The organism is Streptomyces thermoalcalitolerans, assembly GCF_039525155.1.
Lineage (GTDB): Bacteria > Actinomycetota > Actinomycetes > Streptomycetales > Streptomycetaceae > Streptomyces > Streptomyces thermovulgaris.
Genome location: NZ_BAAAHG010000048.1, coordinates 1 through 49156, shown reverse-complemented (window position 1 = coordinate 49156; position 49156 = coordinate 1). Strand labels below are relative to the sequence as shown.

Here is a 49156-nt window from a genome sequence, read left to right as displayed (position 1 = left end):
GCCGTGGCCTGCGCCCGGGCGGACCGGGTGGCCCGCGCGCAGGGCGCCCGGCTCGTCCGGTGCGCGATCACCGGCGACACCTCGGACGTCACGGCGGTGTTCGCGTGGGGGCCCTTCATGGCGGAGGTGAGAGCGAGGGCGGGCCCGGCAAGACCGCCGGACGGCAGGGCGGCACCGGTGGCACCGGCGGCACCGATGCCGCCGCCGGGACCCACGGCAGGACCGGCGCCTGCACCGGGCCCCGTCCCGGCACCCGTCGCCCCTATGGGCTAAGCCTGGCTCTTTTTCTCCGGTGTCTTCTCTGGAGACTCCTCCGGAGTCTTCGCCGATGTCTCCTCCGCTCCTTCGGGTGCCCCCTCCGGGGCCCCTTTCAGCAGCACGGTGAGCAGCCGTACGGCTCCCCGCTTGTGCAGGGGCTCGTTGCCGTTGCCGCACTTGGGGGACTGGACGCAGGAGGGGCAGCCGGAGTCGCACTCGCAGGAGGCGATGGCCTCGCGGGTGGCGGTGAGCCAGGCGCGGGCGGTGCGGAAGGCGCGCTCGGCGAAGCCCGCGCCGCCGGGGTGGCCGTCGTAGACGAACACCGTGGGCAGCAGGGTGTCGGGGTGCAGCGGGACGGAGACACCGCCGATGTCCCACCGGTCGCAGGTCGCGAACAGGGGCAGCATGCCGATCGAGGCGTGCTCGGCGGCGTGCAGGGCGCCGCCGAGGATCTCCGGGGGGATCCGGGCCTCGTCGAGCTGGTCCTCGGTGACCGTCCACCACACCGCGCGGGTGCGCAGCGTACGCGGAGGGAGGTCGAGTTTCGTCTCGCCCAGCACCTCGCCGGTGGCAAGGCGCCGGCGCAGGTAGGAGACCACCTGGTTGGTGACCTCGACGGAGCCGTAGCACAGGCGGCCGTCGCCCCAGGGGATCTCGACGTCCGTCTCCAGGACGGAGACGGACGTCGTGTCGCGGGCGACCGTGGTGTACGGCGGGCTCGCCTCCTCGACCAGGGCGACCGAGTCCTCCAGGTCCAGGGAGCGCACCAGATACGTACGGCCCTGGTGCAGGTGGACCGCGCCCTCGTGCACGCTCGTGTGCGCGGCCCCCTGGTCGACCGTGCCGAGCAGCCGCCCGGTGCCGGCCTCGACGATCTGCACCGGACGTCCGCCCTCGCCGCGCAGGTCGGTGAGGTCCGCGGCCCGCTCCCGGCGGGTCCAGTGCCAGGCCCGCGTCCGCCGGCGCAGCAGCTTCGCGGCCTCCAGCTGCGGCAGCAGCTCCGCGCAGGCGGGGCCGAACAGCTCGGTGTCCTCCTCGGTGAGCGGCAGCTCGGCGGCGGCCGCGCACAGGTGCGGGGCGAGGACGTAGGGGTTGTCGGGGTCCAGGACCGTCGATTCGACCGGCTGGTCGAACAGGGCCTTCGGATGGTGGACGAGAAAGGTGTCCAGCGGGTCGTCGCGGGCGACCAGGACCGCGAGGGCGCCCTGGCCGGAGCGGCCCGCACGGCCCGCCTGCTGCCACAGGGAGGCGCGGGTGCCGGGATACCCGGCGATCAGGACGGCGTCCAGGCCGGAGACGTCCATGCCCAGTTCCAGGGCGGTCGTGGCGGCCAGGCCCAGCAGCTCGCCGGAGTGCAGGGCGCGCTCCAGGGCGCGGCGCTCCTCGGGGAGGTAGCCGCCCCGGTAGGCCGCCACACGCCGGGCCAGCGACCGGTCGGCCTCGGCCAGCCGCTCCTTGGCGATCACCGAGATCAGCTCGGCGCCGCGCCGGGAGCGTACGAAGGCGACCGAGCGGACGCCCTGGAGGGTGAGGTCGGTCAGCAGATCGGCGGTCTCGGCGGTGGCGGTGCGCCGCACGGGTGCGCCCTTCTCGCCCCGCAGTTCGGTGAGCGGGGGCTCCCAGAGGGCGAACACCAGTTCACCGCGGGGCGAGGCGTCGTCGGCCACCTCGACCACGGGCAGACCGGTGAGGCGGCGGGCGGCCACCGAGGGCTCCGCCGCGGTCGCGGAGGCCAGCAGGAACACCGGCGAGGAGCCGTAGTGCGCGCACAGCCGGCGCAGACGGCGCAGCACCTGGGCGACATGCGAGCCGAAGACGCCCCGGTAGACGTGGCACTCGTCGACGACGACGTACCTCAGGGCGCGCAGGAAGGAGGACCAGCGCGGGTGCGAGGGCAGGATCCCCCGGTGCAGCATGTCGGGGTTGGTCAGGACGTAGTTGCCGTACCGGCGGATCCACTCGCGTTCCTCGGGCGGGGTGTCGCCGTCGTACACCGCGGGACGCACGGCCGTGCCCAGCGGGCGGGCGAGTTCCCTCACCGCGCGGCACTGGTCGGCCGCCAGGGCCTTGGTGGGGGCCAGATACAGGGCGGTGGCGCCGCGGTCGCTTACCCATCGTCCGCCGGCGGCCCGTGCGGGCGCCTCTCGCCGCTGTGCCCTCCGGGCGGGCGCTTCGGCACCGTCCAGCAGCGTCGACAGCACCGGGACGAGATACGCCAGCGACTTTCCGGACGCCGTGCCCGTGGCGACGACCACCGAATCGCCGTCGAGGGCGTGCTCGGCGGCGCGCGCCTGGTGGGCCCAGGGGCGCTCGATCCCGCAGGCCCGGACGGCCTCGACGACCTCCGGCCGAATCCGGTCGGGCCAGGCGGCATGGCGACCCGCGCGCGGGGGCAGGTGCTCCGTATGAGTGATGCGTGCAGCCCGGCTCGGTCCCGAGGTGAGCCGGTCCAGAACCGCGCCCGGTGCCGGGCGGGTTGGCTTCGTCGGGGACCGATCGGATCGGTGATTCTCGGCCATCGGCACTGAGTGTGTCACCGGTGTGCAGGACAATGGGACCAAGGCGTCGTGCACGCCTGCCGTTAAGTGATTGAATGCCATCGCGGCTGGCGAACCGTCCCGGGGGCTTCAAGCCGAGGTGCCCGAGGGGCGACCGCTCGATAGCAAGGTGCTGGAGGATCCGTGGACCTGTCCCTGTCGACCCGTACCGTCGGCGATCGCACGGTCGTCGAGGTCGGTGGCGAAATCGACGTATATACCGCGCCCAAGCTGCGCGAGCAGCTGGTCGAGCTGGTGAACGACGGGAATTTCCACCTCGTCGTCGACATGGAGGGCGTGGACTTCCTCGACTCCACCGGTCTCGGCGTGCTGGTCGGCGGCCTGAAGCGTGTGCGCGCCCACGAGGGCTCGCTGCGCCTGGTGTGCAACCAGGAGCGCATTCTCAAGATCTTCCGTATCACCGGTCTGACCAAGGTGTTCCCGATTCACTCCACGGTCGACGAAGCGGTGGCGGCCACCGACTGACCGCCGGCCCCGGCCGGTGTCCGGGGCGAAGAGTTCAAGCGGGGGACCGGGTTCTCGGCGGCCCGGTCCCGCGACAGCACACCCGTAGTTCCGAGGGGGATGCATGGCCACCGTTGAACTCCGCTTCAGCGCGCTGCCCGAGCACGTCAGAACCGCCCGGCTGGTGGCGGCCGCGGTGGCGCGCAGGGCCGGAGTGGACGAGGCCGTTCTCGACGAGGTCAGGCTCGCCGTGGGCGAGGCCTGTTCACGCGCCGTCGGACTGCATCGCAGCAGCGGGATCTCGGCACCGGTGAGGGTGCTGCTCACCGAGGAGGAGAAGCAGTTCTCCATCGAGGTCGGCGACGAGGCCCGGCACGCGCCGCGCCGCCCCGGGGACGCTCCGGGGGCCGTGGACGAGGCGGAGGACGAGATGGGCCTCGCGGTCATCAGCGGCCTCGTCGACGACGTGGAGGTCTCGGCCGGGGAACACGGTGGGCTGATCAAGATGACCTGGCCGACCACGCCACCGCCGGCCGCCACGCTTCCCTGACACATGCCGCCGCCCGCTCGGCACAGAACACCAGGGCCCTGCTCGGCAGGGCCCTTTGCGTTTTCGCCAACCGTGTCCGCCGGGTACATTGAATTCGTGAACTAATTCACGATCAATCAATAGATCATTTGATCAAGCATTGATCGAGTGTCAATGGTTTTGGGCCATTACTTCTTTCGGGTTTCGTGGCGTGACGTCGATCATTTGCTGAAGAGCGGATGAAGGCCGAATGGGTTTCCCGCGCTCTGTTTTGATCCGGTTCCGCTACCTACAATCCGTCCACATCTTGAGCTCAGCCCAAGCGTCAAGGAGGACGAATGGCGGGGCTTTCCACCCCTCATCAGTTGGGCCATCCCACATCCTTCGCAGCCGCAGTTCTGACCGACGACAATCGGATCATCGTGGCGGTCATTGCGGCCGTCGCGCTGGCCGCGCTCGTGGTCGCAGGCGCCTTGCTGCGCCAGGTACTTGCGGCGGGCGAAGGCACCGACAGCATGAAGAAGATCGCGGAAGCGGTCCAGGAAGGAGCGAAGGCCTATCTGGGCCGTCAGCTGCGCACGCTCGGCGTATTCGCCGTGGTCGTGTTCTTCCTGCTCATGCTGCTGCCCGCGGACGACTGGAATCAGCGTGCCGGACGCTCGGTGTTCTTCCTGATCGGTGCGGTTTTCTCGGCGGCCACCGGCTATATCGGCATGTGGCTCGCCGTGCGCAGCAATGTGCGCGTTGCCGCGGCAGCCCGGGAGGCGACTCCCGCGGAGGGCGCGCCGGCAAAGGATCTCACTGCTGTTTCCCACAAGGCCATGAAGATCGCTTTCCGCACGGGCGGCGTCGTCGGCATGTTCACGGTGGGCCTCGGCCTGCTGGGCGCCTCCTGTGTGGTGCTGGTGTACACGGCCGACGCGCCGAAGGTGCTCGAGGGCTTCGGTCTCGGCGCGGCACTCATCGCGATGTTCATGCGGGTCGGCGGCGGCATCTTCACCAAGGCCGCCGACGTCGGCGCCGACCTGGTCGGCAAGGTCGAGCAGGGCATTCCGGAGGACGATCCGCGCAATGCCGCGACCATCGCCGACAACGTGGGCGACAACGTCGGCGACTGCGCGGGCATGGCGGCCGACCTCTTCGAGTCGTACGCCGTGACCCTCGTCGCCGCGCTCATCCTCGGCACCGCGGCCTTCGGCAACGCGGGGCTGGCGTTCCCGCTGCTGGTACCGGCCATCGGTGTGCTCACCGCCATGATCGGCATCTTTGTGGTGGCGCCGCGCCGCTCCGACCGCAGCGGCATGACCGCGATCAACCGCGGTTTCTTCATCTCCGCGGTGATCTCGCTGGTCCTGGTCGCGATCGCCGTCTACGCCTATCTGCCGTCGTCGTACGCCGATCTGACCGGCGTCACCGACGCGGCCATCACGGGCAAGAGCGGCGATCCGCGCGTCCTCGCCCTGGTCTCGGTGGCCATCGGCATTCTGCTGGCCGCCGTGATCCAGCAGCTGACCGGCTACTTCACCGAGACCAACCGGCGCCCGGTGAAGGACCTCGGCAAGACCTCGCTGACCGGTCCGGCCACCGTCGTCCTCGCCGGCATCTCCGTCGGCCTGGAGTCGGCCGTCTACACCGCCCTGCTGATCGGCCTCAGCGTCTACGGCGCGTTCCTGCTCGGCGGTACGTCGATCGTGCTGGCGCTGTTCGCGGTGGCGCTGGCCGGCACCGGCCTGCTCACCACGGTCGGGGTGATCGTCGCCATGGACACCTTCGGCCCGGTCTCCGACAACGCCCAGGGCATCGCCGAGATGTCCGGCGACGTCGAGGGTGCGGGCGCGCAGGTGCTCACCGACCTGGACGCGGTCGGCAACACCACCAAGGCCATCACCAAGGGCATCGCCATCGCCACCGCGGTCCTGGCGGCGGCGGCGCTCTTCGGGTCGTACCGGGATGTGATCACCACCGGTGCGCGCGAGGTCGGGGAGAGCATCTCCGGCGTGGGTGCGCCGCTGACCCTGATCATGGACATCTCGCAGCCCAACAACCTGGTCGGCCTCGTCGCCGGCGCGGCGGTCGTCTTCCTCTTCTCGGGGCTGGCGATCAACGCCGTGTCGCGGTCGGCGGGGGCGGTGGTGCTCGAGGTGCGGCGGCAGTTCCGTGAGAAGCCCGGGATCATGGACTACAGCGAGAAGCCGGAGTACGGCAAGGTCGTCGACATCTGCACCAAGGACGCCCTGCGCGAGCTCGCCACCCCCGGGCTGCTCGCCGTCATGGCGCCCATCTTCATCGGGTTCACGCTCGGCGTCGGCGCGCTCGGCGCCTTCCTCGCGGGCGCCATCGGCGCGGGCACCCTGATGGCGGTGTTCCTCGCCAACTCCGGTGGTGCCTGGGACAACGCCAAGAAGCTGGTGGAGGACGGGAACCACGGCGGCAAGGGCAGCGAGGCGCATGCGGCCACGGTGATCGGTGACACGGTCGGCGACCCCTTCAAGGACACCGCCGGACCCGCGATCAACCCGCTGCTGAAGGTGATGAACCTGGTGGCGCTGCTCATCGCGCCCGCGGTCATCCGGTTCTCCTACGGCAGCAACGAGAATCTCGGCGTGCGGATCGCGATCGCGGCCGTGGCACTGGTCGTCATCGCCGGTGCGGTCTATCTCTCCAAGCGGCGCAGGAGCACCGTGGGTGACGAGGACAACACCGCGCACGTATCCACCTCGGCCGATCCTGCGGTGGTCCCGTAGGCGGTCTCACAGCGGGCCCAGCTCAAGAGGACGGGCGGGCGGCGCGTACGACGCGTCGCCCGCCCGTCGTGTGCCCGGGTGCGCTCTCCTCGTGAGTCTTCTCTCGCTTGGTGCAAAAGGCTGCAAGGTGCCCGTTAACGGGCGTCCGAGCAGGGGGCGACGCCGGGAGGGCGTGTATGTTCCGGGCCGAGAGCCACGGAAGGGACCGAACCGGTGAACAAGAAGCTTGCGGCCGCACTGTCCGGCGGTGCGGTACTGGTACTGGCACTGACGGGCTGCAGCAGCGGCAGCGACGACAGCAAGAACGAGGCACTGGACGCCTGGGCCAAGCAGGTGTGCGACGCCGTGCAGCCGCAGGCGAGGAAGATCGCGGCCGCTAACGCCGCCATCCAGAAGGAGACCTCGGACAACAGCGCGCCGGCCCAGGTCCAGAAGACCGACTCGCAGGCCTTCCAGGACATGTCCGACGCCTACAAGGCGATCGGTGCCGCCGTGAGCAAGGCGGGCGCTCCCCAGGTCAAGGACGGTACGAAGAAGCAGCAGGACGCGGTCAGGGAGCTCAACAGCCTCGGCGCCGCCTACGCCTCCCTCAAGCAGCAGGTCGACAAGCTCGACACCAAGGACCAGGCCAAGTTCGCGGACGGTCTGAAGGACATCGCCACCGAGCTGGACAAGCTGAGCAAGACCAGCAGCAGCGCCCTGAAGAACCTGGAGGAGGGCGAGGTGGGCCAGGCGATGGCCCGGCAGCCGAGCTGCAGGTCCGCGTCCGCCGCGCCCGCGAACGGCTGACGCACGCGCGTGCACTGCCGGCGGAAGCCGACAGAATGGGGCCGTGAGTGACTCCAGCCTGTCCGCACTGTCGGCCTCGTCCGCTTCCCCTGACTCGTCCGCCTCGTCCGTCGCATCCGTCTCATCCGCTCCGTCCGCCTCATCCGTTCTGCCCGCCGCCGACCGCCCGGACGTCGCCGCCCGGCTCCGGGACGCCCTGCTCGGCGCCTCCTTCACCGCCGACGGACTGCTCGAGCTGCTCGGCGCACCCGCGTACGCGGCCCTGGCGCGCGGCGAGACCGTTCCCGCGCTGCGGGCCACCCGCGGCGGCACGCCGCTGGAGCTGCTGAGCCGGCTGTTCCTGCTGCAGCAGCCCGTGCCGCACGCGCGCGTGGCGGACGTCCTGCCCGTCGAGGAGTGCCTGGAGACCGGCTGGCTGGTGCGCGCCGGCGCGGACGGGCTCGCCGCGACCGTGGACGTCCGGCCGTACGGCGGACCCGACGGCGAGGACTGGTTCATCGTGTCCGACCTGGGCTGTGCGGTCGGCGGGGCGGGAGGCATCGGCGACCGCCGGGAGGACGTCGTCCTCGGTGTCGGCGGCGCGTCCACGACCCTGGCCGGCATCACGGTCCGTACGCCCGTCGGCTCCGTGCTCGACCTCGGCACCGGCTCCGGCATCCAGGCGCTGCACGCCGGCCGCCACGCCACGCGTGTGACGGCGACCGACGTCAACCCGCGCGCGCTGCACATCACCGCCCTGACGCTGGCGCTGTCCGGCGCGCCGGCCGCCGATCTGCGGCAGGGCTCGCTGTTCGAGCCGGTCCGCGACGGCGAGACGTTCGACCTGATCGTGTCCAATCCGCCGTTCGTGATCTCTCCCGGCGCCCGGCTGACGTACCGCGACGGCGGGATGGGCGGGGACGATCTGTGCCGGGTGCTCGTCGAGCAGGCGGGGGAACGGCTGAACGAGGGCGGGTTCGCGCAGTTCCTCGCCAACTGGCAGCACGTGGAGGGGGAGGACTGGCAGGACCGGCTCAGGTCATGGGTGCCCCACGGGTGCGACGCGTGGATCGTGCAGCGCGAGGTGCAGGACGTCACCCAGTACGCCGAGCTGTGGCTCAGGGACGCCGGCGACCACCGTGCCGACCCGGCCCGGTACCGGGCGCGGTACGAGGCCTGGCTGGAGGAGTTCGAGGCGCGCAAGGTCAGGGCCGTGGGCTTCGGCTGGATCACGCTGCGCCGGACCTCCTCCGCGGTGCCCTCGATCACCGTGGAGGAGTGGCCGCACCCGGTGGAGCAGCCGCTCGGCGAGACCGTGCGGGAGTACTTCGCCCGCCTCGACTACCTGCGGAGCCACGACGACGCGGCCCTGCTCGACGACTGCTTCCGGCTGGCCCGCGAGGTCGTCCAGGAGCAGATCGGCCCGCCCGGTGCCGAGGATCCCGAGCACGTCGTGCTGCGCCAGAACCGCGGGATGCGCCGTGCCGTCACCGTGGACACGGTCGGCGCGGGTTTCGCCGGTGTCTGCGACGGCACCCTGAGCGCCGGCCGCATCCTGGACGCCATCGCCCGGCTGACGGGCGAGGACTCGGTCGTGCTCCGCGACCGCATGCCCGCCCGGATCCGGCTGCTGGTGGAGCAGGGCTTCATCGAGCCGGTGGGCTGACCCCGTCCGGCCGGTGCTCGCCGACGCCGCTTTCCTTCCGTTTCTTCCTGTTTCCTTCCTGCTTTTTTCTTCTCCGGTCAGTTTCGGTCATGCGGCGCGGAGCGCGGACAGAGGGGCGGACGGAGCGTGCGGGCATCCGTCCGCCCGGCGTCCGCCGGAGGGTGGCCCGGCCGTCGCCCAGGGGTGCCGGCCTTACCTGCCGGGGCATCCGGAAAAGGGGGAGAAAACCCGTGAGCGGAGCGGGCCGGCGATCTTCGCGGAAACGGTGTTCTTCCTGTTCGGAGCGGTGTTGCCGGGGTGGGCGACGGTGCGGGTGCGGCACCGGGAACCCGTCGTCCCCGAGGCCGGCCGGACCGCGTCGGCGGCCGTCGCGGCCGTGGGCGCCCTCGCCGCCCCGGCCCCCGGGTGTGCGGTGCTTCACGCGGTGCCGCGCATGCGTGTGAGAACCGTCGCATCACCGCGTTTTCCGTAACCGATGGGTCACCTTTCGTGCAAGTGTGAAAGAGCTGGTGAGCACTCCGGGCGGCAGGAAGGGCAGAAGTCGGGTTACCGTTCGAGTGGCCGTTGCGAGCTTTTCCCGTTTGACACGGGGGCGGGATGTACCGTCACACTCCGCAGCGTCACCACGACCCGATCCCCGGGAAAACAGGGCCCGGGAAGCCCCAGCGTCGACCGGAGAGAAGAGCGAAGTTGTCCCCGACCAGCGAGACCGCAAAGGGCGGCCGCCGACTCGTCATCGTCGAGTCGCCTGCCAAGGCGAAGACGATCAAGGGCTACCTCGGTCCCGGCTATGTCGTCGAAGCGAGCGTCGGGCACATCCGCGACCTTCCCAACGGCGCCGCGGAGGTTCCCGAGCAGTACACCGGCGAGGTCCGCCGGCTCGGTGTGGATGTGGAACACGACTTCCAGCCGATCTATGTCATCAACGCGGACAAGAGGGCCCAGGTCAAAAAGCTCAAGGATCTGCTGAAGGAATCCGACGAGCTGTTCCTCGCCACCGACGAGGACCGCGAGGGCGAGGCCATCGCCTGGCATTTGCAGGAAGTGCTCAAGCCGACGATCCCGGTCAAGCGGATGGTCTTCCACGAGATCACCAGGGAAGCCATCCGCGAGGCCGTCGCCAATCCGCGCCAGCTCAACCAGCGGCTGGTCGACGCCCAGGAGACCCGCCGCATCCTCGACCGTCTCTACGGCTACGAGGTCTCGCCGGTGCTGTGGAAGAAGGTCATGCCGCGCCTGTCGGCCGGCCGCGTCCAGTCGGTCGCGACCCGGCTCGTGGTCGAGCGGGAGCGCGAGCGCATGGCGTTCCGCTCCGCCGAGTACTGGGACCTGACCGGCACCTTCTCCACCGGCCGCCCGGGCGATCCGAGCGACCCGTCGTCGCTGGTCGCGCGCCTGCAGACGGTCGACGGCCGGCGCGTCGCCCAGGGCCGTGACTTCGACTCCCTGGGCCGGCTGAAGAGCGAGAACGTCCTCCACCTCGACGAGGCGGGCGCCCGTGCGCTGGCCGGCGCCCTGGAGAACACCCGCTTCGTCGTACGGTCCGTCGAGTCCAAGCCGTACCGCCGCTCCCCGTACGCCCCGTTCCGGACGACGACGCTCCAGCAGGAGGCCAGCCGCAAGCTCGGCTTCAGCGCGAAGACCACCATGCAGATCGCGCAGAAGCTGTACGAGAACGGCTACATCACGTACATGCGTACGGACTCCACCACCCTGAGCGACACGGCGATCGCCGCCGCCCGCGCCCAGGTGGAGCACCTGTACGGCGCCGACTATCTGCCGCCGCAGCCGCGTACGTACACCGGAAAGGTCAAGAACGCCCAGGAGGCGCACGAGGCGATCCGCCCCTCGGGTGATCGTTTCCGCACCCCCGCCGAGACCGGTCTGACCGGTGACCAGTTCAAGCTCTACGAGCTGATCTGGAAGCGGACGGTCGCCTCCCAGATGAAGGACGCGACCGGGAACAGCGTGACCGTCAGGATCGGCGGCACCGCGGCCGACGGCCGGGACGTCGAGTTCAGCGCCTCCGGCAAGACGATCTCCTTCCACGGCTTCCTGAAGGCCTACGTCGAGGGCGCCGACGACCCGAACGCCGAGCTCGACGACCGTGAGCGCCGTCTGCCGCAGGTCGCCGAGGGCGACGCCCTGAACGCCGAGGAGATCACGGCCGACGGGCACGCCACCAAGCCCCCGGCCCGCTACACCGAGGCCACCTTGGTCAAGGAGCTCGAGGAGCGCGAGATCGGCCGCCCGTCGACATACGCGTCGATCATCAGCACGATCCTCGACCGCGGCTATGTCTTCAAGAAGGGCACGGCCCTGGTGCCGTCCTTCCTGTCCTTCGCCGTGGTCAACCTCCTGGAGAAGCACTTCGGGCGGCTCGTCGACTACGACTTCACCGCCAAGATGGAGGACGACCTCGACCGCATCGCCCGCGGCGAGGCCGAGGCCGTGCCGTGGCTGAGGCGGTTCTACTTCGGCGAAGGCGCCGACAAGGGAGGCAAGGGCGGCGCCGCCGACGCGGGCAACGGCGACGGGGACCACCTCGGCGGCCTCAAGGACCTGGTGACCGACCTGGGCGCCATCGACGCGCGCGAGGTGTCGTCGTTCCCCGTGGGCAACGGCATCGTGCTGCGGGTCGGCCGCTTCGGGCCGTACGTCGAGCGCGGCGAGAAGGGCACCGAGGGGTACCAGTCCGGCGACGTCCCGGCGGACCTGGCGCCCGACGAGCTGACGGTCGAGCTGGCCGAGGAACTGCTGGCCAGGCCGAGCGGCGAGCGCGTGCTCGGGACCGACCCGGAGCCGCCGCACCACCCCATCGTGGTCAAGAGCGGCCGCTTCGGCCCGTACGTCACCGAGGTGCTCCCCGAGGGCACCCCGAAGACCGGCAAGAACGCGGTCAAGCCGCGCACGGCCTCGCTGTTCAAGTCGATGTCCCCGGAGACGGTGACGCTGGAGGACGCGCTGAGGCTCATGTCGCTGCCGCGCGTCGTCGGCGTCGACACCGACGGCCAGGAGATCACCGCGCAGAACGGCCGCTACGGCCCGTACCTGAAGAAGGGCTCGGACTCGCGCTCGCTGCAGTCCGAGGAGCAGATCTTCACGATCACGCTGGAGGAGGCCCAGGCGATCTACGCCCAGCCCAAGCAGCGCGGTCGTACGGCCGCCAAGCCGCCGCTGAAGGAGCTGGGCGAGGACCCGGTCAGCGGCAGGCCGGTCGTGATCAAGGACGGCCGCTTCGGGCCGTACGTCACCGACGGCGAGACCAACGCGACCCTGCGCTCCGGCGACAGCGTCGAGACGATCACCCCTGAGCGCGGTTTCGAGCTGCTGGCCGAGAAGCGCGCGAAGGGACCGGCCAAGAAGACCGCGAAGAAGGCGGCCGCCAAGAAGACGGCGGCGAAGAAGACGGCGTCCACGGCCGCGAAGAAGACCGCGGCGAAGAAGACGACCACCGCGAGGAAGGCGGCGGCCACGAAGGCGGCGGCCTCCGGGGCGACCGCTTCCGGCACGGCGGAGGACTGAGCGCGGGCGGCACAGGACCGCCCGCGCGAGACACCCCTTCGCACGCACCCCCTTCGCCCTGGGCAGCCCTTCGCGGCTCCTGGCACAGGGCGCACTCCGGCATCACCGCTGTGCTGCCGGGGCATGTACACGTTCATGCAGTCACCGTGTGTCGTCCGTACGTCCGGATAGGCTGAACGCATGACGCGAGCCGAGCACCAAACGGCCCACATCACCGCACCCGACGACGCTCTCGCAGCCGATTCCCGTGAGCGTGCCGTCCGCTCCCTGCTGCGCCGACCGCAGCTGAGGCGACTGTGGAGCGCGCAGCTGGCGGGAGGCGTCGCGGACACCCTGGCACTCCTGGTCCTGGTCGTCCTCGTCCTCCAGGCGGCGACCGCCGCCGGTTCCTTCGGCGGGGGCTACCGGGGCGTGGCCCTCGCGGTGACACTCGTCTTCGTCGTCCGCACCCTGGCGACCCTGCTCTTCGGGGCGGTCCTCCTCGGACCCCTCGCCTCGCTCACCGCGCCGGACGGCCCGCTCGACCGCCGCTGGACCATGGCCGGCGCGGACGGCGTGCGCGTCGTGCTGATGATCGTCGCCCCGCTGTGGATCGACTGGACGCCGGGCAGCGCCCTGGCCTGGCTCCTGGTCACCGTCTTCGTGACCGGGATCGCCGAGCGCCTCTGGACGGTGTGCCAGGAGAGCGCGGCCCCCGCGCTGCTGCCGGCCCCGCCCCCGGAGGGCGCCACGGTGCGCCCGCTGCCCGACCACATGGACGCCCTGCGCCGCCTGTCGCTGCGCACGGCCTTCCTGGCCGTCCCGCTGGGGGCCGCCACCCTGGTCGCCGCGTCCCTGTTCAACAACCTCCTGGCCACCGGCATCGCCTGGTTCGACCGGCACCAGGCGGCCTTCGGCTCCTATGTCGCGGCCGGGCTGTTCGCCGCCTCCCTGTCGGTGCTGACCTCCCTGGAGCTGCCCGGCACGAGCACCCCGCGTCCGCGTTCGCCGCTGGAGGGGCTGCGCCGCCCGAGGACGGGCACCGGCGCCGACAAGGGCCGCACGGGGGTCGTCCCGCTGCTCGTGCTCGCCTGCGCGTCCGTCGCCGGGGCGATCGCCGCCGCGGTCGCCGTCTGCGTCCTGCACGCCATCGACCTGGGCGGCGGCCCGGTGCTGTACGGGCTGACCGTGCTCGCCCTCACCGGCGGGGTCGCCGCCGGCATCCGTACGGCGCCCAGGGCACTGGTCTCGCTGTCGCGGCGCCGGCTGCTGGCCCTGGCGGTCGCCCTGGCCGGCGTCGCCCTGCTCGCCGCCGGACTCGTCCCCGACGTCACCACCGTTCTGCTGCTCCTCGTCCTGGCCGGTGTGGGCGCGGGCGTCGCGGCCAGCACCGGGCACACCCTGCTCGACCAGGAGACCGAGGACTACCGCCGGCCGCGCATGACCGAGCACCTGCACGCGGTGGTGCGGGTCTTCGTGGCGCTCGGCGTCGTCCTCGCCCCCGCGGTCGCGGCCGGGATCGGCCCGCACCGCCTGGAGCACGGCCGGTTCGTGTTCGCCCACGGCGGCGCCGCCTTCACGCTGATGCTGGTCGGCGCGCTGCTGCTGCCGGTGGCCGCACTGGTCCTCGCCAAGGGCGACGACCGCTCGGGCGTGCCGCTGCGGCAGGACCTCGTCGACGCCCTGCGCGGCGACGACCCGGTGACGGCACCCGCGTCCTCCGGCTTCTTCATCGCCATCGAGGGCGGCGACGGGGCGGGCAAGTCCACGCAGGCCGAGGCGCTCGCCGACTGGATCAGGTCCAAGGGCCACGAGGTCGTCCTCACCCGCGAGCCGGGCGCCACCCCCGTGGGCAAGCGGCTGCGCTCGATCCTGCTCGACGTGTCCTCGCAGGGCCTGTCCCACCGTGCGGAGGCGCTGCTGTACGCCGCCGACCGCGCCGAGCACGTCGACACGGTCGTCCGGCCCGCCCTGGAGCGGGGCGCCGTGGTGATCAGCGACCGCTACATCGACTCGTCGGTGGCCTACCAGGGCGCGGGCCGCGACCTGTCCCCGACCGAGATCGCGCGGATCTCCCGCTGGGCGACCGGCGGACTGGTCCCGCATCTGACCGTTCTGCTGGACATCTCCCCGGAGACGGCCCGCGAGCGGTTCACGGAGGCGCCCGACCGCCTGGAGTCGGAGCCCGCCGAGTTCCACGCGCGCGTACGGGCCGGATTCCTGGCGCTGGCCGCCGCCGACCCCGGCCGGTACCTCGTGGTGGACGCCGGGCAGGAGCCCGAGGCCGTCACCACGGTCATCCGGCACCGGCTCGACCAGGTGCTGCCGCTGTCCGAGGCCGAGCGGAAGGCCCAGGAGGAGGCCCGCAGGAAGGCCGAGGAGGAGGCGCGGAAGAAGGCCGAGGAGGAGGCCCGAAGAAAGGCCGAGGAGGAGCGGCTGGAGCGCGAGCGCCAGGAGCAGCTCGCCCGGCTGCGCGCCGAGGAGGAGGAACGCAAGCGGCGCGAGCTGGAGGAGGCGCAGCGGCGCGAGGCCGAACGGCAGGCCGAGGAGGCCCGGCGCCGTGCCGAGGAGGCCCGCCGCAAGGCGGAGGAGGAGCGGGCCCGGCTGCTCGCGGAGGAGAAGGCCCGGGCGGAGGCCGAGGCACGCCGCAGGGCCGAGGAGGAGCGGCGGCGCCTGGCCGAGGAGGAGGCCCGGCTGCGGGCCGAGGCCGAGGCGCGGCGGCTGGAGAAGCAGCGCAAGGCCGAGGAGGCCCTGCTGCGGGCCGAGGAGGCCCGGAAGGCGGCGGAGCAGGCCGCGGCCACCGCACAGGCGGGCCCGCGGCCCACGCCTCCCGCGGCCGCGCTGGTGCCGCCGGAGGCGGCGACCGTGCCGACGCCGGTGGTGAAACCGTCGGACGCGTCGGACGCGCCGGGCGGGCCGGCGGACGAGACGGCGGTGCTGCCGCCGGTGGGGGAGTCCTCGGGCGAGAGCTCCCGCGGGGCCTTTCGCGGATCCGGGGAGGCCGGGGACTTTGACTCCGAGGTGACCGCGAAGCTGCCGCAGCCGCCGGTGCCGCCGCAGGCCGCGGACGAGACGGCGGTGCTGCCGCCGGTGGGGTCCGGCGGTGCCGCCGACGAGACGGCGGTCCTGCCCCCCGTGCGGGACGAGAGCCCCGCGGACCGCGTTCCCCCCGGCTTCTTCCGGAACGAGCCGGCGGCCCGGCCCGGCGAGGACACGGAGCGTACGCGGGAGCTGCCCCAGGTGGGCGCCGAGAGCACCGCTCCCCGGCGCCGGCGGCGGCCGGAGTGGGCCGAGAGGACACCGCTCGACGACCTGCCGACGCTGGCCGACGAACTGCTGGGGCCGCGCGAGGACGACCGTGAGGACGACAGGGGGTCCGGCGACGGGAGCGACGGTGGCCGAGGACGCGGCCGGCGGCGCTGAGTTCCCCGACGGGGGGCGGGCGACGGCAGCCCGCCCCCCGTTGTCACCTCCGTTGTCAGGGGCTCCCCGCACAATGGATCCCGCACCACGGACCAGGACGAAAGGGCGCCGCGACCCATGAGCGTGTGGGACGACCTCGTCGGGCAGGAGAAGGTCGTCGAGCAGCTGAGTGCCGCTGCCCGGGACGCCGATGCCCTGGTCACGGCGGCCGCCGCCGACGCGCCGCCGCCGGAGGCGTCGAGGATGACGCACGCCTGGCTGTTCACGGGACCGCCCGGCGCGGGGGTCCCGCAGACGGCGCGCGCCTTCGCCGCCGCCCTGCAGTGCGTGAGCCCCGACCGGGCCCTGGGCGGAACCCCCGGCTGCGGCTTCTGCGACGGCTGCCACACGACGCTGGCCGGCACGCACGCGGACGTCACCACGGTGACGGCCGTCGGCACCCAGATCCTGGCCGAGGACATGCGGGACACCGTCCGCAAGTCGTTCACCTCCCCGGCGGGCGGCCGCTGGCAGGTGATTCTCGTCGAGGACGCCGAGCGGCTGAACGAGAAGTCCGCCAACGCCGTCCTGAAGGCCGTCGAGGAACCGGCGCCGCGCACGGTCTGGCTGCTGTGCGCCCCCTCGCTCGAGGACGTCCTGCCCACGATCCGCTCCCGCTGCCGCCAGGTGACCCTGCGGACACCGTCGGTGGACGCCGTGGCCGACATGCTCGTACGCCGCGAGGGCGTCGAACCCGAGGTCGCGGCCGCCGCCGCCCGCGCCACCCAGGGCCACATCGACCGGGCCCGCCGTCTGGCCACCGACCCGGCCGCGCGGGAGCGCCGTGCCGCCGTTCTGAGGCTTCCGCTCCGCCTCGACGACATCGGAGGCTGCCTCAAGGCGGCCCAGGAGCTGGTCGACGCGGCGGCGGAGGACGCCAAGGCGCTCGCCGAGGAGAGGGACGCCAAGGAGGCCGAGGAGCTGAAGGCGGCGCTGGGCGCGGCTCAGGGAGGCCGGCTGCCCCGCGGGACGGCGGGGGTGATGAAGGAGCTGGAGGACAAGCAGAAGCGCCGCCGCACCCGGACCCAGCGCGACAGTCTCGATGTCGCCCTGACCGATCTCACCGGCTTCTACCGCGACGTTCTGGCCCTCCAGCTCGGCTCCCGCGTGGCCATCGCCAACGCGGACGTCGAGGACGCCCTGGAGCGGGTCGCCCGCACCAGCTCCCCGGAGTCCACGCTGCGCCGCATCGAGGCGATCGCCGCCTGCCGTGAGGCCCTCGACCGCAATGTGGCCCCGCTTCTGGCGGTGGAGGCGATGACGATGGCCCTGAGAGCGGGCTGACGAGAGGGGCGCCGCTTAGGCATGCCGGGGCACATGGCCCCGGCGTGTCGCGCACGGAGAGCGACGATAGAGTCGCCGAGCGTTACTCTCGCTGGATGCACATCAGGCGTACCCCACGTCCGACTCATCGTCATTCCCGTCATTTCTGTCATTCCTGCCATTCCTGTCGTCCCCGCACCCGCACGGCCCGCACCCTGCTGGCGGCGGCCACCGCGCTGCTGCTGGTCCCGGCCTGCTCCCCCGGAGGCGAGCCGCAACGCACCGCCCCCGTGGCGGAGACGGTGCGCTCCTCGTCCGTGCCGCCCGCCCTGGCGTCGTACTACGGGCAGAAGCCGGCCTGGAGGGACTGCGGGGTGCCCGGCTTCGAGTGCACCACGATCAGGGCACCGCTCGACTACGCACGACCCGGCGCGGGCGACGTCCGGCTGGCCGTCGCCCGCAAGAAGGCGACCGGTCCGGGCAGACGCCTGGGCTCCCTCCTGGTGAACCCGGGCGGGCCCGGCGGCTCGGCCGTCACGTTCCTGCAGCAGTACGCCGCCACCGGCTATCCGGCACAGGTCCGCGCCCGCTACGACATGGTCGCGATGGACCCGCGCGGCGTCGCCCGCAGCGAGCCGGTCACCTGCCTGGACGACCGGGCCATGGACGCGTACACGCAGACGGACGTCACCCCCGACGACCGCAGGGAGACCGACGCGCTCGTCGACGCGCAGCGGAAGTTCGCGGAGGGCTGCGGCGCCCGCGCCTCCCGTCTGCTCCGGCACGTCTCCACCGCCGACGCGGCACGGGACATGGACATCCTGCGGGCGGTGCTGGGCGACGACAGGCTGAACTATGTGGGCGCGTCGTACGGGACCTTCCTCGGGGCGACGTACGCCGATCTGTTCCCGGACCGCGTGGGCCGCTTCGTCCTGGACGGCGCGATGGACCCGTCCCTGTCCTCACGCCGGCTGAACCTGGACCAGACGGCGGGCTTCGAGACGGCGTTCCAGGCGTTCGCGAAGGACTGCGTCCAGCACAGCGACTGCCCGCTCGGCGGCCGCGGCACGACACCGCGGCAGGTCGGCGACCGCCTCGCGGCCTTCTTCCGCCAGCTCGACGGCCGGCCGATCCCCACCGGCGACGCGGCCGGCCGCCGCCTCGGCGAGGCGCTGGCCACCACGGGGGTGATCGCGGCGATGTACAACAAGGCGACCTGGCCGCGGCTGCGCACGGCCCTGGCCTCGGCGATGGAGAAGAACGACGGCGCCGGTCTGCTCGCGCTGTCCGACAGCTACTACGAACGCGACGCCGGCGGCCGCTACAGCAACCTGATGGCCGCCAACGCCGCCGTGAACTGCCTGGACCTCCCGCCCGCCTTCGCCGGCCGCGAGGAGCTGGAGAAAACCCTCCCCGCCTTCGAGAAGGCCTCCCCGGTCTTCGGCCGCCCCCTCGCCTGGTCCTCCCTGAACTGCGCGTACTGGCCGGTCAAGGCCGTCTCCGCACCGCGCCGCATCGAGGCCAAGGGCGCCGCCCCCATCGTGGTCGTCGGCACCACCCGTGACCCGGCCACCCCCTACCGCTGGGCCCAGTCCCTCGCCGGCCAGCTCTCCTCGGCCCGTCTCCTCACCTACGACGGCGACGGCCACACCGCCTACAACCGCGGCAACAGCTGCGTCGACTCCACGATCAACACCTACCTCCTCCAGGGCACCCCGCCCCCGAACGGCAAGCGCTGCACCTGAGACCCGGTGCGGGATCCCGTACACGCCCCGGGCGCCCCGGGGCGTGTACGAAGCACCCCGGGAAACTGTGTAGACTTACCCACGTTGCCGATCGCACCACGGTGCGACAGCGCGCCGCTTTAGCTCAGATGGCCAGAGCAACGCACTCGTAATGCGTAGGTCTCGGGTTCGAATCCCGAAAGCGGCTCGGGCGAAAGCCAGGTCGGATCTCAACCGGCCTGGCTTTTTTCTTGAGGTCCCGGCTCGGGTTCCCGGGGTGTACGCGGTGCGGAGGCAAGGGGGCGCACCCGGGCAGGCTGCCGGCCGGCGCAGGCGGTCGGCCGACCGGATGTCCTCACCTTCCTCTTCCCGGCGGTCACGGTGCGTGACGCCCCGACCGGTGTGGCCTGCTGTCCCTCGGCGTTCCGGCCGGCGGACAGGGCGGTGTCGTCCTGTGCCTCCTGCCGGTGGGTCACGGCCATGAGGGCGGCGTCGTCGTCCAGGCGTCCGCCGGTGTGCCGGGCCAGATCGGCGAGGAGGGTGTCCAGGATCGCGTCGGGATTCGTCGGGAGAGGGCGGGACAGGGAGGGCACGGGGTCGTAGAAGACGCCGCGGCGGTCGCGGGCCTCCACCACGCCGTCGGTGTACAGCACCAGGGTCGCGCCGGGAGGCAGGGGGTACTGCTCCACCGGCACCCGTTCGCGGCCCAGATCGCCCAGGCCCAGCGGCAGCGTGGGCTCGGCCGGGGTGAGCGGGCACGCCCGGCCCTGGTGGACGAGGAGCGGCGGGCAGTGCCCCAGATTGGACAGGCGCAGGAGACAGCCGTCGGCGGGGATCTCGATGACGGCGGCGGTGGCGAAGGACTCCTCCCCCTCGGCGTCCTCGGAGTTCAGCTCCCGCATGCGCTCCTCCAGGCGGGCGACCACGCCGGGCAGGTCGGGCACCCGGATCGAGGCTTCGTGGAAACTGCCCAGCAGCCCGTTGACGGTCTTCACCGCCCCCACCCCTTTGCCGCGTACATCGGCGATCATCAACCGGATCCCGTAGGGGGTGGAGTGGATGGCGTAGAAGTCGCCGCCGATGGCGGCCTCCCGCAGGGCGGCCTGGTACCGGACGGCCACGTCCAGCGGCCCGATGCGGGCGGGAGGCATGGGGAGCACCGCGCGCTGGACGGCCTCGGCGACCTCGCGGGCGTCCTTCAGCTCCTTCCGGTAGCGGCTCATCATCCGGTTGAGAACGGAGGCCAGGACCGTCAGGACGACCATGCTGGAGAGCTGGACGCCGTAGGCGAAGAAGGAGCCGCCGCTGATGAGGAGCGTCTTGGCCTCCCCGACGGCGATCGCCACCACCCCCGTGGTGATCGTGCCCGGCAGGGAGAGCACCGGGGCGGCCAGCAGGGGCGCGGCCGCCAGGAGGGGGAAGGTGTTGACGTGCGGGGTGAACAGGCCGAGGACGACCGCGGCGACGACGGCCAGGGCAGGCAGAAAGGACGGCCAGCTCCTCGGACCGATCGGGTAGGTGCGGTGGTGTCTCATCTCCTGCTTCCCTGCACTCCTCACGCGGTCGCGGGAGAGCCTCAGATCCCAGTCTGTGCCGCTCCCCGCCCCGCGGCGACCGAGGCCCGGCCGGCACGCCGGAGCGGATGACGGACCAGAACGGACGACACAGCGGACGGCCCGGGCTTCGGCCCGGTGGGCGACGAGGGAAGTCAGGGCCCGGGGAGACGGACCGGGTTTCCGCCCGGACACGCCTCGACGGTCTCCACCGCCTGGCCGTGGGAGTGCTCGTGGTCCGCACGGGAGACGGGGCCGAGACGAGGGGTGGCCGGAAGGCACGGGGCGGTGTGGACCGGCCGGCCGCCGGCCGTCCGGGGCGGGGCGGGAGGGACGACGGGGGCGGGGGTGTTCACTTCGCGTCGGCGTAGCACTCCACCACCGCCGTGGTGAACGGGAACCGCACCGGGGTCTCGCCGAACGTCAGCCGTCCCGCCAGCTCCGCCGCCTGCCCGATCGCCTCGACGACCCTGCCGGCCTCCTCCTTGGGACAGTGCACGATCACCTCGTCGTGCTGGAAGAAGACCAGCTCGGCCGCCATGTCCCGGCAGGCGCGGCGCAGCGCGGCGAGCAACAGCAGGGCCCAGTCGGCGGCGCTGCCCTGGACGACGAAGTTGCGGGCGAAGCGACCGCGGGCGCGGGGGTCGGTGGAGGCGTAGCCCGGCATCCAGCCGTCGGCCGCGGGCGGTACGGCCGGGGTCTCCTGGGGGAGGCCCGCCTCCTCGGCCGTGTCCTCCCGTCTTCCGGCCGGCGGTGGGCAGGTGCGTCCCAGCCAGGTCCGTACGAGTCCGCCCTCCTCGCCGGTCCGCGCCGCGTCGTCGACGTAGGCCACCGCCTGGGGGAAGCGGCGTCTGAGGGCGGCGAGGTTCTTCAGGCCGTCGCCGGAGGTCTGGCCGTAGACCGCGCCGAGCACGGCGAGCTTCGCCCGGGCGCGGTCGCCGGAGAAGACACGGTCGGAGACGGTCTGGTAGAGGTCGGTCTCCCGGCTCGCCACCTCCATCAGAGCGGGGTCGCGGGAGATGGCCGCCAGCACGCGCGGCTCCAGCTGGGCGGCGTCGGCCACGACCAGCCGCCAGCCGGGGTCCGCCACGACGGCCCGGCGGATGACCTTGGGGATCTGCAGCGCGCCCCCGCCATGGGTCACCCAGCGCCCGGTGACCGTGCCGCCGGCCAGGAACTCCGGCCGGAAGCGCCCCTCCCGCACCCAGTCCTGCAGCCAGGACCAGCCGTGGGCGACCCAGATCCGGTACAGCTTCTTGTACTCCAGCAGGGGCTTCACGGCCGGGTGGTCGACGGACTCGAGCTCCCAGCGGCGGGTGGACCTCACCGTGATCCCGGCCCGGGCGAAGGCCTTGATCACATCGGCGGGCAGATCGGGCCGGACCCGGTGGCCGAAGGCGGCCGACACCTCGTCGGCGAGCTCGGCCAGACGGCGGGGCTCGCCGCCGCCCGCGTACCGCTCCCCGAGCAGCTCGTGCAGCACCGCGCGGTGCACGTCCGCGCGCCAGGGCAGGCCCGCCCGGTTCATCTCGGCCGCCACCAGCATGCCCGCCGACTCGGCGGCGGTCAGCAGGCGCATGCGGTCGGGGTGCTCGGTCCGCTCGTGCCGCCGCTGCTGCTCGGCGTAGACCGCGAGCAGGTCCTCAAGGGGCAGGTGTGCGGCCGGGGGTTCGAAGAGCGGGGACTGCGCGCCCGGTGCGGCGGGCCGCTGCGGCGGGTCCGGGGGTACGGGGCCGCCGCGCAGCCGGGCCAGCGCGGCGGCCGCCGAGCGGGGTTCGCCGTGACGTCCCTCGTGGCCGAGGAGGAGCGTCTCGGCGTCCTCGATGTCGTAGCACCGCTCCACGCGCACCCCCGCGGCGAGCAGGCGCGGATAGACCTCGGCGGTGGACCGCCACACCCACCGCGCGACGTCCGGTCTGCTGCGGACCGCCTCGACCAGGTCCGGCTCCCGGAGCACCGGACCGGCGGGCAGCCCGTCCCGGCCGAGGGGGACGATCTCGGCGCCACCGTCCTCGGCCGGGGCCAGGGCCCACCGGTCGGTCATGTCCGTGAGTGTCGCAGGCGGGTCCGACAACGGCTCCGGCCCACGGGCCGGCCGGGGCCGGAACCGCCGGGGCGGTCAGCCCCCGTTCTTCCCCTCCTTCCCTTTCTCCTTCTCCTCCTTGGCCTCCTTCTTTTCCTGCTTCTTTTCCTGCTTCTTTTCCTGCTCCTGCTGTCCGAGCCCCTTCGTCAGCTCCGCCAGGGTCGCCGCGACGTACTCCTCGGTGCGTGCCTTGTCCAGGCCGAGGCCGCTCAGGATGCCCTCGCCGTTCTCCAGCTCCAGCAGGGCCAGCAGGATGTGCTCGGTGCCGATGTAGTTGTGGCCGAGGCGCAGGGCCTCGCGGAAGGTGAGCTCCAGGGCCTTCTTGGCGGCCGAGCCGTACGGGACGAGCTCGGGGGCGTCGGCGGAGGCCGGCGGCAGCGCGGCGTTCGCGGCCTCGCGGACCGTGTCCAGGGAGACGCCCTGGTCGACGATGGCCTTGCTCGCCAGGGACTCCGGGTCGTCGAGCAGACCGAGGATCAGATGGGCGGGCGTGCCCTCGGCGCTCCTGGAGGCCTTGGCCTTCTCATGGGCGACCACGACGGCCTTGCGCGCGCGTGGCGTGTAGCGGCTGAAGCCCTGGCTGGGGTCGAGGTCGACCGACTCCTTGGGCACGAACCGCTTCTGCGCGGCCTGCCGGGTGACTCCCATGCTCCTGCCGATGTCGGTCCAGGAGGCGCCGGAGCGGCGTGCCTGGTCGACGAAGTGGCCGATGAGATGATCCGCCACCTCGCCGAGGTGCTCGGCGGCGAGGACGGCGTCCCGGAGCTGATCGAGGGGATCTTGATGAACCTTCTTGATGGCCGAGATGAGGTCGTCCAGACGAATGCTCGACCTGATGCCGGAATGCGTCATGTGTCAACCGTAAGTTGACACAGGAGGGGTGTCAACCCCGAGTTGACATCTGATGTGCATTCGTCTGTCCACAGGCTGTGGACGGAGTGGACGGACGGGCCGCGCTTCATGACACGATCGACCCGTGAGCAGCTCCAGTACCGTCGACCGCGCATTCGGCGCCGCTCTGTACACCTCGTCCGACGACGCCCTCGACACCGGCGCCTCCCTGCTGGCGGCCGACCCCGCGGCGGACGCCGAACTCGACCGGCGCGGAAGGGACTTGATCGCGGCGGTGTGGCGGCGCGGCTGGCAGCCCGCCGATGTCGCGCGGATCGTGCGCCGGGAGCTGGACGACCTCCATGGACGGCTGCTCGCGGCGCTCGTCCGCGCGCAGGCGGAGGACGACCGCCCGCGCGGACCGCGCTGGACCGCCCAGCTCGGCGAGTTGACCGAGGAGGAGCCGGCCCGCACCGACCGCTTCTCGTACGCCACCGCCGTCCTGGAGCTGTACCGCCTGCTGGTGCGGCTGCCCGCACTCGAACACCTGGATGAACCGGTGGGGGCGTCCCGCCCCGAGTCCCGTGTGCTGACCCGGATCCGGGCGCTGCTCGCCAAGGCGGAGGCGACCGGCTTCCCGGAGGAGGCGGAGGCGCTGAGCGCCAAGGCGCAGGAGCTGATGGCACGGCACAGCATCGACGAGGCGCTGCTCGCCGCCCGCGCCGAGGCCCCCGACGCCCCCGGCGCCTGCCGCATCGGCGTCGAGCCGCCGTACGAACAGGCCAAGGCGATGCTGCTGGACGTGGTCGCCACGGCGAACCACTGCCGGGCCGTGTGGAACGAGCCCCTGGGCTTCTCCACGGTCGTCGGCTTCGAGGCCGACCTGGAGGCGGTCGAACTGCTCCACGTCTCGTTGCTGCGCCAGGCCATGACCGCGATGACCAGGGCCGAGGCGGAACAGAGAGCCGGCGGGCGCAGGCGTACCAGGACCTTCCGGCAGTCCTTCCTCGCCGCCTACGTCCACCGCGTCGGCACCCGCCTCACGGCTGCCGCCGAAACCCAGGTCACCGAGGACCTGCTCCCCGTCCTGGCGAGCCGGGACGCCGCGGTCGCCGACCGTCTGAACCGTCTGTTCCCGGAGACGACCACCACGCGCCTGCGCGGCGTGACCGACGCGGCGGGCTGGACGGAGGGCGTCCGGGCGGCGGAGCGGGCCGAGATGACGGCCCGCCCGCGCCCGCGCTGAGGCGCCGCCCACCGGGCCCGGCGAGGTCGTCAGTCGCCCACCTGCTGGAAGGCCGTCACCGACGCATCGGGGTCGGACGCGTCCTTCTTGCCCTGCACCGGGCCGTAGGACCACTCGAAGTCCTGGCTGTCGTCCGCTCCGGGCAGGCCGAGCCTCAGCGACGTCGCCGCGAGGCTCCTGGCGTCGCCCTCCTCGCCCCGTACGTAGGTGAGGGTGAAGGACGCCGCCCCGTCCTCGGTGAGGGTGAGCTTCTCCGGCTGGGAGGTCCTGTCCTCCGGGACGGTCGCCGTGGTGCCGCCGGCGGACAGGGTGACCCTCGGAAAGCCCTCCAGGGTGCACGAGGCGCCCCGGTTGGTGAGGGTGACGGGCACATTGCCCGTGTCCCCGGCCGCGGGCGCGGCGTTGGCGGGGCCGACCTGCACCTCGATGTCGCCGATCCGGCAGGCGGAGCTGTCGGTGTTCTTGTTCCCGGAGTTCCCGGAGTCGCCGGCGTCGCCGCCGCAGGCGGTGAGGAGGAAGGCCGCGGCGAGGGTGGTGACGATGATCGGACGGGCGCGCATGAAGTGATTCCTCGGGTCGTGACGATGATCAAGGATCATCACGTACGAGCGTGCGGCGCGGTTGCCCGCCCCGCCACCGGCCTCCGCGAACGTCAGGAGCCCAGGCTCGCCGTGGGCAGGCCCGACGGTAGCGCCGGGCCCTTCGAGCCGGTGGACATCTCCTCGCCGGGATCACCCTCCCGAGTAACCCGGAGCGTGGGCCCGTTGACGGACTCCGCCGTGCTCGTCGTACGAGCCTCGCACATGCCGAGGCGGACCAGGTGCCCGACGCCCTCCTCGCCCGAGTTCCCCAGCACGCGGTCCGGCCGTACAGGGTCCGGTTGTACGCAGTCCGGCCTTACGCGGTGCGGCCTGCCGGGAAGAGCGCGGGCTGCCCGCTGATGCGAGCCGGTCGCCGGTACGTCCCGCTCACAAGAATGTTTTTTGTTGGAACACCGGGGCCGCGGTACGCGTCTCTTTCCAGTGCATGAAGGATCCGATCCGGACGATTCGGCACGGATGACGATGCAGAAGATCGTGAACGAGGAATGACGTGTGCATGGCTTGCGAGGGTCGAGGGCAGGCGCCCCGGTGGCTTCGGTGAGCGGGGCGTCAGTGGTGTAGCGACTGAACCACTCCGCGTGCACGTGCATCTGCTCATGCATATGCACGTGAACGCAGCTATGATCCAAACCAGTTGACCGATGCATCAATGGCCACACCAGCCAGTGCACCACCGGGGAGCGACCTGTGGACCACGACGTTGAGGGCGGGTACGGGGGGTTCGACGTGTACAACGGCATGGCGGCCACGCGACTGCGTGGGGTGGTCTGGCAGAAGAGCCGGCACAGCAACTCGCAGGGTTCCTGTGTGGAGTTCGCGAGGCTGCCGGGCGGGGAGGTGGCCGTGCGCAACTCCCGCTTCCCCGACGGTCCCGCCCTCGTCTACACGCGCGCGGAGATCGAGGCGATGCTGCGGGGCGTCAAGGACGGCGAGTTCGATCACCTGATCGCCGGGTGACATCCCTCAGTCCCGGCGCATCGGGGCGGGCGACGCACAGTGCGCGGACGCCGCGCATGAGGGCACGGAAGACACGGCAGTGCGCGAGGCCACGGCCTGTCAGCCGGAGGGGCGCAGCCGGAACAGCGCCCAGACCACTTTGCCGTGCAGGGTGCCCGCCAGCGGGTGCCAGCCCCAGCTGTCGCTGAAGGAGTCGACGAGGAACAGGCCGCGGCCCGACTCCGCCGAGAAGTCGTCCGTCTCGCTGACGACCGGGCCCTCCTGGCTGGGGTCGCGCACCGCGCACACCAGCCGTTCGGTCCAGTACAGCAGATGCAGGCGTATGTACGGGCCGGCGTCGTGCGGCGGTGCGGTCGGCGCGGGGTCGTGGCGCCCGGTCCGTCGGCCCTTGTCGGCGGGGTGGTGCAGGGCGAGGGGCAGTCCGTGCCGCAGGGCGTTGGTGACCAGTTCGGAGACCACCAGGCAGACCTCGTCGAACCGGTCGCTCAGCTCCCATTGGCCGAGCATGCTCCGGGTGAACCGCCGTGCTTCGCGCACCGCTTCGTAGCGGGTGGGCAAGGCGCAGGAGGCGGCGCTGGACACGGCCGCGGGATCCAGCGGCGGAAGGCCCTGCCGTAACGGCTCGAGCATGGTCGATCCATTCGTCCCCATGCGAGGCACTCCCGGGAATTCGCGGTCGATGCGATGTGGCGGTGGCGCGATGCCATCGTTTCGGATGCGCACACCAGATGCAAGGGCAGATGCACGTGCACGTGACCGAATTGGGGCGTCCCATGCCGCTTGTTGGCCATTTTTTCGTTCACCGTTCACCTCCTTCCCGGTCCTTCCCGGCCTTCTGCTTCCTGCTTCCGCTCCTTACCCGCTCCCTGCCTGTGCCTCGCCTGTTCCTCGTCCGCCCTCTGTCTTCTGTCCTGTGTCTTTCCCTTGTTCTCCCTCTTGTTCCCCCTCGTTCTCCCCGTTTTCCTCGTTCCCGTCTTGTCGGCCTCCTGTCCGTTCCTCACTGTCTGCGCCTCGCCGCCGGCCGCCCGGTTCCCGCCTCCGCTCTCCGTTTCCGTAACCATGCGAGTACAGCTCGAAGTGATTTAGTGGCAGACTGCGGCCCCTGAAGAAGGTTTGGGGAGGCTGGCGAACGTGAGCGTGGGAGAGCCAGGATCGGTGGTGCGGCGCATGCTGCTCGGCTCGCACCTCAGACGACTGCGTGAAGCTCGGGGGATCACACGCGAAGCGGCCGGATACTCGATCCGTGCCTCGGAATCGAAGATCAGCCGGATGGAGTTGGGCCGGGTGAGCTTCAAGACCCGGGATGTGGAAGACCTGTTGACCCTGTACGGCATCACGGACGAGGCGGAGCGCGCCTCGTTGCTCTCCCTTGCGAAGGAGGCCAACGTCGCGGGCTGGTGGCACAGTTACTCCGACGTCCTGCCCAGCTGGTTCCCCACCTACGTGGGGCTGGAGGGCGCGGCGTCGCTGATCCGTGTCTATGAGGTGCAGTTCGTGCACGGGCTGCTGCAGACCGAGGAGTACGCCCGCGCGGTCGTCCGCCGCGGTATGCGGGGCGCGAGCGAGGCCGATGTGGAGCGGCGGGTGGCGCTGCGGCTCGAGCGGCAGAAGTACCTCGTCTCCGAGAACGCGCCCGATCTGCACATCGTGCTGGACGAGGCCGCCCTGCGCCGTCCCCACGGTGGCCGGGAGGTGATGCGCGGTCAGCTGCAGCACCTGATCGAGATGTCCGAGCGGCCCAATGTGCGGCTGCAGGTCATGCCGTTCAGCTTCGGCGGGCACGCCGGCGAGTCCGGGGCCTTCACGATCCTCAGCTTCCCGGAGCCCGATCTGTCGGACGTGGTCTATCTGGAGCAGCTCACCAGCGCCCTCTACCTGGACAAACCCGAGGACGTCGCCCAGTACGAGAGAGTGCTCCAGGAGCTGCAGAACGACTGCCCCAGCCCGGACGAGAGCCGCGACCTGCTGCGCGGGCTGCTGCAATTGTCGTAGAGAGCCGTCGCGGAAAGCCGCCGCGGGGAGTGCGTCACCGCGCCGGGATTCCATCGCCATGGCGGACTTCTCCGGCGTGAAGGACTTCTCCGGCGTGGGTTTTCGGCCGAAGGTCGTTTTCCGCTCCAACTCCTTTTGCGCGCAAGTACGATGGCGCCACATCAGACCGCAGAAGTGATCGGGAGTTGCTCGGGTCCCGACTGCTTCGTCCGCCTCGGCAGCAGGGGATTGAGGGATCAGATGGCGTCCTACTTCACCGACCTGGCCCAGCAGTACATCGACGGTGAGTGGCGCCCGGGCAGCGGTTCCTGGGACATCATCGACTTCAACCCGTACAGCGGCGAGAAGCTGGCCTCGATCACCACGGCCACGGTCGACGAGGTGGATCAGGCCTACCGGGCCGCCGCCCGCGCGCAGAAAGACTGGGCCGCGGCCAACCCCTATGCCCGCCGGGCCGTTCTCGAGAAGGCGCTGCGCCTGGTCGAGGAGCGGGAGCAGGAGATCACCGAGGTGATCATCGCCGAGCTCGGCGGCACGCATCTGAAGGCCGGCTTCGAGCTGCACCTCGCCAAGGAGTTCCTGCGCGAGTCGGTCCACCTGGCGCTGCGTCCCGAGGGAAGGATTCTGCCGTCCCCGGTCGACGGCAAGGAAAACCGCGTCTACCGGGTGCCGGTCGGTGTGGTGGGCGTGATCAGCCCCTTCAACTTCCCGTTCCTGCTGTCCCTGAAGTCCGTCGCTCCGGCCCTCGCCCTCGGCAACGGCGTGGTGCTCAAGCCGCACCAGGACACGCCGATCGCCGGCGGCACCCTGATCGCGAAGCTCTTCGAGGACGCGGGGCTGCCGGCCGGTCTGCTCAATGTCGTCGTCACGGACATAGCCGAGATCGGCGACGCCTTCCTGGAGCACCCGGTCCCGAAGGTCATCTCCTTCACCGGCTCCGACAAGGTCGGCCGGCACGTCGCCACCGTCTGCGCCTCCCACTTCAAGCGCTCGGTGCTGGAACTCGGCGGCAACAGCGCGCTGGTCGTCCTCGACGACGCCGACCTCGACTACGCGGTCGACGCGGCCGTCTTCAGCCGGTACGTCCACCAGGGCCAGGTCTGCATGGCCGCGAACCGCGTCCTGGTCGACCGTTCGGTCGCCGAGGAGTTCAGCGAGAAGTTCGCCGCCAAGGTGAGGTCGCTGAAGGTCGGCGACCCGAGCGACCCGCAGACCGTCATCGGGCCGGTGATCAACTCCATTCAGGCGAACGCCCTGTCGAACGTGGTCGAGCAGGCCCTCGCGGAGGGGGCCACCGCCCTGGTGCGCGGCAGCATCAACGGCAACCTCGTCGAGCCGTCCGTCCTGACCGGCCTGCCCGCCGGCTCCTCCCTGCTGCGGCAGGAGGTGTTCGGCCCGGTCGCCTTCATCGTCCCGTTCGACGGCGACGAGGAGGCGGTCCGGATCGTCAACGACACCCCGTACGGGCTCAGCGGCGCCGTCCACACGGCGGACATCGAGCGGGGTGTCGCCTTCGCCCAGCGGATCGACACCGGCATGTTCCATGTGAACGACGGCACCGTCCACGACGAGCCGATCGTCCCCTTCGGCGGTGAGAAGCACTCCGGCGTCGGCCGTCTGAACGGCGAGACGACCGTGGACGCCTTCACCACGGTCAAGTGGATCTCGGTGCAGCACGGGCGGAGCAGGTTCCCGTTCTAGGGATCCCAGCTCCAGGAATCCCGGAGCGGGTTCTCCTTCCAGGAATCCTGGGGAATACCGGGAATCCGGCGCGGCCCCGTGCTCTGCCCGGCGGACCTGGAACGGTCCGGCCGGGCCGGCGGCAATACCCTGGAGCGCATGTCAGCGATCCGTCTGCTGGTGCTGGGCGCCGTCCGTCAGCACGGGCGGGCCCACGGCTACCAGGTGCGGAGCGACCTGGAGTACTGGGGCGCGCACGAGTGGTCCAACGCCAAGCCCGGCTCGATCTACCACGCCCTGAAGCAGATGGCCAAGCAGGGGCTGCTGCACGCGCACGAGACCGCCCCCTCCACGGCCGGCGGTCCGCCCCGCACCGAGTACGAGATCACCGACGCGGGCACCGAGGAGTACTTCCGCCTGCTGCGCGAGGCCCTGGTCGCCTACGAGCAGAAGGTGGACATCCAGTCCGCGGCCCTCGGCTTCCTCGTCGACCTGCCGAGGGACGAGGCGATCGCCCTGCTCAAGGAGCGGGTCCGACGGATCGAGCAGTGGCGGACCACCGTCGTCGAGCGCTACCTCCCCGAGGGCGGCCCCGAACAGCTCGGCCACATCGGCGAGATCATGAATCTCTGGCTCCACCGGGCCGACTCCGACGCCGCCTGGACCCGGGGCCTCGTCGAACGCCTCGAACGCGGCGCCTACACCTTCGCCGGCGAGGGCGAGCCGTTCATCGGCGTTCTGGCCGAGGGCCAGGAGAACCCGTACGCGACGGGGGAGCGGCACCCGGAGGACGACCGCTGACCGGGCGGCGGATGCGCGGGCCGGCCCCGCGCCCCACGGCGGGATCCGCACGGCGTCCCCGAGTGAGGGAAGCCGCCCCCCCTCCTGGTGAGGGAAGCCGTCCTCTAGTGATGGAAGCCGGTGGCCGCCTTCCGGTCCCGGGTCTGCGGGTGCGGCTGGCGGCGCAGATCCGGCAGCAGACGGGCGAGGTCCTCGACGAACATCTCGGCGAGGTCCATCGAGAAGCCGTTGCGGCAGACCACGCGCAGGACGGACAGGTCCTCCCGGTTCGGCGGGAAGGTGTACGCGGGCACCAGCCAGCCGTTCTCGCGCAGTCGCCGGGAGACGTCGAACACGTCGTACGACGTGATGTCCGCCGCCGTGGTGAAGGCGAACACCGGCAGCTGGTCGCCGCGGGTCAGCAGCCGGAAGTCGCCGAGGGCCTCGATCCGTCCGGCGAGATGGCGGGCCACGTCGCGGGTGGACTGCTGCACCAGCCGGTAGCCCTCGCGGCCCAGCCGCAGGAACGTGTAGTACTGCGCCACCACCTGGGCGCCCGGCCGGGAGAAGTTGAGGGCGAAGGTCGGCATCTCGCCGCCCAGATAGTTGACCCGGAAGACCAGCTCCTCGGGCAGCGCCTCCCGGTCGCGCCACAGCGCCCAGCCGACGCCCGGGTAGACCAGTCCGTACTTGTGCCCCGAGGTGTTGATCGACGCCACCCGCGGCAGACGGAAGTCCCACACCAGGTCCTCGTCGAGGAAGGGCGCGACCATGCCGCCCGAGGCCCCGTCCACATGCACGGGGATGTCCAGGCCGGTTCGTTCCTGCAGGGCGTCCAGCGCCGCGCACAGCTCGGCGATCGGCTCGTAGGAGCCGTCGAAGGTGGAGCCGAGGATGCCGACGACCCCGATGGTGTTCTCGTCGCACAGCTCGGCGGCGGCCTGCGGATCGAGGTGGAAACGGTCGCCCTCCATGGGGACCTGACGGGCCTCCACCTCCCAGAAGGTGCAGAACTTCTCCCAGCACACCTGGACGTTGACGCCCATGACGAGGTTCGGCCGTACGTCCCGTGAGGGATAGCGGTCGGCGTTCCGCTTCGCCCACCGCCGCTTGAGCGCCATCCCCGCGAGCATGCACGCCTCGCTCGACCCGGTCGTCGAACAGCCCATGGCGGCCGACGGATCCGGTGCGTTCCACAGATCGGCGAGCATGGCCACGCAGCGCCGCTCCAGTTCGGCGGTGCGCGGGTACTCGTCCTTGTCGATCATGTTCTTGTCCTGGCACTCGCTCATCAGCAGGCCGGCCTGCGGCTCCATCCAGGTGGTGACGAACGTGGCCAGGTTCAGCCGGGAGTTGCCGTCCAGCATCAACTCGTCGTGCACGAGCTGATACGCCGTCGCGGGCGCCAGGGGCGCGTGGGCGAGCCGGTGCTTGGGCGGGGCCTCGGCCATCTCCACGGCCGGGTCGGCCTCTCCGTAGAAGGGGTTGACGGCCAGGGGGCGCTCGTCGGATTCCTGGTGTCCTTGGTGAAGCGGCATGGACGTGTCTCCTGTGGGTCGGGCGGGATCTGAGCGGGAGAGACGGGAGAGAGGAAGGGAGAGAGAGGAAGAGAGGGGAGAGAAGGGGAAGGGTCAGCGGATCGCCCTCCCGTCCTGCGAGAGCTGCATCTGCGGCCGGCCGGTCACCAGCAGCCAGGCCGGCAGCGAGGCGATGCACAGCAGAGCGAGGACCGTCGGCGGGGACACGAGGATCGCGGCCGTGAGCAGGCTCAGCCAGCCCTGCCGGGTGACGGCCAGGAGCATGCCCAGCACGCCCGCCGCCACGGCCGGCGCCAGGGACACCGCCGGCACGAGCGCGTGCGCGGTCAGCCCGAGCGCGGCGCCGACGAACACAGATGGGAAGATCCGGCCGCCGCGGAAGCCGCAGGACGCGGCGACCAGCAGCGCGGCCAGCTTCACCACGGCCATGGCCGCTAACTGCCCCGCCGTCCGGCTCTCGGGGTCACGGACCAGCTCCGCGACCTCCGACAGCCCTTTGAAGAGCGTCAGAGGGCCGCCCAGCGCCCCCAGCAGGCCGAGCACGAGCCCGCCGGCGGGCAGCGCCAGCATCGGGTGCCCGAGCCGCGCGAAGGCCCGGTGGACGTACGGGAAGGCGTACACCGCGGCGAGGCCGAGCAGCGCCGCCGCGGGGGCGATCACCAGGACGGCCGGCAGATCCGTCCAGCGCGGGTGGCCGGAGCGGGGCAGGCCCAGGGCGAAGGTGGGGCGGGCCACCAGGGCGGTCGTCGTGGCGCCCGCGGCCCCGGCGGCCAGCGGCGCGAACAGGTTGTCCCACAGCGCCCCTTTCATCGGCCGCCCGGTCAGCGCCTCGGAGAGCACGAGCGCGGCGGCCACCGGTGTGCCGAACAGGGCGCCGATCGTCGCCGCCTCCGCCAGCACCGGCCACAGCGTGTCCGGTCTTCGGGGCAGCAGCCTGCGGCCCAGCCAGAACGCCAGGGCCGCATTCGCCATGATGACGGGGCTCTCCGGACCGAGACTGGGCCCGCCGGCCAGCATCAGCATGGCGGCGACCAGCAGTCCCGGCAGCACGGCCGGCCGGAGCGGGGCGGCCGTCAGGCCCAGGGTGGCCGGATCGGGACCGGCGTGCCCCGGTGCCTTCCACACCACCAGGCCCACCAGGACCCCGGTCGCGGTGAGCACGACCAGCATCCACACCACCGAGTACCGGCCGATGCCCAGGGCGTCGGGCAGGTTCTGCCACAGCACCCTCTGCAACTCCTCGGCCAGCCTGCTCACCAGCAGGAACACCAGGCTGGAGCCGACCCCGACGGCCAGTGCGGGCAGGAGCAGCGGCAGCAGGGCACGGGCCGGGGCGGCGGGGGTCTGCTGCGCGGTGTCCTGGGCCACGGCCTCACCATAAACGGGCGAAAACCAGCAAAAGCGGCACAACATCCGGAAGGGGAGTGCGGGAAGGCCCGGAAAAACGTGCTTGCACCTCACGCAACGTGAGGCCCCATCGTGGAGCGCGTACCGAGAAAGGAGCGGACGTGAGCTACTCCGTGGGGCAGGTCGCCGGCTTCGCCAACGTCACGGTGCGCACCTTGCACCACTACGACGACATCGGCCTGCTCGTCCCGAGCGAGCGCAGCCACGCGGGGCACCGGCGTTACAGCGACGCCGACCTCGACCGGCTGCAGCAGATCCTGTTCTACCGGGAGCTCGGCTTTCCGCTCGAGGAGATCGCGACCCTGCTCGACGAACAGGCGGACGGAAGAGCGGACCCGCGCACGCATCTGCGTCGCCAGCACGCACTGCTGACCGCCCGGATCGAGAAGCTGCAGAAGATGGTCGCGGCCGTGGAGCACGCCTTGGAGGCACACAACATGGGCATCAACCTCACACCTCAGGAGAAGTTCGAGGTGTTCGGGGACTTCGACCCGGACCAGTACGAGGACGAGGTGCGCGAGCGCTGGGGCGACACCGACGCCTACCGGCAGTCCCGGCAGCGGACCGCCTCCTACACCAAGGAGGACTGGAAGCGCCTCACCGAGGAGCTGAACGGCATCCACCGGCGCATGGCCGACCTGATGGCCTCCGGCGTACCGGCCGACTCCGAGGAGGCCATGGACGCGGCGGAGGAGCACCGGCAGTTCATCACGCGCTCGTACTACGACTGCGGGCACGAGATGCACACCTGCCTGGGCGAGATGTACGTCACCGACGAGCGCTTCACCCGGACGTACGAGAAGGTCCGCCCCGGTCTGGCGGTCTACATGCGGGACGCGATCGTCGCCAACGCGGCCCGGCACGCCTCCTGACCCCTGTCCTGGCCCCTGCCCCGACTTCTGTCCTGGCTCCTGCCCGATCCCCGTCCCGGCTCTGGCCCGATCGCTTCCGGGCCAGGAGCCGGGACGGCCCGTACGCGCACACCTTCGTGCTCGCATCCGCGCCCCGGTCACGTCGTCCGTCGCCGGTCCGCTGCCGGCCCGTCGCCGGTCCGCTGCCGATTCGCTGTCGATCCACCGGTTCGTCCGTCACGGCCGGTACGTCCGGCCGGGCCACTGCCGCCGCCGTGCCCCCTGATGTCCAGGGAGCACGGCTTGACGTGAGCGTGCCCACATCGCCTCCCCCGAGGACTGCGTGGAACCGGGGGCGTATACCGTGCGTTGGTAGCTTTGTGCGGCAGTGAGATTGAGGCCGCGCCTCGACGCCCCGATGCCGTACTTCCCCCTCCCGTCAGGAGTCCGGAACTGATGACCCTTGCCCTCGGCCCGAGTTGGCTGGATCCGAACTACCTGCTCGACACATTCGGCATCTGGGGTCTGCTCCTCATCGTCTTCGCCGAGTCCGGCCTTCTCATCGGCTTCTTCCTGCCCGGCGACTCCCTGCTGTTCACCGCCGGTCTGCTGATCACGTCGGGTCAGATGGACTTCCCGCTGTGGTCGGCCATCGTTCTCATCTGCATCGCCGCGATCCTCGGTGACCAGGCGGGCTACATGTTCGGCAGGAAGGTCGGCCCGGCGATCTTCACCCGTCCCGACTCCCGCTTCTTCAAGCAGGAGAACGTCACCAAGGCCCACGAGTTCTTCGAGAAGCACGGCCCCAAGTCCCTGGTCCTGGCCCGCTTCGTCCCCATCGTGCGCACGTTCACGCCGATCATCGCGGGCGTCAGCGGTATGCGGTACCGCTCGTTCCTGATCTTCAACATCATCGGCGGCATCCTGTGGGGCGCGGGGGTGACCCTCCTCGGGTCCTGGCTGGGCAACATCCCCTTCGTCAAGAACAACATCGAGGCGATCCTCGTCCTGATCGTCCTCGTCTCGGTGGTCCCGATCATCATCGAGTTCCTGCGCGCCCGTTCCCAGAAGAAGAAGGACCCCGAGGAGCCGGCCGGCCAGGAGCCCTCCGCCCCGTATCAGGAGCCTCCCGCCCCGTACCAGCAGTACCAGCAGCAGGCGGAGCAGCAGCCGGTCATGGACGACGCCACGACCCGTCTGCGCCGCATCGAGCCGCCGCACCAGTACGGCAACCAGGGCCGGCCGCAGCAGCACCCCCAGCAGCCGTACGGCAACCAGCAGGCCCCCTACGGCCCGCAGGACCCCTACGGCCGGCCGGGCCCTTACGGCCAGCAGAACTCCTACGGCCGGCCGGGTCCCTACGGGCAGCAGGGCTACGGCCAGGGTCAGCAGGGCTACGGCCAGCAGAACTCCTACGACCAGCAGAACTCCTACGACCAGCAGAACTCCTACGGCCGGCAGGGTCACTACGGCCAGAACCCGCAGCACCCGGACAACAGCGGCTACCACCGCGCCCCCTGAGAGGGCTTCGGGCGGGGGCCGCGTGGACGGCGCTTTCGGGGTCAGAATCCCCGCGTACGCTTGGCGGCCCGGCGCTTCGACGCCGAGGTGCCGCCCGGCGCCCCGAGGAACAGCCGGAAGATCTCCGACCCGAGGTTCACACCGATCGCGATGGCCATGGCGAGCGACGCCGCCTTGGCCAGCGACACCAGCCCCTGGTCGATGTCGTTCTGCGCGATCGCCAGCAGACCGAAGTACGTCGCCGAACCGGGCAGCAGCGGACCGATCGCGGCCGTGGTGAAGGGCAGCGCGGACGCGAACCGGTACCGCGACAGCAACTGTCCGAACAGGCCCACCAGACCCGCCGCCACGGCCGTGGACGCCACCGGCGATATCCCGCCGACGTGGTGCATCGCGGCGTACACCGACCAGGCGACGCCGCCGTTGAGCGTCACCCACGGCACGGTGGAGCGCTCCTGCTGCAGCAGCACGGCGAAGGTCAGCGACAGCAGCATCGACGCGGCGATCTGCAGCACGGGCCGCTCGCTGATGCCGAGGGCCGCGTCCGGGTCGAGCGGGGCGCCCAGCTTCACCCCGAAGTACAGGACGACCAGCACCCCGGTGACGATGCCGACGAAGAGGTACATCACCTCCAGCAGGCGTGCGGTGGCGGTGATGTGGAAGCCGGTCAGACCATCCTGCACGCTCGCCACCAGTGCCCGTCCGGGCAGCAGCGCGAACAGCCCGCCGGTGATGACCGCGGACGCCTTCACGTCGACGTGGGAGAGGGTGAGCGCGACGCCGATTGCGGCCGGCGGCATCGCGGCGACCGTGAACTGGTAGAACTCCGGCAGTCCGCGCCCGGCGCACAGCCACGCCAGCCGGTCGCCGAGCATCGCGCCGACCAGGGCCGCCACGAAGACGAGCGGGCCGCCGCCGACGAGCAGGGAGGCCGCGCCCGCCAGCAGCCCGGCGGCCGCGGTCAGCACCCAGCCGGGGTAGGGGTGCCGGTTGCGGCGGATGTCCGCCAGCCGCCGGTAGGCCTCCTCCAGGGAGACATGGGTCTCCGGGTCGCTCAGATCGTCGACGAGCCGGAAGACGGCCGCCAGACGGGTGTAGTCGGTGCCCCGGCGCCGTACCGTCCGGGACGCCGTGACGGGGTCGTCCACCAGGGACGGCTGGTACGAGATCGACAGCTGGGTGAAGGTGACGGTCGGCTCGCAGCGGTCCAGGCCGTAGGAACGGCAGACCGCGAACATCGCGGTCTCCACGTCCTCGGCGCCCTCACCGCCCGCGAGCAGCAGCTCGCCGATGCGCAGGGTCAGGTCGAGCACACGGGGGACGGCCGGGCCGCCCTCCTCGGTCCGCTGCACCGGCTCGGGCGCCGGCCGCTCGGCCACCGGCATGCGCAGCATGGTGCGCATACGGTCCTGCCAGGGGGCGTTCCTGGCCGGGCCGACCACCGGCACACCGCTCGGCGGGGTGAAGGCGTGCGGGGCCCGGCGGACGCCGGAGGTGCCCGGCGGGCTGAACGCGGACCCCCCGGGCTCCGCGGCCGGCGGCTGCGGAAGACCGAGCCCCTGCGGGACCGTGAACTCGGAGGTGGTCTCCGACTCGCTCTCCGTCCGGGGAACGGTCAGGCCCTCGGGCACGGCGAACCCGGACGTCATGGACGACTCGCCGTCGCCCGTCCGGGCCGACGGCATCAGCCGGACCCGGGTCACCGAGGACCCCTCGGGAGCCTTGAACGCGTTCTTCGTCCCGTCCGACCGCGGGGTGCGGTCCTCCACATCCGTCACTGAGCAACGCCCCCTGGACGACACCTTCCGCCCGCTTCGTCATCCGCGGATCCACCCCGGACGTCTGTGGATCCGCCCCGGACGCCTGCGGATCCGCCCCGGACGTCTGCGGATCCGCCCTGCGCGGAGACAGCCGCTGCGCGCGGGTCCCCGTACGGACGCGCCTGGACGTGGGCAGAACAGGAACAGGCCGCACCGGCCCGGCGGGGTGGTACGGCCCGAGAACGACGGACGGCTCAGTGGCCGCCACGCTCCTGGAAACGCTTCATGGAACGCTCGATCTCGGCCTCGGCCTCGGCGCGGCCCACCCAGTTGGCGCCCTCGACGGACTTGCCGGGCTCCAGGTCCTTGTACACCTCGAAGAAGTGCTGGATCTCGAGCCGGTCGAACTCCGACACGTGGTGGATGTCCCGCAGGTGCTCGACGCGCGGGTCGGACGCCGGGACGCACAGCAGCTTGTCGTCGCCGCCCGCTTCGTCCGTCATACGGAACATGCCGATGGCACGGCACGTGATGAGGCAGCCGGGGAACGTCGGCTCGTCCAGGATGACCAGCGCGTCCAGCGGGTCGCCGTCCTCGCCGAGGGTGTTCTCGACAAAGCCGTAGTCGGCCGGGTAGCTGGTCGACGTGAAGAGTCGACGGTCCAGGCGGATACGACCGGTCTTGTGGTCCACCTCGTACTTGTTCCGCGAACCCTTCGGGATTTCGATCGTGACGTCGAACTCCACCTGTGGCTCCTCCATGATCAGCACATACTTCTGGTGATTAAGTGTCCCTCACGCAGATGTGTGATCGCGAAAGGGGCTGGTGGTCGTGCCGGAGCTGAGGGCCTGGCGTGCCGCGAGACCGCGTCTGGCCCGTCTGGCACGGGCCGCACGGCCGCGTCTGGCACGGGTGACGCAAGCCGTGAAGCCGCGGGCCGTACGGTTCGCGCGGGCTGCCGGACCACGGCTGACGACGCCGAAGACCTGGCAGTACACGGCGGGTGCCGCCGCGCTCGGGCTGGCGCTCGCCGCCGGTGCGGTGACCGCCGCCGGTCCCTGGGACTCCACAGGCCAGCGTACGGCCGAGCGGAAGCGTGCGGCTGCCCTGGAACGCACGGGTGGCACAGATCACGGACGCCGAAACGATACGTCCGACAGGTCGCGTACGCGTGATGTGTCCGCCGGGCAGGCCGAGCCCGCGCCCAGCGCCCTGCCGGTGCTGGTGGGGATCGGCGAGGCCGGCGGCCCGGTGGAGCCGGTGTCCGGCGGCCAGGGCCTCGCACAGGCCCTGGACCCGCTGCTGCGGGACCCCGCTCTCGGCGCCCGCCGCTCCGCCTCCGTCGTCGACGCGGCCACCGGCGAGCAGCTGTACGGCCAGGGGGCCGACGAGGCGCTCACCCCCGCCTCCACCACCAAGATCGCCACCGGTGTCGCCGCGCTGTCCGCGCTCGGCCCGGACCACCGGCTCACCACCCGCGCCGTCCTGGAGCCCGGCGCCGGGGAATCCGGGGAAGCCTGGGAATCCAGGGAATCCAGGGAATCCGGGAAAGCGGGGAAAGCCGGGAAGGTCGTCCTGGTCGGCGGCGGCGACCCCACGCTCACCGCCCGGGAGGAGGCCCAGGGCTGGGCGAGCCTGCGCGACCTCGCCCGCAGGACGGCGGCCGCGCTGACCAAGCAGGGGGTGACGAAGGTGGCACTGTCGTACGACACCTCGCTGTACGCCGGTCCCGAACTGCACCCCATCGGCGCCAACGAGAACATCGCCCGGGTCACCGCCCTGATGACCGACGAGGCCCGCGCCGACGACTCGGCCAGCGGCCCCGCCCCGCGCGTGGCCGACCCGGCGGCCCATGCGGCGGCCGCCTTCGCGCGGCTGCTGTCCGAGGCCGGCATCTCCACCACGGAGGCCGGCCCGGCCCGGGCGACCGCGCGTGCGAAGACCCTGGCGGCCGTCTCCTCGCCCCCGCTGTCCGACCTGGTCGAACGGATGCTCACCCACAGCGACAACGACATCGCCGAGGCCCTGGCCCGCCACACGGCCATCGCGACCGGGGCCCGCCCCGACTTCGCCGGCGGCGCGGCGGCGATCGAGGCCCGGCTCCGGAAGCTCGGCCTCCCCCTGGCGGGCGCCGCGTTCCACGACGGCAGCGGGCTGAACCGGGCCGACCGGCTCACCGCGCGTCTGCTCACGTCCCTGCTGCTCAAGGCGGCCGACCCCGCCCACCCCGAGCTCCGCCCGGTCCTCACCGGCCTCCCGGTCGCCGGCTTCACCGGGACCCTGAGCGGCCGCTACGCGGGCGACACGGCCGACGCGGCCGGCCTGGTCCGCGCCAAGACCGGCACCCTGACCGGCGTCAACACCCTGGCGGGCACGGTGGTGACCCGGGACGGCCGCCTGCTGGTCTTCGCCTTCCTCGCGGAGGACACCCCGGGCCAGGAAGCGGCCCAGTCGGCCCTGGACCGGGCGGTCGCCGCCCTGATCGGCTGATCCCGCCGCCGGCCCCGCCGCGGACGGCCGCACCCTTGGGGGCGAAGCGGGGCGGCGGGGCGAACCGGGCGGCGGGCCCCGCCCGTTCGGCCCCCAGGGGGACGGGCGGCCCCCGGGAGAACCGGCCCGGCCCGTGACGGTGAGCGACCGGACGAGCGGTCCCGGTTCCCGCCCCCCGCGGGAAACACCGCACCGGTCGAACCAGGTCGGCCCGCCGCACCTCGCCGCCCTGCCAGGAGTGGCGGGGCTCACGTACCGTTGACCCATGACGAGCATCGGTGGTGCCGCAACTCCCGGGATGGTCGACTGGAACATCGCGGTCGCGACCGCGACCCGGCTCGTGCGGCCGGGCCCCGAGGTGAGCCGGGACGAGGCCCGGGCCGTCGTCGCGGAGCTGCGCCGGCACGCCAAGGCCTCCGAGGGGCATGTCCGCGGCTTCACCCGGCTGAACACCGACGAGCTCCACGACACGCCCGTCCTCGTGGTCGACCGCCCCGGCTGGGTCCGGGCGAACGTCGCCGGCTTCCGGGAGATCCTCAAACCGCTCCTCAGCAAGATGCAGCAGCGCCGCGGCAGCACTCCCGGCGGCGCGGTCCTCGGCGCCGTCGGCGGCAAGATCACCGGCGTCGAGCTCGGCATACTGCTGGCCTTCCTCGCCTCCCGCGTCCTCGGCCAGTACGAGACCTTCGCCCCGGCCACCCATGACCTCCCCGCCGGGGAGAACGGCGGCGGCCGGCTGCTGCTCGTCGCGCCGAACGTCGTCCATGTCGAGCGGGAGCTCGACGTGGACCCCCACGACTTCCGTCTGTGGGTGTGCCTGCACGAGGAGACGCACCGCACGCAGTTCACCGCCGTGCCCTGGCTGCGCGACCACCTCGAGGGCGAGATCCAGGCCTTCCTGGCGGAGACCGACGTCGACCCCATGGCCTTCCTGGAGCGCATCCGCGACGCCGCCCAGTCGCTGATCGGCGGCCGTCCGGAGGGCGAGGAGAACGACGGCGGCCGTTCCCTGGTCGAGCTGGTGCAGACCCCGGCCCAACGGGAGATCCTCGGCCGTCTCACCGCCGTGATGTCCCTCCTGGAGGGCCATGCCGACTATGTGATGGACGGAGTGGGCCCGGACGTCGTGCCGACCGTCGCGGAGATCCGCGAGAAGTTCCAGCAGCGCCGCGACAAGGGCGCCTCCCGTCTGGACATGGCCCTGCGCAAGCTGCTCGGCCTGGACGCCAAGCTGCGCCAGTACCGGGAGGGCGAGCGGTTCGTCCGCGTGGTCGTCGACCAGGTCGGCATGGACGGTTTCAACCGGGTGTGGACCTCCCCGAACACCCTCCCCACCAAGGCGGAGATCGCCGAACCGGCGGACTGGATCGCGCGGGTGCACCGCAAGACCGAGCCGTGAGCGCACCAGGATCGAGCCAGGAACGAGCCATGAGCGAGCCATGAACGAGTCATGACCACACCGGTGACCGCCGCGGACCGGCTCCGGTCGGCGGCAGGCGGACGCCCTTCCAATCACCCGTCCGAGGGACCGTGGGCGAGGGGCAAGCGTGCGATGCTCGGGGAAAGCCCCGTTTCTGTCACCATCTACACACTCTGAGTGACCGGTATCGGGATCATCCCCGAAGACTTTCGTGAAGGGAACCGGACATGGGTCCCCATCCTGCGGTCGCGGCGATACGCCTGGCGGTACGCCGCGTTCTCCACGACATCCTGAACGAGCAGAACCCTCCCCGCTTTGCGCCGTCGGCCCCGCACGAGCGTCCGCCCGCACCGCTCGTGCTCGTGGCCTGCTCCGGCGGCGCCGACTCCATGGCGCTCGCCTCCGCCCTCGCCTTCGAGGCCCCCAAGCTCGGCATCCGGGCCGGCGGGATCACCGTCGACCACGGCCTGCAGGCCGGCTCCGACCAGCGCGCCGCCGAGGTCGTCCAGCGGCTGCGCCGGCTCGGCCTGGACCCGGTCGAGGCCGTGGCCGTCACCGTGGGCCGCGCGGGCGGGCCGGAAGCCGCCGCCCGCGACGCCCGCTACGCCGCCCTCGACGCCGCCGTCGAGCGCCACGGCGCCCGTGCGGTCCTGCTCGGTCACACCCGGGACGACCAGGCCGAGACCGTGCTGCTCGGCCTCGCCCGCGGCTCCGGCATCCGCTCCCTGTCCGGGATGGCCGCGGTCTCGGGGGTCGACGGCCGTTACCGCCGTCCCTTCCTGCACATCGACCGGCAGACCGCTCGTACGGCCTGCATGGTCCAGTCCCTGCCCGTCTGGGACGACCCGCACAACACCGACCCCGCCTACACCCGCTCCCGGCTGCGCCACGAGGGACTGCCCGCCCTGGAGAAGGCGCTCGGCAAGGGTGTCGTCGAGGCCCTTGCCCGCACCGCCCAGCTCTCCCGCGACGACGCCGACGCCCTCGACGCCTGGGCCAGCCAGGCCGAGGCCACCGTCCGCGACGAGGCCGGGCGGCTGGAGTGCGCCAAGCTCCATGAGCTGCCCCCCGCCGTGCGCCGCCGTATCCTGCGCCGGGCCGCCATCGACGCCGGAGCCCCGGCCGGTTCCCTGTTCGCCCGGCACATCGAGGAAGTCGACCGGTTGATCACCGGCTGGCGCGGTCAGGGGGCCATCAACCTCCCGGGCCGGGTCGTCGCCCAGCGGCAGGGTGGCAGACTGGTGATTCGGCAAGGCTGAATCCTTCCCTCAGGAGGGGAGAGGGGCCGGTCTCCCCCTCCGGGGAGGCCGCGCGGCCGGCCGCCCCCACCGGGGCGGGCCGGAACAGCCGGTGGGACGACCGACCGAAAGTGATGCGCGTGGACGCGAAAGACATGGGTGCCGACCTCAAGCAGGTGCTCATCACCAAGGAAGAGATCGACGCGAGGCTGGCCGAACTGGCCGAGAAGATCGACGCGGAGTACGAGGGCAAGGACCTGCTGATCGTCGGCGTCCTCAAGGGTGCGGTCATGGTCATGGCGGACCTGGCCCGGGCGCTGTCCACCCCGGTCACCATGGACTGGATGGCCGTGTCCTCCTACGGCGCGGGCACCCAGTCCTCCGGCGTCGTGCGGATCCTCAAGGACCTCGACACCGACATCAAGGGCAAGCACGTCCTGGTCGTCGAGGACATCATCGACTCCGGCCTGACCCTGTCCTGGCTGATCTCCAACCTCGGCTCCCGCGAGCCCGCCTCCCTGAAGGTGTGCACGCTGCTGCGCAAGCCGGAGGCCGCGAAGGTCGACATCGACGTGGAGTGGGTCGGCTTCGACATCCCCAACGAGTTCGTCGTCGGCTACGGCCTGGACTACGCCGAGAAGTACCGGAATCTTCCGTTCGTCGGTACGCTCGCCCCCCACGTCTACGGCGGGTGAACCCCGAAGGGCTCATGAGCCGTACGTTGATCGGGAACCCCGGCGGTTCCGGAGCCGTTGGAGCGTGCAGACGGGAACGCCAGTCCTCCTGTGCCGCTTCGGGCGACAATGCTGGGGTACCGTCGGAAGAACTGTCTTATCAGACTCACTATGGCAGGAGGGACGGGGCGGCACAGCTCCGTATGGATGGACGTGAAGCGATACTTCCGTGGGCCGGTCATGTGGATCGTGCTGGCCGTCCTTGCCGTGGTCGTGTTGATGAACGTCGTCGGCGAGTCCGGCGGCTACAAGACGGTGGACACGGGCCAGGTCGTCGCCGCGATCAATGACAACAAGGTCCAGCAGGCCAAGCTGACCACCGGTGACGAGCAGACCATCAAGGTCGAGCTCAAGGACGGTCACAAGATCGAGGGCAGCTCGAAGATCCAGGCGAGCTACATCGGCGACCAGGGCGTGGCCATCGCCAACACGCTGCAGACCAAGTACCAGGACAAGCAGATCCCGAAGGGCTACACGGTCTCGCCGACCAAGCAGAACGCGTTCGTCGGCATCCTGCTCTCCCTTCTGCCTTTCGTCCTCATCGTCGTCGTCTTCCTGTTCCTGATGAATCAGATGCAGGGCGGCGGCTCCCGGGTCATGAACTTCGGCAAGTCCAAGGCCAAGCTCATCACCAAGGACACCCCGAAGACGACGTTCGCGGACGTCGCCGGCGCGGACGAGGCCGTCGAGGAGCTCCAGGAGATCAAGGAGTTCCTGCAGGAGCCGGCCAAGTTCCAGGCCGTCGGCGCGAAGATCCCCAAGGGTGTGCTGCTCTACGGCCCGCCCGGAACCGGCAAGACCCTGCTCGCGCGTGCCGTCGCGGGCGAGGCCGGTGTGCCCTTCTACTCGATCTCCGGTTCCGACTTCGTCGAGATGTTCGTCGGTGTCGGTGCCTCCCGGGTCCGTGACCTGTTCGAGCAGGCCAAGGCGAACGCGCCGGCCATCGTCTTCGTCGACGAGATCGACGCGGTCGGCCGCCACCGCGGTGCCGGCCTCGGCGGCGGTCACGACGAGCGCGAGCAGACGCTGAACCAGCTGCTCGTCGAGATGGACGGCTTCGACGTCAAGGGCGGTGTGATCCTCATCGCCGCGACCAACCGCCCCGACATCCTCGACCCGGCGCTGCTGCGTCCGGGCCGCTTCGACCGGCAGATCGCCGTCGACCGCCCCGACATGCAGGGCCGTCTGGAGATCCTCAAGGTCCACCAGAAGGGCAAGCCGGTCGCGCCCGATGTCGACCTGGCCGCCGTCGCCCGCCGCACCCCCGGCTTCACCGGTGCCGATCTGTCCAATGTGCTGAACGAGGCCGCGCTGCTCACGGCCCGCAGCAACAAGAAGCTGATCGACAACCAGATGCTGGACGAGGCGATCGACCGCGTGGTCGCCGGCCCGCAGAAGCGGACCCGGATCATGTCGGACAAGGAGAAGAAGATCACCGCGTACCACGAGGGCGGTCACGCCCTGGTCGCGGCGGCCCTGCCGAACTCCGACCCGGTCCACAAGATCACGATCCTCTCCCGCGGCCGTGCCCTCGGCTACACGATGGTGCTGCCGGAGGAGGACAAGTACTCGACCACGCGCAACGAGATGCTGGACCAGCTGGCCTACATGCTGGGCGGCCGCGCGGCCGAGGAACTGGTCTTCCACGACCCGACCACGGGCGCGGCGAACGACATCGAGAAGGCCACCGCCACCGCCCGCGCGATGGTGATGCAGTACGGCATGACCGAGCGCCTGGGCGCGATCAAGTTCGGCGGTGACAACACCGAGCCGTTCCTCGGACGTGAGATGGCTCACCAGCGCGACTACTCGGAGGAGGTCGCCGCGCTGGTGGACGAGGAAGTCAAGAAGCTCATCGAGAACGCGCACAACGAGGCCTGGGAGATCCTGGTCGAGAACCGCGACGTCCTCGACAACCTCGTCCTGGCCCTGCTGGAGAAGGAGACCCTGGGCAAGGAGGAGATCGCCGAGATCTTCGCCCCCGTCGTCAAGCGCCCGCCGCGGCCCGCCTGGACCGGCTCCTCCCGCCGTACGCCGTCGACCCGCCCGCCGGTGCTCTCCCCGAAGGAGCTCGCCCTGACCAACGGGGCGAACGGCGCGACGCCGGCGATCAGCACGATCAAGTCCACGACCACCGAGTCCGCCCCGGCCACGGAGCAGGCCACGGAGGACCGTTCGGACAGCTGACGGATCCGGCGCCGGGTTGTAACAGACCCGGAATGTCTGCCGCGTCCCCCAGGTTCTAGCCTGGGGGCGCGGCATTTCGTATATGCGCAGATCAGGCACATCAGGAACGAGGTTCATATGACCGACCCCGTGACGCTGGACGGCGAAGGGACCATCGGCGAGTTCGACGAGAAACGCGCCGAGAACGCCGTACGCGAGCTCCTCATCGCGGTCGGCGAGGACCCGGACCGCGAGGGGCTGCGGGAAACGCCGGCTCGCGTGGCCCGGGCGTACAAGGAGATATTCGCGGGGCTGTGGCAGAAGCCCGAGGACGTCCTGACGACGACGTTCGACCTGGGACACGACGAGATGGTCCTGGTGAAGGACATCGAGGTCCTGAGTTCCTGCGAGCATCACCTCGTTCCCTTCGTCGGTGTCGCCCATGTGGGCTACATCCCGTCGGTCGACGGAAAGATCACGGGGCTTTCGAAGCTGGCCCGGCTCGTGGACGTCTACGCCCGGCGCCCGCAGGTGCAGGAGCGGCTCACCACGCAGATCGCCGACTCCTTGATGAAGATCCTGGAGCCGCGCGGTGTGATCGTCGTCGTCGAGTGCGAGCACATGTGCATGACGATGCGCGGGGTCCGGAAGCCCGGGGCGAAGACCATCACCTCGGCGGTGCGGGGACAGCTGCGGGACCCGGCCACCCGCAACGAGGCGATGAGCCTGATCATGGCGCGCTGACCCGGGGGCGGTGGCGTCCTTTCGGGGGTGTCCGCGGGGGACGGCCGTGCCGACGGCCACGGCTTCCCGGGCGAGGGGCATGCCGGCCGGCGGTCATGCCGGCCGGCGGCCCGGGCCGCCGTCATGCCACCGGTTCGGCTCCGGCGGGGTCGTGGTCGTCGTCGTCCGGCAGCTTGCAGACCCGTTCGAGGAACAGGGCGGCCGCTATGACCGCGATGCAGGCGACGACCGAGAAGCCGGCGTAGACGGCCTGGTCGCGCCGGGCCGGGATGTCGAGGAGTTCCAGCAGGACGACGCATGTGCCGCCGTACATGCCGGCGACCAGGGCGGCGACCAGGGCGCTGGCCTGACCGAAGACGACCGCACGGGCGGCCATCAGGGGGTCGACGCCCTTGGCGTCGGGGCGGCGCTCGCGCTGGGCCTTCAGCCGGGAGCGCAGGGAGAGCGCCGTGGCCAGCAGGACCGTGGCGATCAGAGCGAGGACGATGGGGGCGGCCAGGGGAACGCTGGGGAGCGTCCCCACCGAGTTCCACAGACGGGCGGCCGCCCAGGACAGCACCCCGGCGACGACGAACACGCCGGCCAGCAGCCTGATGCGCAGCTCTCTCACGGTGTTCCCTCAGCTCCCCCGGACTGGTGGTCGGTCGCCTGTTGTGCGCGGGTGGGCGGGTCGCCCGGACCGTGCGGATCCCGTCCGGTGCGCCGCCCAGACCTTAACGACTACTCGGGCAGCCGGAGTTCCAGGTCCTCCCGTGGTTCGACCCCTTCGCGGGTGACCGCGGCCAGCAGGTCGGCCACCGGGCCCCGGCCGGGCAGCTGGGCCTGCGGGTCCACGTCGTGCCACGGGACGAGGACGAAGGCGCGTTCATGGGCGCGGGGATGGGGGAGCGTGAGAAGCGGGTCGTCGGAGACGGTGCCGGCGTAGCAGACGATGTCGACGTCGAGGGTGCGCGGACCCCAGCGCTCGGTGCGGACCCGGTGGAACGCCTCCTCGATGGCCTGGGCGCGCTCCAGGAGGGAGGACGGCGGCAGGGTCGTCTTCAGGATCACCACCGCGTTGAAGTACGACGGCTGGGTGCCGGGCTCGACGCCCCAGGGCTCCGTCTCGTAGACCGGCGAGACGGCCTTGACACGGATGCCGGGGGTGTCCTCCAGGGCGTCCACGGCCCCCTGGAGGGTCTCCAGGCGGTTGCCGAGGTTGGAGCCGATCGAGATCACGGCCCGCTGGGGGTTCTGCAGGGTGCTGTCGGCGGCGTCGACCCTCTCGACGACGGAGGCGGGCACCGGCTGGACGGTCGGGTCGCCGTGCCCCTGGGTGAACGGTGCGGTCATGCTCGGCTCCGGGTGATGGTGACGGTCACGTCGTCGAAGGGGACCTTGATCGGTGCGTCCGGCTTGTGGACGCAGACCTCCACCTCCTGGACCTCCTCGTGCCTCAGACAGACCTGGGCGATGCGCTCGGCGAGCGTCTCGACGAGGTTCACCGGCTCGCCCTCCACCACGGCCACGACCTCTTCGGCCAGGATGCCGTAGTGCACGGTCTTCGCCAGATCGTCGTCGGCCGCGGCCGGCCGGGTGTCCAGGCCCAGGACGACGTCCACGAGGAAGGTCTGGCCCTTCTCGCGCTCCTCGGGGAACACGCCGTGGTGGCCGTGGGCCCTCAGGCCGCGCAGCGCGACACGATCCACGCGAAATCACTCCTGCAGTCGTCGGTGGTGACCGGCTCCTGCCGCAGGTGGGCGGCACCCCGGTCCCGGACGAATCTACCCGCGGGGGCCGGCAACGCCGGGCCGCGGGCGGGCCGGGCGAGCCGGATCCGGGAGGTCTCCTCGTGCGTTTCCCCCGGGGATGTGGCCGCTCACCAGGCAGGGACCGGCCCTTTTCCGGAATACGTGATTCCGGTCACGTTCCGGGGTCGCACGGCAGAGGGCCACCCGCTCAGACGGACGTGTCGTCGTCCGTGCTTTCCCCGCCCCCGCCGCTCTCGGTGTTCTCGGTGTTCTCGGCGTTCTCGGCCAGCACCGGGGAGGCGTGACGGGACCAGAGCCTCCAGCCGACAGGAGTGCGCCGGAAGACATTGGTGGCGACGACGATCTGCCCGACCAGTGGGCCGAGCTCGCCGCCGCCGGCGGGGGCGGGACCGCCGCTGAGGATGTTCTCGGTACAGGTCACCAGGGCGGTGTCGCCGGCGACCGAGATGCGGACGTCGGTGAGGAAGAACTGGATGTAGTCGGTGTTGGCCAGGATCAGTGCGAAGGAGCGCAGGACCTCGCCGCGTCCGGTGAGCACGGGCCAGCCGGGATGCACGCAGGAGACGACGCCGGTGCCGGCCGGGTCGTGATGCCCGTCGTCGACGCCCAGGTCGTCGGGGGAGAGCCAGAGCGCGGACAGCTCGTCGAAGTCGCCCCGCTCCAGGGCCTCGTAGAAGGCGGTGTTGGCGGCCTCCACCTCCTCGATGTCGGTGGGGGAGGCGCTCACCGGGCTCCCTCGGGGGAGAGCGGGCCCGGCGTGCGGCCGTCGGCGGTGCGCCGCTCCGCCACGGCGTGGGCGACCCGTACCGCGTCCGCCGTCGCACGGACCTCGTGCACACGGACGGCCCAGGCGACGGCGTGCGCGACGCGCGCGGAGACGGCGGCGGTGGCG

Annotated in this window: 38 protein-coding genes and 1 tRNA gene; 23 read left to right on the top strand and 16 right to left on the bottom strand. The window is 71.5% G+C overall.

Annotation, left to right across the window (positions count from 1 at the left end; genetic code table 11):
- Both ABD224_RS29505 and ABD224_RS23160 read right to left on the bottom strand, forming a co-directional pair.
- Positions 1-215 (bottom strand): hypothetical protein (locus ABD224_RS29505; protein ID WP_425581036.1); only part of this gene is annotated, 215 nt, incomplete at its 3' end.
- A 54-nt stretch (positions 216-269) separates the two neighbouring features.
- On the bottom strand, positions 270-2858 hold the full coding sequence (locus ABD224_RS23160; protein WP_344052986.1) for a DEAD/DEAH box helicase: 2589 nt from the start codon (positions 2856-2858) through the stop codon (positions 270-272).
- A gap of 81 nt (positions 2859-2939) precedes the next feature.
- On the opposite strand from ABD224_RS23160, the gene bldG reads away from it, so the two are divergent.
- The 10 genes from bldG to ABD224_RS23110 all read left to right on the top strand — a co-directional run bounded on the left by bldG (position 2940) and on the right by ABD224_RS23110 (position 19128).
- A complete protein-coding gene (bldG, locus tag ABD224_RS23155; RefSeq protein WP_067393772.1) occupies positions 2940-3281 on the top strand; it encodes an anti-sigma factor antagonist BldG in 342 nt (113 codons plus the stop codon).
- 103 nt (positions 3282-3384) lie between these two features.
- Positions 3385-3810 carry an ATP-binding protein gene (locus ABD224_RS23150; RefSeq protein WP_344052982.1) on the top strand — a complete coding sequence of 142 codons (426 nt, stop codon included), beginning with the start codon at positions 3385-3387 and terminating at the stop codon, positions 3808-3810.
- Positions 3811-4127: 317 nt separating this feature from the next.
- The gene (locus ABD224_RS23145) at positions 4128-6533 is read left to right on the top strand and encodes a sodium-translocating pyrophosphatase (RefSeq protein WP_344052980.1); all 2406 of its coding nucleotides are present in this window, start codon (positions 4128-4130) and stop codon (positions 6531-6533) included.
- A gap of 213 nt (positions 6534-6746) precedes the next feature.
- Entirely contained in the window at positions 6747-7322 is a 576-nt protein-coding gene (locus ABD224_RS23140; protein ID WP_344052978.1) for a small secreted protein, read from the top strand.
- A 148-nt stretch (positions 7323-7470) separates the two neighbouring features.
- A complete protein-coding gene (locus tag ABD224_RS23135) occupies positions 7471-8967 on the top strand; it encodes a DUF7059 domain-containing protein (RefSeq protein ID WP_344052994.1) in 1497 nt (498 codons plus the stop codon).
- A gap of 690 nt (positions 8968-9657) precedes the next feature.
- Positions 9658-12492 carry a type I DNA topoisomerase gene (topA, locus tag ABD224_RS23130; protein ID WP_344052976.1) on the top strand — a complete coding sequence of 945 codons (2835 nt, stop codon included), beginning with the start codon at positions 9658-9660 and terminating at the stop codon, positions 12490-12492.
- A gap of 180 nt (positions 12493-12672) precedes the next feature.
- Positions 12673-15894, top strand: coding sequence for a dTMP kinase (gene tmk / locus ABD224_RS23125; protein WP_344052974.1), 3222 nt, complete (start codon positions 12673-12675; stop codon positions 15892-15894).
- Positions 15895-16011: 117 nt separating this feature from the next.
- Complete coding sequence (locus tag ABD224_RS23120; RefSeq protein ID WP_344052972.1) at positions 16012-17217, top strand: DNA polymerase III subunit delta'; 1206 nt, start codon at positions 16012-16014, stop codon at positions 17215-17217.
- Between the two features lie 95 nt (positions 17218-17312).
- Positions 17313-18941, top strand: coding sequence for an alpha/beta hydrolase (locus tag ABD224_RS23115; protein ID WP_344052970.1), 1629 nt, complete (start codon positions 17313-17315; stop codon positions 18939-18941).
- A gap of 113 nt (positions 18942-19054) precedes the next feature.
- Positions 19055-19128: transfer RNA gene (locus tag ABD224_RS23110), tRNA-Thr, on the top strand.
- Positions 19129-19150: 22 nt separating this feature from the next.
- Here the strand turns inward: ABD224_RS23110 and ABD224_RS23105 are convergent.
- The 3 genes from ABD224_RS23105 to ABD224_RS23095 form a co-directional block, all read right to left on the bottom strand.
- The gene (locus ABD224_RS23105; RefSeq protein WP_344052968.1) at positions 19151-20455 is read right to left on the bottom strand and encodes a PP2C family protein-serine/threonine phosphatase; all 1305 of its coding nucleotides are present in this window, start codon (positions 20453-20455) and stop codon (positions 19151-19153) included.
- A 370-nt stretch (positions 20456-20825) separates the two neighbouring features.
- Positions 20826-22517: a bifunctional 3'-5' exonuclease/DNA polymerase gene (locus ABD224_RS23100; protein WP_344052966.1), complete on the bottom strand. Its 1692-nt coding sequence runs from the start codon at positions 22515-22517 to the stop codon at positions 20826-20828.
- Positions 22518-22592: 75 nt separating this feature from the next.
- Positions 22593-23408, bottom strand: coding sequence for a Clp protease N-terminal domain-containing protein (locus ABD224_RS23095; protein WP_344052964.1), 816 nt, complete (start codon positions 23406-23408; stop codon positions 22593-22595).
- A gap of 124 nt (positions 23409-23532) precedes the next feature.
- On the opposite strand from ABD224_RS23095, the gene ABD224_RS23090 reads away from it, so the two are divergent.
- A complete protein-coding gene (locus ABD224_RS23090; RefSeq protein WP_344052962.1) occupies positions 23533-24633 on the top strand; it encodes a DUF2786 domain-containing protein in 1101 nt (366 codons plus the stop codon).
- Positions 24634-24662: 29 nt separating this feature from the next.
- Here ABD224_RS23090 and ABD224_RS23085 read toward each other — a convergent pair whose 3' ends face one another.
- Positions 24663-25193 carry a DUF4232 domain-containing protein gene (locus ABD224_RS23085; protein WP_344052960.1) on the bottom strand — a complete coding sequence of 177 codons (531 nt, stop codon included), beginning with the start codon at positions 25191-25193 and terminating at the stop codon, positions 24663-24665.
- Between the two features lie 729 nt (positions 25194-25922).
- Here ABD224_RS23085 and ABD224_RS23080 point away from each other — a divergent pair.
- Entirely contained in the window at positions 25923-26192 is a 270-nt protein-coding gene (locus ABD224_RS23080) for a DUF397 domain-containing protein (RefSeq protein WP_067393723.1), read from the top strand.
- A 99-nt stretch (positions 26193-26291) separates the two neighbouring features.
- Here ABD224_RS23080 and ABD224_RS23075 read toward each other — a convergent pair whose 3' ends face one another.
- Both ABD224_RS23075 and ABD224_RS23070 read right to left on the bottom strand, forming a co-directional pair.
- Complete coding sequence (locus ABD224_RS23075; RefSeq protein ID WP_344052957.1) at positions 26292-26843, bottom strand: ATP-binding protein; 552 nt, start codon at positions 26841-26843, stop codon at positions 26292-26294.
- Between the two features lie 155 nt (positions 26844-26998).
- On the bottom strand, positions 26999-27253 hold the full coding sequence (locus tag ABD224_RS23070) for a hypothetical protein (protein ID WP_344052955.1): 255 nt from the start codon (positions 27251-27253) through the stop codon (positions 26999-27001).
- A 106-nt stretch (positions 27254-27359) separates the two neighbouring features.
- Here ABD224_RS23070 and ABD224_RS23065 point away from each other — a divergent pair, with 106 nt between their 5' ends.
- The 3 genes from ABD224_RS23065 to ABD224_RS23055 all read left to right on the top strand — a co-directional run bounded on the left by ABD224_RS23065 (position 27360) and on the right by ABD224_RS23055 (position 30665).
- Complete coding sequence (locus ABD224_RS23065) at positions 27360-28184, top strand: helix-turn-helix domain-containing protein (protein WP_344052992.1); 825 nt, start codon at positions 27360-27362, stop codon at positions 28182-28184.
- A 240-nt stretch (positions 28185-28424) separates the two neighbouring features.
- The gene (locus ABD224_RS23060) at positions 28425-29885 is read left to right on the top strand and encodes an aldehyde dehydrogenase family protein (RefSeq protein WP_344052953.1); all 1461 of its coding nucleotides are present in this window, start codon (positions 28425-28427) and stop codon (positions 29883-29885) included.
- A 138-nt stretch (positions 29886-30023) separates the two neighbouring features.
- Positions 30024-30665 (top strand): PadR family transcriptional regulator, encoded by a 642-nt coding sequence (locus ABD224_RS23055; protein ID WP_344052951.1) that lies wholly within the window; start codon positions 30024-30026, stop codon positions 30663-30665.
- Between the two features lie 104 nt (positions 30666-30769).
- Here ABD224_RS23055 and gad read toward each other — a convergent pair whose 3' ends face one another.
- Both gad and ABD224_RS23045 read right to left on the bottom strand, forming a co-directional pair.
- The gene (gene gad, locus ABD224_RS23050; RefSeq protein ID WP_344052949.1) at positions 30770-32182 is read right to left on the bottom strand and encodes a glutamate decarboxylase; all 1413 of its coding nucleotides are present in this window, start codon (positions 32180-32182) and stop codon (positions 30770-30772) included.
- 93 nt (positions 32183-32275) lie between these two features.
- Positions 32276-33550 carry an ion channel protein gene (locus ABD224_RS23045; protein WP_344052948.1) on the bottom strand — a complete coding sequence of 425 codons (1275 nt, stop codon included), beginning with the start codon at positions 33548-33550 and terminating at the stop codon, positions 32276-32278.
- A 140-nt stretch (positions 33551-33690) separates the two neighbouring features.
- Between ABD224_RS23045 and ABD224_RS23040 the strand changes: the two genes are divergently transcribed.
- Together ABD224_RS23040 and ABD224_RS23035 are read left to right on the top strand one after the other, a co-directional pair.
- Positions 33691-34461 carry a MerR family transcriptional regulator gene (locus tag ABD224_RS23040; protein ID WP_344052946.1) on the top strand — a complete coding sequence of 257 codons (771 nt, stop codon included), beginning with the start codon at positions 33691-33693 and terminating at the stop codon, positions 34459-34461.
- 432 nt (positions 34462-34893) lie between these two features.
- Positions 34894-35961 carry a DedA family protein gene (locus ABD224_RS23035; protein ID WP_344052990.1) on the top strand — a complete coding sequence of 356 codons (1068 nt, stop codon included), beginning with the start codon at positions 34894-34896 and terminating at the stop codon, positions 35959-35961.
- A gap of 41 nt (positions 35962-36002) precedes the next feature.
- On the opposite strand, the gene ABD224_RS23030 is transcribed toward ABD224_RS23035, so the two are convergent.
- The gene (locus ABD224_RS23030) at positions 36003-37739 is read right to left on the bottom strand and encodes a threonine/serine exporter family protein (RefSeq protein WP_344052944.1); all 1737 of its coding nucleotides are present in this window, start codon (positions 37737-37739) and stop codon (positions 36003-36005) included.
- A gap of 236 nt (positions 37740-37975) precedes the next feature.
- Positions 37976-38467 carry an inorganic diphosphatase gene (locus ABD224_RS23025; RefSeq protein ID WP_344052988.1) on the bottom strand — a complete coding sequence of 164 codons (492 nt, stop codon included), beginning with the start codon at positions 38465-38467 and terminating at the stop codon, positions 37976-37978.
- A 79-nt stretch (positions 38468-38546) separates the two neighbouring features.
- Here ABD224_RS23025 and dacB point away from each other — a divergent pair, with 79 nt between their 5' ends.
- The 6 genes from dacB (at position 38547) to folE (ending at position 46513) form a co-directional block, all read left to right on the top strand.
- Complete coding sequence (gene dacB, locus ABD224_RS23020; protein ID WP_344052942.1) at positions 38547-40211, top strand: D-alanyl-D-alanine carboxypeptidase/D-alanyl-D-alanine endopeptidase; 1665 nt, start codon at positions 38547-38549, stop codon at positions 40209-40211.
- Positions 40212-40476: 265 nt separating this feature from the next.
- Positions 40477-41610, top strand: coding sequence for a zinc-dependent metalloprotease (locus ABD224_RS23015; RefSeq protein WP_344052940.1), 1134 nt, complete (start codon positions 40477-40479; stop codon positions 41608-41610).
- Between the two features lie 248 nt (positions 41611-41858).
- On the top strand, positions 41859-42890 hold the full coding sequence (gene tilS / locus ABD224_RS23010) for a tRNA lysidine(34) synthetase TilS (protein ID WP_344052938.1): 1032 nt from the start codon (positions 41859-41861) through the stop codon (positions 42888-42890).
- A gap of 113 nt (positions 42891-43003) precedes the next feature.
- Positions 43004-43564, top strand: a complete 561-nt coding sequence (hpt, locus tag ABD224_RS23005; RefSeq protein WP_067393679.1) for a hypoxanthine phosphoribosyltransferase — start codon at positions 43004-43006, stop codon at positions 43562-43564.
- 186 nt (positions 43565-43750) lie between these two features.
- Positions 43751-45790 carry an ATP-dependent zinc metalloprotease FtsH gene (gene ftsH, locus ABD224_RS23000; protein WP_344052935.1) on the top strand — a complete coding sequence of 680 codons (2040 nt, stop codon included), beginning with the start codon at positions 43751-43753 and terminating at the stop codon, positions 45788-45790.
- 117 nt (positions 45791-45907) lie between these two features.
- On the top strand, positions 45908-46513 hold the full coding sequence (gene folE / locus ABD224_RS22995) for a GTP cyclohydrolase I FolE (protein WP_067393670.1): 606 nt from the start codon (positions 45908-45910) through the stop codon (positions 46511-46513).
- A gap of 121 nt (positions 46514-46634) precedes the next feature.
- Here the strand turns inward: folE and ABD224_RS22990 are convergent, their stop codons facing one another.
- The 4 genes from ABD224_RS22990 to ABD224_RS22975 form a co-directional block, all read right to left on the bottom strand.
- Positions 46635-47123, bottom strand: a complete 489-nt coding sequence (locus tag ABD224_RS22990) for a DUF3180 domain-containing protein (RefSeq protein WP_344052932.1) — start codon at positions 47121-47123, stop codon at positions 46635-46637.
- A 110-nt stretch (positions 47124-47233) separates the two neighbouring features.
- Complete coding sequence (folK, locus tag ABD224_RS22985; RefSeq protein WP_344052930.1) at positions 47234-47845, bottom strand: 2-amino-4-hydroxy-6-hydroxymethyldihydropteridine diphosphokinase; 612 nt, start codon at positions 47843-47845, stop codon at positions 47234-47236.
- Complete coding sequence (folB, locus tag ABD224_RS22980) at positions 47842-48201, bottom strand: dihydroneopterin aldolase (RefSeq protein WP_344052928.1); 360 nt, start codon at positions 48199-48201, stop codon at positions 47842-47844. Before folB ends, folK begins: the two co-directional genes overlap by 4 nt.
- A gap of 250 nt (positions 48202-48451) precedes the next feature.
- Positions 48452-48991, bottom strand: coding sequence for a nuclear transport factor 2 family protein (locus ABD224_RS22975; protein WP_344052926.1), 540 nt, complete (start codon positions 48989-48991; stop codon positions 48452-48454).
- Positions 48992-49156 lie beyond the last annotated feature (165 nt).

Excerpts from the sequence above, each read along its gene's own strand:
- ABD224_RS23160 (WP_344052986.1), bottom strand. The coding sequence starts at position 2,858 with ATGGCATTCAATCACTTAACGGCAGGCGTGCACGACGCCTTGGTCCCA.
- ABD224_RS23150 (WP_344052982.1), top strand. The coding sequence starts at position 3,385 with ATGGCCACCGTTGAACTCCGCTTCAGCGCGCTGCCCGAGCACGTCAGA.
- ABD224_RS23145 (WP_344052980.1), top strand. The coding sequence starts at position 4,128 with ATGGCGGGGCTTTCCACCCCTCATCAGTTGGGCCATCCCACATCCTTC.
- tmk (WP_344052974.1), top strand. The coding sequence starts at position 12,673 with ATGACGCGAGCCGAGCACCAAACGGCCCACATCACCGCACCCGACGAC.
- ABD224_RS23120 (WP_344052972.1), top strand. The coding sequence starts at position 16,012 with ATGAGCGTGTGGGACGACCTCGTCGGGCAGGAGAAGGTCGTCGAGCAG.
- ABD224_RS23115 (WP_344052970.1), top strand. The coding sequence starts at position 17,313 with ATGCACATCAGGCGTACCCCACGTCCGACTCATCGTCATTCCCGTCAT.
- ABD224_RS23105 (WP_344052968.1), bottom strand. The coding sequence starts at position 20,455 with ATGAGACACCACCGCACCTACCCGATCGGTCCGAGGAGCTGGCCGTCC.
- ABD224_RS23100 (WP_344052966.1), bottom strand. The coding sequence starts at position 22,517 with ATGACCGACCGGTGGGCCCTGGCCCCGGCCGAGGACGGTGGCGCCGAG.
- ABD224_RS23095 (WP_344052964.1), bottom strand. The coding sequence starts at position 23,408 with ATGACGCATTCCGGCATCAGGTCGAGCATTCGTCTGGACGACCTCATC.
- ABD224_RS23085 (WP_344052960.1), bottom strand. The coding sequence starts at position 25,193 with ATGCGCGCCCGTCCGATCATCGTCACCACCCTCGCCGCGGCCTTCCTC.
- ABD224_RS23075 (WP_344052957.1), bottom strand. The coding sequence starts at position 26,843 with ATGGGGACGAATGGATCGACCATGCTCGAGCCGTTACGGCAGGGCCTT.
- ABD224_RS23070 (WP_344052955.1), bottom strand. The coding sequence starts at position 27,253 with ATGGTTACGGAAACGGAGAGCGGAGGCGGGAACCGGGCGGCCGGCGGC.
- ABD224_RS23065 (WP_344052992.1), top strand. The coding sequence starts at position 27,360 with ATGCTGCTCGGCTCGCACCTCAGACGACTGCGTGAAGCTCGGGGGATC.
- ABD224_RS23060 (WP_344052953.1), top strand. The coding sequence starts at position 28,425 with ATGGCGTCCTACTTCACCGACCTGGCCCAGCAGTACATCGACGGTGAG.
- ABD224_RS23055 (WP_344052951.1), top strand. The coding sequence starts at position 30,024 with ATGTCAGCGATCCGTCTGCTGGTGCTGGGCGCCGTCCGTCAGCACGGG.
- gad (WP_344052949.1), bottom strand. The coding sequence starts at position 32,182 with ATGCCGCTTCACCAAGGACACCAGGAATCCGACGAGCGCCCCCTGGCC.
- ABD224_RS23015 (WP_344052940.1), top strand. The coding sequence starts at position 40,477 with ATGACGAGCATCGGTGGTGCCGCAACTCCCGGGATGGTCGACTGGAAC.
- tilS (WP_344052938.1), top strand. The coding sequence starts at position 41,859 with ATGGGTCCCCATCCTGCGGTCGCGGCGATACGCCTGGCGGTACGCCGC.
- hpt (WP_067393679.1), top strand. The coding sequence starts at position 43,004 with ATGCGCGTGGACGCGAAAGACATGGGTGCCGACCTCAAGCAGGTGCTC.
- ftsH (WP_344052935.1), top strand. The coding sequence starts at position 43,751 with ATGGACGTGAAGCGATACTTCCGTGGGCCGGTCATGTGGATCGTGCTG.
- folE (WP_067393670.1), top strand. The coding sequence starts at position 45,908 with ATGACCGACCCCGTGACGCTGGACGGCGAAGGGACCATCGGCGAGTTC.
- folK (WP_344052930.1), bottom strand. The coding sequence starts at position 47,845 with ATGACCGCACCGTTCACCCAGGGGCACGGCGACCCGACCGTCCAGCCG.